Below are 55,403 nucleotides of genomic sequence, written 5' to 3'. Positions count from 1 at the left end.
GGACGGCGAGACCGAATGGCTCGAACAGCGAAGCGGAAACGAAGATCGGCGTTCGCCCCATCAGGCGGCGTATCTCATCGGGGCGCCGATCCCCCAGGGGGCAGGCATGCTCAAGCCGGCAATGCTGCCTATCGGGACCGGAAAGCTGGCCTGCCATGAAAACCGGCCAATCGACATGCTCGGCGGCGGCGTCGATCGCCCGGCCATTCTTAGCGTCGTCCCACCAGCGCCCGGCGGCGAGAACCAGGTTGGCTTTCCGGTAGATCCGCCGCGCCGCACCCGTGCCGTTCGGCACCACCCGGACGGCGTTCGGCGGTAAGCCATAGACCCGCTCCAGCGCGGCGGCGTGACCGTAGCTGGGCGCGACGATCAGGTCCGCCATCTGCAGGCCGCGCGCCGTATAAGCGCGGTTCCAGTCCCACTCGGCCGGCATTGCGCCGCCCCGCACGGCCTGCCACCAGGTCGCGCGACAGGAATGGGAGGTAACGACGATCGGACGGTCGACTTTCAGATCCGCCGCCTGGGACGGCAGGTTGAGATGCAGGAGGTCGATCTCCCAGCGATGGACCAACTCGCCAAGCCATTGCGGCAGCGATGCCAATGGCCCGGGCTCATCCACCTGCCAGTCGAGCGGAATATCCAGCCAGACGAAATCGGCATTGCGCAGCGCCCTTGCCTCCTCCCATTGAGCGGCGGACGGCTCAGGTCCAAGGCCGACGACCAGGACATGCGTCCCTTTGGTTGCCAGGGTTCTGCACAGATCGATGCCGTAGCGCCAAACGCCTCCGACGGCATCTATCGTCATCAATACGCGGCGATCTCGATTCACAGATGATTGCAGCATGGCTCCTCCAGCTCCCGAAGGGGCACAGGCTTGTCGTCCTGGATGTCGCTGAAACCTTGAAAGGCCGTGAGATAGTAGTCGTGCGCCCGCTCCCAGGCGAAATCGTCCGGCTCGCCCCACAGCGCGCGATAACTGGGCGAACTTGGATAAGGGTAAAGCGGCACCGGCTTGTTGGCCCAGACGCCATGCTTCTGCAGATGGTCGCGCCAATATTCGACAAGAGCAGGGTCGTCCTCTGCCACGCCAATCAGATTCCCCTGCACAAAAGGTACATGCTGGCGCGCCTTGATCAGCAGGGCGACCAAATCCTCCGTCTCAAGACGGCACCTCTTGGCAAGCGCCTCGCGTCCTTCCCTGGTCAGGCTTTCGATGCCGGCCTCGATGGAAACGCAGCCGGCCTTGCCCAGCAGCTCGATCAGATCGGGCTTCCACAAATCTATTCTGGTCTGCACGCCGAAGGAGACCGGCCGTTCGACCAAAGCCTCCAGCAAAGGCCTCTGCGGCAGGAAGATCTCGTCGACGAAATAGAGATAGGTGACACCCTGCGCGATCAGGCCGTCGATCTCCTCGAGCAGGAGATCGAGATTGCGCCGCCGATAGCTGTCCCGGTAATCGATCTTGGCGCAAAAGCTGCAATCGTAAGGACAGCCGCGGGACGCCTCGACTTCCGCCCCCGGTCCATCCGGCTGGCGGTCGAAGCGGTGATGATGATGGCCGAGCCGGGCGATCCACTCATCCGGCCAACGAAGCGGCGCATGATCGGCGAAACCGCTGGCATTCGCCGGGCCCGGCGATTGCAGGTCGCCATCCTTAAAGAAGGAAATTCCCTCGATCCCACTGCGATCCTCGCGATCCGCCAGAACCGCAACAACCTCCTCGCATTCGCCGCGCACGACAATGTCGACGCCAAGTTTCCGCAGCGTCGCGGCCGGCGTCGCCGATCCATGCGGCCCGACCGCCACCGTCAAACCGCCCCGTCCGTTCAGAACGCGCAGGAATTCTGCGGGCACGCGCAGCTCGGGCGGCGCGCAGCGCCAGAACAGATAGGTCGGCGCCGTCGCAATCACGGTCATTTCCGGCGCGAACGCGGCGACTTCGTCGGCCACCTGCTGCATCGTCTGGCCCAGAAGGTGGCCATCGGCCAGTAAAACCTCATGTCCCGACCGCTCCAGCATCGCCCGGCCGTAGCCGAGTTCCAGCGGCAGATGGGGCGAGCGGCAGCCGAAATAGATGCTGCCGTCATAGCTCCAGGGCGGATTGACCAATGCAACCCTCATACCTTCAGCCTCTCTGCATCCATGGCTATGATTTCGGCGTCGCGGTCGCAGAAGGCCGCGACCCAGGCAGCAAGATCGCGGATGCCTTGCCGCCATCCCATGCGTGCCTGCCATCTCAGCCGCTGCTGCAGCCGCCGCGTATCCGCGACGAAATAAAGCTGATCGCCGGTCCGCGGCGCTGCATGATGCAAGTCGGGTTCGGCTTTAAGAATGTCGGCTATCTCCTGCAGCACCATGCGCAGACTTACGGCGTTGGCCGGCCCGCCGCCAAGATTGAAGGCCTGACCGGCGACATCGCCGATATTGGCCAGCGCCGACCGATAGGCGGCAACCGCATCACCGACATGCAGAATGTCGCGCACCTGGCGACCGTCGCCGTAGACCGTGATGGGCTGCCCGCGCATGGCGCGGATCAGGAAATGTGCAACCCAGCCCTGGTCTTCGGTTCCGAACTGACGCGGCCCATAGATGCAGCTCATGCGAAGCACTGCGGTCGGCAGCCCGTAGGACTTGGCGTAGTCCAGAACGTATTGATCGGCCACGCCCTTGGAACAGCCATAGGGGGTGCAGAAATCGAGCTGTCTGTCCTCACTGATCCCATTGGCGCGCAATTCAGCATCCGCGGGAAAATGACAATCCCCCAGAACGGCCATCTCGAGATCGTCTAGATCGCCATAAACCTTGTTCGTGCTGGAGAAGATCAGCGGCGTATGGTCATCCTTGCGCCGGAGCGCCTCCAGGACATGCAGGGTCCCGGCGGCATTGACCGAGAAATCCTCACGCGGATCGTTCAGACTCGTCGTCACCGCGACCTGCGCCGCCAGATGGAACACGGCCGCAGCGTCATCGAGAACATCCCGCAAAATGGTCTCGTCGCGTATATCGCCAAGGACCACCTGAAGATTGTCCCGGTGACGTTCCTTCAGCCAGACGAGATTGGCTTCGACGCCGGGCCGCGCCAGGCTGTCGAGGATGATCACCTCGCGCCCCTCGGACAGATAGCTGTCTGCGAGATTGCTGCCGATGAATCCGGCGCCGCCGAGCACGACGATGGGTCCGGCCGAAGCTGCGGTGCGGCCAGCCGTCATGCGACGAGGCCCCGCGTCTCAAGCTCGCGACGCGCGTTCAATCCGCGGTCCATTGCCGTCGAAACCCGCACCCACGCTGCTAGTTCGTCGAGGGCGGCTTCCAAGGGATGCTGCGGTTCGTATCCCAGAATGCTGCGCGCCTTGCCGATATCGGAGAAACAATGGCGGATATCGCCAGATCTAGCCTTGCCGAGGATTTCCGGCGGCGGCAATTGCCGCCCCATCGCCTGGCGAAGCAGGTTTGCCACCTCGGCGATCGTATAGGAGTGGCCGCTGCCGATATTGAATACTTCCTGCGACAGGCCAGGGCGCTTTATCGCCAGCATGAAGGCCTGAACGACGTCCCGGACATGGACGAAATCCCGCCTTTGCAGTCCATCCTCGAAAATCATCGGGGCCTGGCCATGCAGAAGGCGCGAGGCGAAATTCGCCAATACGCCCGTATAGGGATTGGACAAGGCCTGCCCGGGGCCGAACACGTTGAACAGCCGCAGGGCAACGACCTCGATGTCGTAGGCGGCGCCGATGATCAAGGTGCTGCGCTCCTGCACGTATTTGGTGAGCGCATAGATCGAGGCCAGATCCGTCTGCTTCTGCTCGTCTGTCGGCACCGGCTTCAGCGCCACGCCGCCTGGGCCGACCGGATCCCACTGGCCCAGTCGCATCCGCGCCGGATCGCGCCGGACCTGCGTAACAGCCTCCCCGCCTTCCGTTTCATACCATCCTTCGCCGTACACACTCATCGACGATGCAACGACCAGCCTGCCGCAGCGGTCCGCCGCCAATGCTTCCAGCAGATGGGCCGTGCCGAGATCGTTCGCGCCCGTATAGCGCACGATTTCGTACATGCTTTGCCCGACACCGACTTCGGCGGCGAGGTGGAAAACGCCGTCAACCCCTTTCACAGCCCTGCGCAGAGCGTCCGGATTGCGAATATCGTCCCGGATGAAATCGACACCGGCGAGCGGCGCATCCGCGTTCGGACTATCGCCATGGACCTGCGGCACCAGCGAGTCGATGACCCGAACCTCGTCACCGGCATCCAGCAGGGCCTTGCAGAGATGAAGCCCAATGAATCCGGCGCCCCCGGTCACCAGGTAACGTGAAGCCATGTCGGAACCTCAGCGGCGATGGAGAATATCCATGTCGAAAACGCCACAGGCGTTTGTTGTTCCTGAAACACTGGCTATCAGGATTGGTTCCTGATCTCGCATTCCGGCCAAATCTCGCGCGCACATCGCCACGCCACAACATTGTTGTGGCTGTCAGCGCAGCAACTACGAAGTGTTTAATGGCGCTTGCAGTGCGCCACGAACGCACCGCATGCATGATGGCCTTTACTCCGACCCGTCGCCTTCGCAGCAGTTACGGGAACCTCCCGATCAAGCCTGGGTTAGGCCGCGTGTCTTCCGCGAACGAAGGTCAGTCGCCATGAAAGCTGTCGTCTACCATGCCATCATGCTATCGGATATTTTTCCGACCGGCTATTTCGGCGAGCCGCATTGGGCACCTGGGAACGGGCCGAACCAGGTTCGAAGGTCGCGCGGCTCGCCAGCGTCACCGAGGCCTATGAGATCGAGGCCTAAGAGAAATTCGACCGCCGGGCTGCCGGCTGGATGAAAGTGAAGATCGATTCGGCGCAGACGACGGCCTGAAGCGAAAGGAAGCAAGTACCATGTCCGACGAATCGACATTTGCGCGACCACCGCAGCAGCAGGATAGCCAGCCCGGCGAACGCGGCCCGATGCGCCCGCCGCCGCAGGATTGCGCGGCGAATTACAAAGGGGCGGGTAAACTGCAGGACAAGGTCATCCTGATCAGCGGCGGAGACAGCGGCATCGGCAGGGCGACGGCAATCGCCATGGCCAAGGAAGGTGCGGATATATTTTTCGTCTATCTCGAAGAGTCCGAGGATGCCAGACAGACGGAAAAGCTGATCAAGGCGACCGGGAGACGCTGTCAAAGCCTCGCAACGGATCTGGCGATACGCGGCAACGCCGTACAGGCCGTAGCGGATGCGACCGCCGCTTTCGGCCGCATCGACATCCTCATCAACAATGCGGCGGAGCAGCATGTCGCCCAGAGCCTTTCAGAGATATCGGAAGAGCAGGTCCGGCGCACTTTCGACACGAATTACTTTGCCATGTTCTTTCTGACACAAGCCTCACTGCCGCATCTGAGGGGCGGCGCCGCCATCGTAAACACCACGTCAATCACCGCCTTCCACGGCAATCCCGGGCTGATCGACTACTCGTCCACGAAGGGCGCTATCGTCTCGTTCACCCGCTCGCTGGCAAAATCCCTGGTGAAGAGCGGCATACGGGTCAATGCCGTCGCACCCGGTCCGGTCTGGACCCCTCTCATTCCGGCCTCCTTTCCAGCCGAGGCCGTGGCGGAATTCGGCAAGAGCAATCCGATGGGTCGCGCGGCCGAACCGGATGAAATCGCCCCCTGCTTCGTTTTCCTGGCCAGTTCCGATGCCGGTTTCATGACCGGGCAAATCCTCCACCCGAATGGAGGAGAATACTTCGCCTGAGAGCAGCGGCGTTTGGGAACTTTCGGCGGCAATAAGCCGTTTAAGGCCGGAAGTTTTACGGAAAGGACAAGATCATGTCCGATCTGCCGAGGCTGATGCGCGATGCCGCTTTTCTAGTCCTGGTTCTCAGCGCACTTGGTTTGGTCACCTAAGTCCTTATCAGACTTAAGCAACTGACAGAGTACCCAGTAACTTTTTTGAATTGCATGTATTTTCCGGTTGCAGAGGAACGATGTTCTTTCCGCGGGCGCGGAAGGAAACGTCTATTTTTTGTCACGGCATTATCCTCCTTTTCTTTCTAGAACAGGCTGCCCCCTCCCTTCATCCTGACCTTCCAGTCGCCAGGCGGAATCCCGTCGCGAATACCGATGAGAGAGGCCTTCGTATGCCGGAGAGTGTAAACGATCTTCTCGTCACAGCTCTGCCCGCCATGAAGGTGCTGGCGCTGCGCCTGACGCGCGATCATCACAACGCTGAAGACCTGGTGCAGGATGCCGCCGTCAGGGCGCTGTCGCGCGCGAACCTCTATTCCTCCGGGACGAATTTCCGCGCCTGGATGTTCACCATTATGCGGAATCAGCATATTGACCAAATTCGCCGCCATCGCCAGCATATCGCCGTCGATGACCTTCCGCCGCATAGCCAACCGGCCGCCGGGGCCAGCCAATACGACGAAACCGCACTTGGTGAGCTTGATACCGCCATTCGTGCCCTGGGTGTGGAACAGCGCCGCGTCATAACCCTTATCGCCGCGCACGGTCATTCCTACGAGGAAGCGGCCGCCATTTGCGGCTGCCCGACCGGCACGATCCGCAGCCGGCTGGCCCGCGCCAGGACGCAGCTCAAAAAGGCGCTGACGGGCGACGAGCTCGGCTGATCTTTCGCCAAGCATGGCCGCACAGCGTCAACGAATTCGCTTCTCCCGCGGCCGCCCCGGCCTGTGTTGCTTGGGTCTGGCGGTGTAGGCTGCAGCGCCGCGCAAATCCTCGACAAATGTCTCGTAGGCTGCGTGCCTGAGCGCCTCGTCCCGCTGATGGAGCAAAGATGCGGGATGCAACGTGATGAAGACGGCCATGCCGCCATCCAGCGGTATCGCTCTGCCGCGTTCCTCGCCGACCAAGACCCGTCGTCGCAATATGGACTGCGCCGCAGTGGCTCCCAGCGCCACAATCACTTGCGGCTTGACGATGCCGATTTCGCGGGTCAACCACCAGCGGCAGGCCTCTATTTCGGCGCTGTTCGGCCGCCTGTGCAGTCTGCGTTTTCCGCGCGGCTCATTTTTGAAATGCTTTACGGCATTCGTAACATACGTCGCCTTGCGATCAATTCCCGCCGCCTTTAGAGCTGCATCCAGGATATTCCCCGCAGGGCCGACAAAAGGCAGGCCCGCTAGGTCCTCCCGGTCGCCTGGCTGCTCGCCGACCAGCATCATGCTGGCGGCCCTCGCGCCGTCTCCACCAACAGCCTGCGTCGCATTCCTGTATAGATCGCAACGCCGGCAGCGTTGCATGTCCGCCTTTAGAGAGGGGAATCCCGCCATCACCGCCTCCAGCGCGGCATGCGCATTTGAACCGGGGGCCGATACGCCACAGGGGTTCCAAGCAGGACCGCTAAGGGGTCCGACGATGACCGCTTCAACGCAGAACCGGAAAATCGACGCGAAGCCCTTTCTGTCTCGGGTCCGCAATTTCTCCACGCAGCTGCCGCACATATCCGGCGATCAGTGCCTCCGCGACGGGAAATTTCTGTGTGGCCCCGTCGGGGGCGTCATTCGCGATAACCAATGTGGAGTGGCCGGGTGCGCGGGAGAATATCTGAACGATGATGCGGAGCCTTGCATCGTCCTGTGCTTGCCCTTGCCTTGGCGCAAGCTGGATCGCCTCGATGGTCAGCATGGCAAGGACGATTGCGGCATCGATGGCGATCGCCATATGCGGCACCATGGTGGAAACCGTCACCTTGCCGCCGTCGTTGGGCACCATCTGCGTGCAGATCGCCGGGAGGAAGGCATCGACATAGACTTTGCGCGGATCGGAGGAGGCACTCATCTCCTGATAGATCGCGGCCAATGCACCGATACGATGACGCAGGTCGGTCATCGCCCAGCGGAAGTCATGGTCCTCAGCCTCCCTCAATCGGATGCTGGTGATACTGGAGAGGATCTGGAGATTGTTCCGAAAGCGATGATTGGCCTCGCGCCATAGCTTCTGGTGATCGGCAAGCGCCGTTTGAAGCCGTGCGATCTCCTCGGCCGCAATCTCGCCGGATGCCGCGCCGCCGCCGTCTGGATTCATATGGGATATCTCCAAAGCAGCTGATGCCGGAAAGCTCCTAAAGGCGGCGCAGGACTTTGTGCCCGCCCGCACCTTCGACCTCTCTCGTTCGGCCAACCTTACGCAGGAGTGCCTCGACATTGCTGGACTTGCCGCCTTCGTTTTCACCGCCGGCCCCGCCATCGAGCATCGCCGCCATCGCTTGCCTGGCGCGCGAGAGCCGGCTCTTGATGGTCCCGATGCTGCAGTCGCAGATCATCGCCGCTTCTTCATAGGACAGGCCGCTGGCGCCGATGAGAATCAGCACTTCGCGCTGTTTCAGAGGCAGCTTGTACAACGCCTGCGCGACTTCCTGAAGCTCAAGCTTCGCCTGCTGCGCGGGCTGCGCCACCATGCTCTCTGCATGCCGCCCCTCTGCGTCCGCCACTTCCCGCCGCTTCTGGCGCAGCAGGTTGTAGTAGGTATTCCTCAGAATTGTATAGAGCCAGGCGCGCATACTCGTGCCCAGCACGAAGGCCTGCCGATTGGCCCAGGCCTTCGTCAAGGTTTCTTGGATCAAATCATCCGCCAGGTCTCTATTGTGGCAGAGCGAATGTGCCCATGCACGCAGTGCGGGGATTTCCTCAAGCAAGATCGTCCTGAAATCCGACTTCGATGCCATTGGTGTCCTTTACATAGGCGTTATTCGCCACACCTTACGGCCAATGCTAATGGCAACGTGCAGCAATCAACATGAACTTGTCTTCGAGATCGTTATGCACACGTGTGAAGGCTGCGGGAAAAGAGTGGCGATAGTGCGGCAAGATATCTGTAAACGCACAGACCGCCATGATCGTTCCTGATGGCCTGCCGGAATTCTCTTCTTGTTGCAGGTCAGATGTCGTGAAAAGATCGTTTGGAAGGCTTCCTTTCCTGCTGATACCGTGGGTAGCGACCAAAGGAGAGCTCAGATGATCCGCCTAATGGATACAATCAAGCACCAAGTCCCGTATCTACGTCGCTACGCACGCGCGTTATGCTGGGATCCGGATGTTGCAGATGCCTATGTCTGCTCGGCGATCGACCGTCTCATCGAGATGCGCGGCTCCGCCCTTTCGTCCGGCAAGTCCATACGCCTGCAGCTTTATCGCTCCCTGAGCGACATTCTGATGGCAAAGCAGATCACGGCGGATCCGAGATTCCTGTCGCCGCACCTCGATCTTCGTATGGCGCATAAATGCCTGGCTTCGCTTCCGCTTCAGAACAGGCAGGCGGTTCTTCTTTCCGCGCTGGAGGATTTCTCGCTGTCTGAGATCGGTTACATCCTCGGACTCGCCGAGGATGAGATCGCGAAGCTGATTTCGACGGGCAACCGTAAAATCCTGAAATCGGTCTATACGGACATTCTGATCATCGAGGATGAAGCGGTGATCGCCTACGACCTCTCGGCGATACTCCGCGAGCTGGGCCATAAGGTATTGCCGGTCGCATCGACCAAGGCCGAGGCCATCCGCTCCGCCAGTTCACACAATCCCGGCCTGATCCTGGCGGATATCGAGCTGGCCGATGAAAGTTCGGGTTTGGACGCCGTTCACGATATATGGTCCAACCGCATGGTGCCGGCGATCTTCATAACCGCCTATCCCGAACGTGTCGTACCTGCCGGACGGCCGGACTACTCCGTTCTGCTGACGAAACCCTATGAGCCGGAAAGCGTAAAAGGTGCGGTCAGTCGAGCCTTGTTCCTCGCGCCGGGACGTTAGCGTCCGGTACTTAGCGATGGGAAGCGTCAGCTGCCGCAAAAAGAGCCGCGAGGCGGAAAGGGGCAGTAGACCGCCTCCGTCTTGATAGCGCGACTAGGACGCGTCATTTCCCTCTAACCGGGCGACAGTCTCAGTCGATCTTCCGGTCGAGTTCTTCCAGCTTCTCCAGGATTCGGTCGGGGATAGGTTCGCTTGCGATGTTGTCGAAGAGCTGCTTCAGGCTCCGGCCCAGCCAGTCGTGACTCACTTCCGGATTCTCGGCGCCGGGTATGCGCACGGGCTCGCTTGCCATCTCTCTACGATGCGACCGACCAGTCGATCTTCCTTCTGAACCGCTCATTTATGCCTCGCATGGAATCCCGCTCTCAGGCCAGGGCGTCTTGCCGATCCAGACAGCACACTCGCCGGGGAGAACTTCAATATAAAACTTATGCAAAGTCCAACCCTTTCTAGCGCTGCCGGTAACACCCACCCCTGTCCCACTTACGAGCCGGGATCAACTTTAAACAACGGCCACATTGTTTTGTTTCATTATTTCTCGACGCCATACTTCTCAATGCACGCGACCATCCGGACGAGCCAGGCATCTACAAGGATGGCTGCAGCCATAACCGAGCGGAACATACTTCTCCCAGAAATGTAACAAGATACGGTCGTGGCGCGGCAAGAGTATCCATGGAAGGCGGTTCGATATGGCCACTAGGAAAGCGGCGAAAAAGAAAGCTGCGGGTCGGGAAAAATCACGCAAGGCCGCATCGCGAACGGAAAACGCGGAAGAGAATGGCCGATCCGGCGATTTGAGTGCGCGTTCAATCTGGACGGGTAATCTTCGTCTTGCCCTGGTGTCAGTGCCGGTGCGGCTGTATCCGGCCGTCAAAGGCACTGCCAAGATAAGCTTCCATCAGGTCCATAAGCCGTCCGGTAAGCGCATCCGGTATCAGAAAGCCGTCCCCGGCATCGGGCCGGTCGACACGGACGAGATCGTCAAGGGCTTCGAGGTATCGAAGGACAGTTACGTCCTGATCGATCCGGAAGAGATCGAAGCGATCAAGGTCGAGGCGAAAAAGACCCTCGATCTCGTACAGTTCGTCGAACAAAGCGATATCGACCCCATCTGGTACGAGAAGCCGTATTACGTGGCCGCCGATGGAGAACTGGCCGAAGAGGCCTATGGCGTGTTGCGCGATGCGTTGCGATCGTCGAAGCGCATCGGATTGGGACAATTCGTGATGCGGGGGCGCGAATATGTCGCGGCGCTGAAACCCTGCGGCAAGGGCCTTCTGCTCGAGACCCTGCGGTTCGCCGATGAGCTGCGGCGCGCAGCGCCCTATTTTTCCGACATCGCCGACGTCGTCTCGGATAAAGAGCTCCTTTCCCTTGCGTTGGAGCTGATCGAACGCAAAAGCGCCCCCTTCGATCCCAAGCGCTTCAAGGACAATTACACCGAGGCGATCCGGGAGCTCGTCGACGCCAAAATCAAGCATCGAAAACCGGTCCATATCGAGGAGGAAAGAGCCGCCGGCGGCGCCAAGGTCATAAACCTGGTCGAAGCGCTCAGGCGCAGCGTGAAGGGAGCCGACGCATCCGGAGCTGGCGCAAAAGCCCATGCGAGACGGCAAGCAGGTTGAGCACGGCCTCACGACCAATCGGCACAGCGTCAAATCTGTGGTGGCCGTCACGGTTTGCACGACACTTCTTGCGCTGGCCGGCCTCTCCTCGCTGACCGGCTTTCTCATCATCCGCGCCGGACTGTACAATGTCGCAACGACGGCGCCGCATGGCTCTGCCGTCTACTGGCTCTTGCACACCACCATGCGGCAGTCCGTGAAGCACCGGGCGGATGGCATAGCTGTTCCGAATGGACGGGGGAAAAACCTCGCCGAAGGCGCCGGCCTCTTTCAGGACAATTGCCGGCGCTGTCATGGCGCACCCGGGATCGCACCGGATTCCTTCGCGCTGGGCATGATGCCGGCGCCACCCAATCTGGTGCAGACCGCGCGGGAATGGTCGCCCGGCGAGATTTACTGGACCATCCGCAACGGCGTGAAGATGACCGGGATGCCGGGATGGCAGTTCCGGCTGGACGACGCGCAAATCTGGTCCCTCGTCGCCTTCATTTCCTGCCTGCCGAAAATCTCGCCCGAGGATTATCGATCCGGAACGGCGAATGCGAATGGCCGCGGAAAGGATGCCTGGGTGAGCCTATGCCGATAGTACCGCTTCCACCCGTCCCGCGACGAAGCGGCCGGACATTGCCGGTCGCCATTCTTCTCTGCCTGTCCATGCTGTCGGGATGCGACAAGCCGGCGCAAGGCCGCAGCGGAGCATATTCGGCCGCCGACGCAATCAGCGGCAAGCTGGCTATATATCACTATGGCTGCCCGACCTGCCATCGCATTCCTGGCATTGCCGGTGCGAATGCGTCAGTCGGCCCGAGCCTGGAGCGGATGGCGGAACGCCAGTATATCGCCGGCATCCTGGCGAACAGGCCGGACAACATGGTGGCCTGGCTGCTGGACCCGCCATCGCTGAAATCGGCCACCGCAATGCCGAAACTTGGCATGCCTCGCAGGGACGCCGAGGACATTGCCGCTTATCTCTATACCTTGCGCCGGTGATAATACCGCGGCGTCAGCGGCTCTGCTTGCCGACGATGCCGGCGGACAGCGCCATCCGGACAAGATGCGACAGGCTGTCCGCCTCCATCTTCTTCATCAGATTGGCGCGGTGGATTTCAACCGTTCGCGGGCTGATCTGCAGCTCGTAAGCAATGATCTTGTTGGGATTGCCGATAACGAGCTGTTCCAGCACGTCTCTCTCACGCGGCGTAAGCGCGGCGATCCGCGCCTGCAGCGCCTTCGAAGCGCTGGTTTCTGGATTGGGCCGGCGCTGCGCCCCCAGGGCGCGCCGCACCGCCTCCAGGATGGTTTCGTTGCCATAGGGCTTTTCCACGAAGTCGACTGCCCCGGCCTTCATGGCCTTTACCGCCAGCGGCACATCGCCATGGCCCGTCACCATGATGACCGGAAGAGAGGCTGCCTTCGCCGTCAAACGGTCCAGCAGCGCCAGCCCATCCATGCCAGGCATGCGCAGATCCGCCAGGACACAACCGCCTTCGTCAGGCGCGAATGCGCTCAGGAACGCTTCCGCCGTCGCATAGGTCTTGACGGTGAACCCCTGCGTCTCGAGCAGCGCCTGCAGTGACTCGCGCACAGCCTCGTCATCGTCCACGACAAAGATCGTCGCAGTATCGGTCATTCCGCTTGCCCTGCATTCGCCGAAGACGGCAGCACGAACCGGAAAGCGGCGCCGCCGCCCGGATTCTCCTCCGCCCAGATTCGCCCGCCATGGGCGTCGATGATTGATCTGCTGATCGACAATCCGATTCCCATGCCGTCCTTCTTGGTCGTTATGAAGGGCTTGAAGAGCTGATCCGCGACTTCCGGCGGGATACCCGGCCCGGTATCGATGATGGCGACCTCCTGATCGCCATTCGGATGCGCCTGCAGCCGGATGGTAAGTATCCGCCGCTCGGAACGCCGCAATACCTCTATCGCATTGCGGACAAGATTGACGATGACCTGCTGGATCTGGATTTTGTCGATGTGGACGGGCGGAAGCGTCGCCGAGAGATCGAAGATGACCTGAATGCCATCGACACGGCTGCCGACGGATGCAAGATGGCTGGCTTCCTCGACCACTTTGCCGAGATTCTCCTCCGTGCGCTCCACCGTGCCTTTCTCGACGAAGCTGCGCAGGCGGCGGATGATCTGTCCCGCCCGCTCGGCCTGGCTGGCCGCCTTTTCCATGAATTCGAGGGCACGGGGCGGGGCCGAGGCTGCAATAGCCAGAAGCTGCCTCGCCGCCTCGGTATAGTTCATGATCGCGGTGAGCGGCTGGTTCAGCTCATGCGCAAGCGATGAGGAAAACTGCCCCATGGCGTTCGTCCGCGACACATGGACCAGTTCCGCGGTCAGTTCCTGAACCCGCCGCGCCGCCTCATGGCGTTCGGTGATGTCTCTTACGACGCCGATGAAACCGCGGCTTTCGCCGATGGCCATTTCGCCGACCGACAGATCGATGGGAAATATCGCACCATCCTTGCGTTTTGCCTGAACCTCCCGCCCGGTGCCGATGATCTTCGCGACGCCGGTCGTGATGTAATTGTGCAGATAGCCGTCATGGGCACTGCGATACGGTTCGGGCATCAGCATGCTGACATTCCGGCCCAGCACCTCTTCCGGCTGGTATCCGAAAATGCGCATCGCGGCCTTGTTGAAAGTCTCGATACGGCCCTTGGCGTCGATCGCGATGATGGCGTCATGGGCATTGTCGATCACCGCGCGAAACCGCTCGGCGGCGTCGCGTTCGGAACTTCTCATCTGCTGATGGGCCGCCGCGCTATGACGCAGTTCCTCGGCCTGCTGGATCAATCTGGTCTCGGCCAGATAGACGTCGCGATATGCCATTCCCAGGACGACAACGATCAGCAGGGAAATCGAGACTCCCGCCAGAAGCCATAGCCATTGACCCCTGGTCAGCGGCCAGTCGAAACCCGGAGGCGCAAAGTAAAAAAGCGCGCCCAAGAGGGCCGCGCTCGTCGCTCCAACCCCGGCGATATAGATGATGCGCCGTCCGTCTTTCACGATCACAGGGCTCTACTAAGCATTCCGGGGAATGTAATTAACGCTAGAACCATTTTATGGTTTGTTCGCTCGCAAGAAAACTCTAATTTCCATATGGAATATGTTTTATGCCACCTTATCCCCGATTCGCGAAGCGACCGGCTTTATGAATAAGGCCACGACGGCAGGATGACGCCGCCGAATCTCGGCCTCCAGCGCCTCCACTTCTGTCTCGATAGCCGTCGTCGACAAGTCATCGGCAAACGCGATGTCCAATGCAACGACAATCTGGTCCGGGGCGAGATGGACGGTCATGATCCGGCCCGTTTTCTCGACCTTGCGGCGCCGCTCGCTGATGGTACGGATCGCTTCCGTGATCTCCGCCCCTGCCCGCTCGCCAATAAGAAGACCTTTCGTCTCGCGGGCCAGGACCAGAGCGGTAACCCCCAGAATCAAGCCGATCACCATCGAGGCGCCTCCGTCCGCGTAAGGCAAATCCAGTTCCGTCGCACCGAAATTGCCAAGCGCCGCCACGCATATGCCCAGGAGCGCCGCTGTATCTTCCACCACCACTATGAAGGAAGGCGGGTCCTTGCTTTGCACGATGGCCTGCCAGAAGCTCCTGCCGTTTGCGGTCCGTCTGAACTGCCTCACTGCGATGAGCCAGGATGCCGCCTCGAACAGGAAGGACAGGGCCAGAACCAGGTAGTTGGCAGCGGGATTCTGGATCGGCGTAGGCTCAAGCACATGCAGAACGCCCTTATACGCCGATACCGCAGCCCCCAGGGCAAAAAGCTGCAACGCAACGACAAAGCTCCAGAAATACAGTTCCCGTCCGTAGCCCAATGGATGGCTGCCGTCCGGCGCCTTTCCGGCCCGGCGGTAGCCATACAGCAGCAGCAGCTCATTCGCGGTGTCCACCAGGGAGTGCACGCCCTCGCTCAGCATCGAGGCACTGCCGGTGAAAAGGGCGGCGGCGAATTTCGTCGCCGCAACGAGGAAATTGCCGGCGAGTGCCGCATAAATGGACAGCTTGGAAGAGCCGCTTGCCATGGCTTATAAACACAAAGAGGCCCGGAATGGCCAATCGTCAAGTCGAAGGACGCAAGCCATGCAATTCGACAATCGCGCCGTGGTCGTGACCGGCGGTGCCGGGGCACTTGGCTCCGCCGTGGTAGAGACGCTGCTGCAGGCTGGCGCGCACTGCTATGTACCCGTTCGATCCGGCACTGTCAGGCCGCCACAGGGGGATTGTGTTACGTTCGTGACTGGCTGCGATCTCTCCAGTGAGGCGGCCGTCGAGGCTTTCTACTCGCGGATTCCAGATTTATGGGCCTCGATCCATGTCGCCGGCGGCTTCGCCATGTCAAAGCTGACGGAAACGAGCAAGGCCGATTTCGATCGGATGCTGGATACCAATCTCGCCTGTTGTTTTCTGTGCTGCCGAGCCGCGGCCCGGCGCTTCGGCGCCGCCGGGGGCAGGATCGTCAATGTCGCCGCCCGACCGGCATTGGAGCCTTGGCTGGGGGCGGGCATGGCTGCCTATACCGTCAGCAAAGCCGGCGTTGCCGCACTCACCGCGGCACTGGCCGCCGAACTGGCCGAACGCCGGATTCTCGTCAATGCCGTCGCACCGTCCACCATCGACACGCCGGGCAATCGCGCCGCGATGCCGAAAGCCGATCACACCTCCTGGGTCGCGCCGCAGGCGATTGCCAGGACGATCGCCTTTCTCGCATCGCCCGACAATATGGCGACCAGCGGCGCCGTCCTGCCCGTCTATGGGCGGGCATAGCCCGCCAAGGCAGCGGGCTGGCCAGCATTCAGGGAGGTCGATTATGGCAAAAGCGAAAAACATCCAGGTCAACAGGGATCGGTTGTGGGGAAGCCTGATGGAGATGGCGAAGATCGGGGCCACGCCGAAAGGCGGCTGCGCCCGCCTCGCCTTGACCGATCTGGACAAGCAAGGCCGAGATTTGTTCGTCCGCTGGTGCAAGGAGGCGGGCTGCACGATCACCATCGACCGCATGGGCAACATCTTCGCCCGCCGGCCCGGCAGGAACAACGAGCTTCCGCCGGTGGTGACCGGCAGCCATCTCGATACCCAGCCGACCGGAGGAAAGTTCGACGGCGTTTACGGCGTGCTGGCCGGTCTGGAGGTGATCCGCACGCTCAACGACTTCAACTTCGAGACCGAAGCGCCCATCGAGGTTTCGGTCTGGACCAACGAAGAGGGCTCGCGCTTCGCCCCGGCCATGGTGTCCTCCGGCGTCTTCGCCGGCGTCTTCACCGAGGAATACGGCCATAGCCGTACCGATCTCGATGGCAAAACCATCGGCAACGAGCTCAAGCGGATCGGCTATTTCGGCGACGCACCGGTCGGCGGCCGCAAGTTCAAGGCCTTCTTCGAGGCGCATATCGAACAGGGGCCGATCCTGGAGGGGGAAAAGCGGACCATCGGCGTGGTCCAGGGCATTCAGGGCATGCGCTGGTTCGAGGTGACACTGACAGGCACCGAAAGCCACGCCGGCACCACGCCGATGAACCGGCGCAAGGATGCCATGCTGGGCTGCGCCCGCATCGTCGACCGCATCAACAAAATTGCGCTCGATCACAAGCCGGGCGTCTCCACGGTCGGCCTCGTGAAGGTGAGTCCGAATTCGCGCAACACCATTCCGGGAACGGTGTTCTTTTCGGTCGACCTGCGGCATCCGCAGGATGCGGAATTGGCGAAGATGAAAGCCGATCTGGAGCGGACCTGCGCCGAAGTCTGCGGCGACCTTGGCCTGACTTACGACTGCAAGGAGGTCTGGGATTCACCGGCGGTGCATTACCATCAGGATTGCATTGCCGCTGTCCGCAAGGCCGCCGAGGAAGCCGGCTTTGCCCATATGGATATCGTCTCCGGGGCGGGCCACGATGCCGGCTATATCAATCGCGTCGCGCCCACAGGAATGATTTTCGTCCCCTGCGCCGACGGCATCAGCCACAATGAAGTCGAATCGGCAACGGCCGAGGATCTCGCGGCCGGCTGCAACGTCCTGCTGCGCGCGATGCTGGAGCATGCGGCCTGACGTGAAATACGTCAGATGGCGGCGGCGGCTTCAACGCATCCGGCTGCGGCAAGACAGCCGGGTTTCTATTCCGGGGCCGCCCCCTTTTTCATCAACTGCAGCAGGATCAGCATGCGATCCCGCTCCGCTTCCAGATCCGCAATGGATCGGCCTTTCGCCTCTTCGGCGACGCCCTCCACCAGGGCCTGCTTCGTCGCCTCGTCGAATCGCGGCTGCCCCAGCGATTCCCAACGGCGCACCTGGCTGGGCCCGAGATGATCGAGGTAATGCCGGATTCCGCCATCGCCGCCGCCCAGGTGATAGGTCATATGCGGCCCCATGATCGCCCAGCGCAGTCCGGGGCCGAAAGCCATGGCGGCGTCGATATCGGCCACGCTGGCGATACCCTGCTCCACCAGATAGACCGCCTCCCGCCAGACCGCCGAGGACAGCCGATTGGCGATATGGCCCGGCATTTCGCGGCGGAGCACGACCGGATGGCGACCGACCGACCGATAGAAGGCGACCGCCCGCTCCATGATGGCATCGGATTCTCCGACGATCTCGACCAGAGGTACCAGGTGCGGCGGATTGAATGGATGCGCGGTGATATGCCGTTCCCGATGCCGGCAATCCGCAATCAGCCGGCTGCGCAGCAGTGACGACGTACTGCCGGCGACAATCACCTCGGGCGGAAGCTGCGCGTCGATCTCGGCCAGAAGGCGCCGCTTGAGCTCTTCGTTTTCCGGCGCATTCTCCTGAACGAAATCGGCTCCGTTCAGGGCCGCAGACAATTCGGTCGTGAAGGTCAGCCTACCCTTTCCCGTGCAGCCTAACGCCGCCAGTTGAGGCAATGCCTTTTCGACCATCTTCAGAAGGTAGGCTTCCGATTTCGGCGCGGGATCCGTCGCCTGCACATCGAGCCCGTGGGCGAGGAAAAGAGCCGTCCAGCTTGCACCGACGGTGCCGCAACCGACCACCGCCACTTTCCGCGGAAGCTCCATCGCCTCTCCTAGCTGCCCGCCTGCGGGGCCAAATCCGTATCGGGACGAATTCTATGTCGCCGTAACAGCCAGAGAAACACAAAAGCTGCTGCCGCCACGCCCAAGCCATACCATGTCGGCAAGGCCGACAACGTGGCGATAGCCAAGAGCACTACGGCATTCACGATCCTGGAATCGAAGAACCGGGCGCCGCCGAAGAATGCAGCGAATGCCATGGTGAAAATGAACCCGGATAGCGCTGCCTCGGCAAAGTCGAGCCAGCTTCCCGCCGCCAGCATGCCGGGATAAGCGAGAAACATGAACGGGATCACGTATGTGACCGCGCCCAGTTTGCAGGCTTCGCGGGCGACGCTGAGCCAATGCGTCTGCGCGATGCCAGCCGCCACGAATACCGCAACGCAAACCGGCGGAGTGATGACGGATATGGTGGCGTAATAGAAGACGAACATATGGGCGATGATCGGCGGCACGCCAACCTTGATCAGCGCGGGCGCCATTACGGCGGCGACCAGCACATAAGCCGCCGTCGTCGGGATACCCATGCCCAGAATCATGCAGACGACGGCCGTCACAAGCGCGATCAGCCATACCGAATTTCCGGCCATGCTGACGATCACGGAGGACAGCGTCACGCCAAGGCCGGTCATATTGACCATGCTGACCAGGATCTGCGCCCCGGCCAGAAGGATGCCGATCATCACCAGCGCCTTGCCGGCATCCTCGAGGCTGTCGAGGATGAGCTTCAGGGTGGATCGGATATCCTTGGCGCTGTGCAGATTGAGAGCCAGGAAGCTTCCAAACAGGCCGATGATGCCGAAAAACGCCGACGTCTGCACCGACCGGCCGGTCAGGATGCCGAACAGCAAGGCTCCGAAGGCCATGATGATCGGCCCGGTCCGCCGCAGCGCAAGCACGCTGGCCCAGGATGGCATCTCCGATTCCGGCACCACCTTGAGACCGCGATTGATGGCGATGAAGTGAATGGTCGCGAAGGCACCGAGATAATAGAGGAAGGCGGGTAGGACGGCGGCCTTGGCGATGTCGAAATAGCTGCGGCCGATGATCTCCGCCATGACGAAGGCCGCCGCCCCCATGACCGGAGGGGCGATCTGGCCGCCGGTGGAAGCGACCGCCTCGATCCCGCCGGCCAGAGCAGGCGGGTATCCCAGCCGCTTCATCAAGGGGATGGTGAAATTGCCCGTGGTTGCCACATTGGCCACGGCGCTGCCGCTGATCATGCCGAACAGGCCGGAGGCGACTGTGGCAATCTTGGCCGCGCCGCCCGGCGAACGGCCGCTGAGCCGGACCGACAGATCCATGAATGTCTGGCCGCCGCCAGTGAACAGCAGAACGCTGCCAAACAGGATGAAGGCGCCGATCGTCGTGCTGGCGACTCCGACCAGCAGACCCCAGACGCCCAGATCGCCAAGCAGCAGCGTTTCCGTAACGAAATAGACATCGAAGCCGCGATGCCCGAGCGAGCCCGGTAAATACTGCCCCAGCAGCGCATAGGCCAGCCCCGCGGCAGCGATGCCCGGGAAGACCCAGCCGATGGCACGCCGCGACACCTCGAGGATCGTCAGCACCAGTCCGGCCGTCAATGCGATGTCGAGCGAGGTCGCCGTCGGCAGGCTTTCCATGATCTCGTCATAGTTGACGATCGTGTAGATGCAGGCGGCGAGCGATATGCCGCAGGCGGCGAGATCTATCGCCGCTCCCACCGGGCGCCAGCGCTTGCCGGCACCCAGTGGAAACATCAGAAGTCCGAGGATGACGATCAGCCCGATAAAGATCGCCCGCTGGATAAGGCCTTCGAAAGCGCCGAATGCCGACGTGTACAAGATGAACAGGCCGAGCAAGGCAGCGACTGCCTTTGTCGTTACGGCGTACATTCCAAAGGCCTCCCAGGGGCGTCCGTATGTGGCTTAGGAGGATTTCGGCATCAACTTTGCCGGAATGCTGACGTTATGCTCCTTGAGATAGCGGACGACGCCCGGATGCAGCGGGATCGTGCCATTCTCCACGGTCATCTTCACGAGATCCAGCCCTTTCAGGCTGCTGAGGGCGCCGGACTGCACGGTCTTGTCCTCGAAGACGGCCTTGGCGATCTGATAGGCGATCTCCTCGGGCAGGTCCGGGCGGGCATGCACGGCAAGGCCAAAGCTCCAGGTCGTATAGGCCGGAACGCCCTCCGCCGCGCCGGCAGGAACATCCACCACCGAGAGATCGGGGAAAGCTTCCGCCACCTTCCTTTTCTGCTCCGCATCGAGGGACAGGACCTTGATCGGCGTAAACGTCGCGATGTCGAGCGTCGAGCCGTCCAGCTTGTTGCCGACGCCGGATTTTACCGTGCCGATCACCCGGTTGTCCTTGATCGCATCGACGATGTCGGTGGTAGAGCCACGGACGTAATCAGGCGCGATCCCGAGCACCTTGAACACCGCCTCGGCCGTCTTTTCCGTGGCCGAGCCCTTGAGCCCCGGATTGAAGCGCTTGCCGTTCAGCTCGGTCAGCTTGGTCACGCCGCTATCCGCACGGACAAAGACGTTCTGCGGCGCGCCGGAATAGACGAACAACAGACGGTTGTCGATCTTCTTGTCGGCAAAGGCGCCCGAACCCGCATAGGCCTGATACCCGACATTGGTCGTCACCAGTCCGAGATCGATCTGCTTGCGAGAGATCCGGCGCAGGTTGTCCACCGTTGCGCCGGTTTCGACAACGGCGCTTTCGACATTCGGCACCTTGGCGTTGATGAGCTGCGAGAGGGCGACGAAATAGCCGTACTGGCTGGATGACGCCGAGGTTGCGCCGATGAGCAGCTTATCCTTCGCCAGGGTCGGCGTGGTCATCGACAATGCCGCGGCCATCGCCGCAGCGGCCAGAATCGTCTTCTTCATTTTACCGTTTCCTCCTTGTTTATTGGGCAAAGCGGCTCCGGCACCTGAACCGGAAGCGACAGGACCAGGAAAGAATGCGTCTTTCCGTGACCATCGAGATTGAGGGCATCGTTGACGCCGCCCTCGAGAACGTCATCTATGATGAAGTTGACCGCCCATAGGCGCGGCAACTCGAACCGCATGACGGATGTCGGCTTGCGATGGGCGAACACATCCCTGACCCGCTCGGTCGTGACCTGCTGGCAGATGATCGGGTAATACTCCTCCCGATAGGCAATAACGCTGACATTGAGGCGGTTGCCCTTGTCGCCGGCGCGTCCATGCGCGATCCGGTGCAGCGGCATTTCGAGCATGGCAGGCCTCATGTCAGGATCTCCACCCCGGCTTTGACCCGATCGCGCCGGATATAGGCCGACATGGTGGCGATGCGGCGGCGCGTGCCGCCCCGGACGCCGCCGCCTCCGGCAGGACCGCAGGTATAGAGCGCCAGAACCTCCTCGGCCACGCGATCCGCAACGGCGCGGTCCGGCGACGAACCGGCGATGCGCAAACGGGCATCGCTGCAGGCGGTCATATGCTGCTGCAGCCATTCGCCGCGATCGTCGTTAAACACGCTCGCCACGCCGATGATGTCGCCGCGGACGGCTATTTCGCCCTCCAGACGCCGGCGAACCACCTCCAAGGCCAGGCGGGCGCGCGCGGCCGCATTCGGGCCGGCATAGGAGATTTCTCCCTCGCCGAGCCAGCCGCCGTCCAGGCCGACGGTCACCTTCAGCCGGTCGGGCCTCGGATGTCCGGCCGCTCCGGTGACCCGTACCTCATTTTTGCCACGCTCCTCCAGCTCGACCGCCGTTATGTCCAGCGTTATGTCCGGCGTGAGATATCGGCTCGGATCGTGGATCTCATATAGGATCTGTTCGGCCACGGTGTGACGATCGACCAAGCCGCCGGTTTCCGCGGCCTTGCCGACGATGAAGCTGCCATCTCTTTGCATCGCCACGATGGGAAAGCCGATATCGTGCGGATCGGGAACGTCCTTGAAGCCCGGATCGGCGTAATAGCCGCCGGTAACCTGAGCGCCGCATTCGAGAAGATGGCCCGCCAGGGTGCCGCAGGCGAGCAGCCTCAGATCGTCGGCGTTCCAGCCGTGATAATGGATGAAAGGCGCCAGTGCCAAAGACGGGTCGGCGACGCGCCCCGTCACCACGATATCGGCACCGTCATTAAGCGCCGCGACCAGCGGCGCCGCCCCCAGATAGGCATTTGCAGAGACGGCATTGGCGAGATACAGCGGCCGGCCTGCCTCATCCTCGAGTTCCGCCATGAGGCTGGTGCCGATGAGATCGTCTCCCGTCACCACGCCGATCCGCATCGGACGGCAGCCGAGCCGCCGCCCCAGCGCGGCAATGACTTTCGCCGCTGCCATGGGATTCGCAGCGCCGAAATTCCCCAAGATCTTGATATTGTGCCGCAGGCAGGCATCCAGAATGGGCGCCAGGATGCGTTCCAGCAGCGGCTCGTAACCCTTATCCGGATTTTCCCTGCGGGCGAGCTGGGCCAGAGCCAGCGTTCGCTCGCCCAATGTCTCGAACATGATGGCGGCGGGGCGACCGGTGCGGATCAGGCTCTTCACCACCGGAGCGGGCGCATCGAGGCGGTCGCCGGAAAATCCTGCACCGCTGCCGGCGAAGACGATGTCGGTTGCCGCCACTTGGCTCCTCCCCACCATGTATTGGCGCGCCGTGCTCGGCGCGCAGCAGCAGATTGAAATCCCGCTACATATTTTACAAATGGATTTATTTTATTTATTTATAATCCATGTCTATCAATGTCACACTCAGACAGCTTCAGGCCTTCCGCATGATCGCGGACCTCGGCAGCTTCAGCGAGGCGGCCGAGCGCCTGCATGTGTCGCAGCCCGCCCTGAGCGCCACGATCCGGAAACTGGAAGAGACGCTGAATGCAAAGCTGTTCGACCGCACCACGCGACAAGTGCTGCTGACCGCCGAAGGCAAGGAACTGCTTCGGCTGGCCATGCGCCTGATCGATGAATTCGAGGCCGTCTCCGTCGATCTTCAGGATTATCTCGCCCGGCGCCGCGGCCGCGTGGTTGTCGCGGCCTTGCCGTCCATCGCCGCAGTCACCTTGCCGCCTGCCCTGGCGCAATTCAAATCCCGCTATCCCGGAATAGACGTGATGATCCGGGACACTTTGCACGACGAAATCCAGGACCTCGTCGAAAGCGGCGGCGCGGATTTCGGCCTGACCGTGGCGCCAAGCAAGGCGAAGGACTTCCACTTCCAACCGCTCATCGTCGACCGCTTCGTCATGATCTGCCGGCCAGATCATGCACTGGCCGGCAAGCGGGCCGTGACCTGGAGCCAGATGGTGAAGTTCCCGATCATCTCCATGGCGCGGACCTCCAGCGTCCGCCAGCATATCGACGCCGCCTGCGCGGCGGCCGGCATACCGGCGCAAAGCCAGTATGACCCCGAACATCTGGCCACCGTCGGCGCGCTGGTAAGCCAGGGCCTGGGCATCGCCGCCCTGCCGTCGCTCACCACGCCGCTATTGAAATTCGCCGGCTTGACCGAAGTGCCCATAAGGGACCCGATCCTGCATCGGACCATGGGGATCATTCAGCGCAAGGGCCGCACCGCTTCCGTCGCGGCGGCGGATCTGATTGCCACGCTCCGGCAGCAATGCTCCTAGTGCCGGCTGGATAGCTGTTCCAGCGGCAAAGCGGTCCGGTAGCTGACCTGCTTGAGCGCGAAGGACGACTTTATATTGGTCACGCCCGGAATGCGGGTCAGCTTCTCCAGCAGGAATGTCTGGTAGCTGCCGAGATCGGGAACGACAACCCGCAGCAGATAATCGGCATCGCCTGTCATGAGGTGGCATTCCATCACCTCGGGATAGGAGCGTACCGCCGATTCAAATATCTGCAGCGCCTCTTCGACCTGACGCTCCAGGGTGACGCTGATATAGACGCTGACATGCAGGCCGATCTTCGCCGGGTCCAGCAATGTCACATACCGGTCGATGATGCCTGCGCGTTCCAGCGCCTGGACCCGCCGGGCGCAGGGCGAGGCAGACAAGCCGACGGCTTCCGCCAGTTCGACATTGGTCAATCTGGCCTCCTCCTGCAGCTTTGCCAGGATTCGCAAATCCGTTGCGTCCAATTCGAAATCAGCCATTTTTCACCCCGAACTCGGCCATTTGAGCCAGATTCAACCAATATACTCGGAAGATATGGAAACATTCGCAAGGATTCGCCGCCGAGATCCGGATTAGAACAGCTTCCGAGACCAGTGAGGGAGCTTGCCATGACCACCGATCCAATCGTGACCTGCCTGGCCGAACTGGAGAGGAAGGTCCTCTGGCTGTCCAGCTGGGTGATCCACAACGCCAATCACCTTCGCCCCAACACGGATGGCCTGAAGGTGGGTGGTCATCAGGCCTCCTCGGCATCGCTGGCCACGATCATGACGGCACTGTATTTCGCGGCGCTGCGCCCGCAGGACCGGGTGGCGGTCAAGCCGCATGCCAGTCCGATCTTCCATGCCATCCAGTATCTGCTTGGCCGGCAGAGCCGCGAAAAGCTGGAGCAGTTCCGCGGTTACAAAGGGGCGCAATCCTACCCGTCGCGGACCAAGGATTCCGGCGACGTGGACTTCTCCACCGGATCCGTCGGCCTGGGTGCCGCGCTGACCATCTTCGCAAGCCTGGCGCAGGATTATGTGAAGGCGCATGGCTGGGCGGCCGATCAGCCGGAAGGGCGCATGATCGCCCTGGTCGGCGACGCCGAGATGGACGAGGGCAACATCTTCGAGGCGCTGCTGGAAGGCTGGAAGCAGGGCCTGCGGAACTGCTGGTGGATCATCGACTACAACCGGCAAAGCCTGGATGCGGTGATCCGCGAAGGACTTTATGCCCGTTTCGAAGCGCTGTTCCGTGCCTTCGGCTGGGATGTCGTCGTCCTGAAATACGGCTCGCTCCTCGAAGAGGCATTCCGCGAAGAGGGCGGCGAACAGTTGCGGGCATGGATCGACCGCTGCCCCAACCAGCTCTATTCCGCCCTCACCTTCCAGGGCGGCGCAGCCTGGCGCAAGCGCCTGCTCGACGATATCGGCGATCAAGGCGCGGTCACACGGCTGCTCGAGCGCCGCAACGACGCCGAATTGGCTCGGCTGATGACCAACCTGGCCGGCCATGATCTGCCCACCCTGCTGGAAGCCTTCCGGACCGCAAGCCGGCATGATCGCCCGGTATGCTTCCTGACCTATACGATCAAGGGCTATGGCCTTCCGCTTGCCGGCCACAAGGACAATCACGCCGGCATCATGACCCCGCAGCAGATGGAAAGCTTCCGCGCGGCGATGAACATACGGCCCGGGCGGGAATGGGATCCCTTCGAAGGCCTTGCCCTGCCACGGACGGAACTCGAAGCCTTTCTGGCCAAAGTGCCCTTCAATGCCGAATGGCCGCGGCGCAGGCGCAGTGCCGCCATTCCGGTTCCGCAAACGCTGGCGGTCCCGCATCAGCCGGAGATGTCGACCCAGACTGGCTTCGGCCTGATCCTGAACGAACTGGCGAAATCGCAGGAGGCGCTTGCCGAGCGCATCGTCACGACCTCGCCGGATGTCACGGTATCGACCAATCTCGGCCCCTTCGTGAACCGCCGCGGCCTGTTCGCGCGCGAAGCGATGGCTGACCTGTTCAAGCGCGAGCGCATCCCTTCCACCTTCAACTGGGATTTCTCGCCGAAGGGCCAGCATGTCGAACTCGGCATCGCGGAAATGAATCTGTTCCTGCTGCTCTCGGCTCTCGGCCTGTCCGGATCGCTGTTCGGAGAACGGCTCTTGCCTATCGGCACCCTGTACGATCCCTTCATTGCCCGCGGCCTGGATGCGCTCAACTATGCCTGCTATCAGGATGCCCGCTTTATCCTGGCGGCAACGCCCTCCGGCATCACGCTGGCGCCGGAAGGCGGGGCGCATCAATCCATCGGCACGCCGCTGATCGGCATGGCGCAGGATGGCCTGGCCGCCTTCGAGCCGGCCTTCGTGGATGAGCTGGGCATCATCCTGCGCTGGGCCTTTGACTATCTGCAGCGCGACGGCAGCGACGAGCCGAGCGGGCATACATGGCTGCGCGACGAAATTGGCGGTTCGGTCTATCTGCGCCTGTCGACCCGGCCGATCGAACAGCCGGCGCGCAATATCGACCCGCCGCTGGCCGAAGCGATCATCAACGGCGCCTATTGGCTGCGGCCGCCGGGGCCGAATCCCGATGTCGTGGTTGCCTATACGGGGGCGGTCGCGCCCGAGGCAATCGAGGCGGCGGGCCTGATGGCCGAGGATCGGCGGGATGTCGGTCTGCTGGCGATCACCTCTGCCGACCGCCTGAATGCCGGCTGGACCGCCGCCCAGCGAGCGCGCGAGCATGGCCTGCGGCATGCCCACAGCCACATAGAGCGTTTGCTGGCGCCGCTGCCTTCCTATTGCGGGATCGTGACCGTGCTGGACGGCCATCCGGCCACCCTTGCCTGGCTCGGCTCAGTGCATGGCCATCGCACGCGCTCGCTGGGTGTCGAACATTTCGGCCAGTCCGGCGCGATCGGCGATCTCTACCGCCATTACGGCATCGATGCCAACGCCATCGTGGCGGCGGCGCAAAGCATTTCGCCCAGCCGGCCGATCCGTCACCTCAAGGCATTGCCTTGATGTCGGCCTAAACGCCCAGATAGATCTGGCGGATGTGATCGTCGTTCTTCAGATCCTCCGCCCTGCCCTCGCGCACGGCACGGCCATGTTCGAGCAGATAGACCCGGTCGGCAATCGTGAAGGTCGAAACCGCGTCCTGCTCGACGACGAGGATCGCGGTGCCGTCCTCGCGGATCCGCCGGATCGCATCGAAAATCTGCATCTTCAGCCGATGTGCGATACCGACCGATGGCTCGTCGAGGAGCAGCAGTTCCGGCTTTCCCATCAAGGCGCGCCCGATGGCGACCATCTGCTGCTCGCCGCCCGACAATGTGCCCGCCTGCTGCTTCTGGCGCTGCTTCAGGACGGGAAAGAGACCGTAGACGCGTTCCAGATCGGCGGCAACGCCGGCCGGGTCGCGCCGCAGATAGGCGCCGAGCTGCAGATTCTTCAAGACCGTAAGTTCCGGGAACAGCCGCCGTCCTTCCGGACAATGGCAGATGCCTCGCCCGACCAGCTTATGCGCCGGCATGCCGATGATCGACTGCCCCTTGAAGCGCAACTCGCCCTGGCCCGGGACCATACCCGATATCGCCTTCAGCAACGTCGTCTTGCCGGCGCCATTGGGGCCCAGAACGCCGATCAATTCTCCCGGCGCCACTTGCAGGCTGACCGATTCGAGTGCGATCGCCTTACCGTAGCGAACCTGGAGATTGCTGATCTCAAGCAGCGCCAAGGCCCGCCTCCGTACGTCCGATATAGGCCTCGACCACCCGGGGATGGCGCACGATCTCCGAGGGGCTGCCTTCCGCTATCACCTCGCCGAAATCGACAGCGATCACCCGCGAGACCAGCGCCATGAATTCGCGCAGCTTATGCTCGATGATGAGGATCGTGAGATTCTCCTCGCCATGCAGCTTGCGGATAAGCTGCGCCAGAGGTCCGATTTCGCTGCTGCCGAGCCCGGCGAAAGGCTCGTCCAGCAGCAGCAGCCTCGGCTTCGTCGCCAGCGCGCGCGCAATCTCCAGGCGCCGCAGATCGCCGTATGGCAGGACTTCCACCGGCTGCTGGGCTTTCTCGCCGAGCCCGACCTGCTCCAGAATGAGTTTCGCGCGCTCCGAACTGCCCTGCTTCTGGCGGCTGCGCGGCGACAGGCAGGCAACCAGCACATTTTCCAGAACGCTCATGCCCAGGAACGGCCGCGTCAGCTGGAAGGTGCGCGCCACGCCCTGATTGACGATCCGATACGGCGGGAGGCCGCGCAGATCCTTGCCGTCGAAATTAATGCTGCCGGCATCCGGCGGAATGAAGCCGGTCAGCAGATTGAACATGGTGGTCTTGCCGGCGCCATTCGGGCCGAGAATGCCGACGATCTCCCCATGCTTGACCGAGAAGCTGACATTGTTGACCGCGACGAGGCCGCCAAAGCGCTTGCGCAACCCGGATACTTCCAGCAGCGGAGCGCTCATCCGACCGCCTCTTTGAACCGCCGCCAAAGCGGCGCCAGAAGACCGCCGGGGACGAAAAACAGGATCAGGATCAAAACGAGTGTATAAATCCAGAGGCGGTATTCGCCGAAGCCACGCAGCATTTCGGTCAGCAATGTGAGCAGGATGGCGCCCAAGGCCGGTCCCCAGATCGACCCCATCCCGCCGACATAGACCATGATGATCACGGTGATCGAGGTGACGACGGCGAAGAGCGGCGGGCTGACCTGAAGCTGGTAATGCGCGTAGAGTGCGCCGCCCAGGCCGGCAAAGGCAGCGCTGATCATCAGCGAGCCGATCTTGTAGAATGTGATGTTGATGCCGGAGGCCTGGCAGGTCGCCTCGTCGCCGCGGATGGCGCGCAGCAGCAGCCCCCAAGGCGACCTGGCCAGCAGCGTCAGAACCGCCACGGTCAGCACCAGGGCGCCCAGAACGAACCAGTAATAGTAAAGCTGCGAATATATGAGCGGCTCAAGCCCGTACAGTCCCTCCTCGCCGCCGGTGACCTCCCAGAAGATCAGCATCAGCCGCTGCATGATCGCGGCCGCCGACAGCATGGCCAGGGCGAAATAGGGGCCGCGCAGGCGCAGGGTGGGAAAGCCGACCACGACGCTGAACAGAACGGCCACCACGACCGAGGCCGGCAAGCTCCACCACGGGTCGGCAAAAAATTTCGTCCCGAGGAATCCGGCGGTGTAGGCGCCGGCGCCGATGAACAGCGCATGGCCGAAATTTTCGCGTCCGGTCAGGCCGGACATGAAATCCCAGCTTGCCGCCCAGATGCCGTAAATGGCGCAGACGGTCAGCACACCGGTCAGGTAGCCGCTGCCGATCAGGACCGGAGCAAGCGCGAGCGCCGCCACGACGATCACGGCACCGGCGATATCGAGTTTATCGATCCGCAGCATCAGAACGCCGCCCGGCGGCCGAACAAACCGGCTGGCCGCAACAGCAAGGTCAGGACGACGGCCACCAGGGATACCAGTTCGGTCCACGACGTCGAACCGAGATAGGCAACGATCGTCTCGGAATAACCCAGCAACAGAGAAGCCATGATGCTACCGGGGATCGAGCCCAGACCGCCGACGATGACGATGGCGAAGGCCTTCACCATCGGCAGCAGGCCCATCGAGGGCTGCACGGTAAGGAAAGGCGCGACCAACAGGCCGGCAAGCGCCGCCGTTCCCGCCGAAATCGCCATGACGATCGAGAAGATCCGATCGCTCGGGATACCCATATACTGGGCCGCTTCGGCATCCTGGGAGATCGCCAGTATCGCCGAGCCGAGCCGCGTGCGCTGGATGAACAGCCAGAGCCCGCCCAGCACGACGACGGCCACCGCCAATGCCAGCATGCGCTGGCCGCTGACATCGACCCCGCCGATCGTCAACTTGTCGCCGACAAAGGACGGAACGTTGCGGTATTCCGAACCGAAGACGAGGAACAGCGCCTGCTCCACCGCCAGCGATACCGCCAGGGTGATCATCAGCACGGCGAGCTGCGAGCGGCGCAACGGCCGCACCAGATACCGCTCCATCAGCACGCCGAAACCGGCAACGAAAAGCACCGCCAGGGCGGCGGCCGGAATCAACGGCAGCCCGACCGAGGTCAGGAAGAAGGTGGCATAGGCGCCCAGCGCGTAGAATGCGCCATGCGCCAGGTTCAGGATCCGCGCCACGCCGAAGATCAGCGTGAAGCCGATCGCCAGCATGGCGTAGATCGCGCTGGTCACCGCGCCATAGACAATGATCTCTAGCATCGGCCGGCTATGACCCTACGGGACTGGCCAGGACAAACGGCAACCTGCAAACCGGGTTTCGTCCAGCTATTGCATCCACGGCGGAGCAATCATTTTCCCCGTCGCTATTTCCTTCGGCCACACGATGACCCGCTCGCCGTCCTTCTGCCACTGGGCGAACAGCAGATTGACGTAGCCCGGCCCGTTCTTGACGTCATGCATCTCGTCAAAGACGACCCTTCCCGCCACGCCGGTATAATCCGTCTTCTCCAGTTCCTTGATCACCGCATCCGGATCGGTCGTCTTGGCGCGCGCCACCGCCTCGGCATAGATATGAGTCGCGTCATAAGCGCCGACACCGGTATAGACCGGGGCCGTACCGGCCCGTTTCACGAATGCATCCCAGAAAGGTATCGTCTTCGGCGTAAGCGGAGCGCGGACGGCGAAATTGCCGACGGTCTCGCTGATCGCCTTGCCGCTGACGCGGGTGAAGAAGTCCGCATCCTGGCTTTTGACGTCGATGCCGCCGATGGGGATCGGGAAGCGCGCGTCATACCATTGCTTGACGAAGACGTCGGACGAGGCATGCGACAGGATGACGATCAGATATTGCGCGCCGCTGTCCTTCACCTTGGCCAGGAGGGGAGAGAAATCCGAGGTCGCGGTATCGAAGAACTCGCTGAGCACGACCTGCGCGCCGGCCTCGGTGGCGCCCTTCTTCAGGATGGGGACCAGGTCCTGCACCCATTTGGCATTCTCGCCGATGATGGCGATCTTATCGAGCTTCATCTCCCCCTTGAGCTTGCCGCTGATGAAATCGACCAGCCCTTTGGCCTGGTAGGCGGCGTTGATGGGGAACGCGCGGAAGATGTACTTGTAATGCTCGTAATCGGCTTTCACGCGCTGCGTGATCGCCGGCGATGCGGCGCCCACGCCGATGTAAATCGTCTTGGCCCGCGCGATATGCGGCAATTGCGCCAGGGTGACGCCGCTGGTGTATCCGCCGATCAGCACATCGACCTTTTCGTCCGCGGTCAGCTTCTTGATGGCGGCGATCCCCTGCTCCGGGTTCTCCGTTTCGTCCGCCACGACCATTTCCAGCTTGCGGCCAAGCAGGCCGCCCTTGGCGTTGATCTCCTCGATCGCCATGCTGATCGCGGTCTGCGTATCGCGCCCGACCTGCAGCTGAATGGAGGTCGGGACGCCGATACGGATGGGTTTGCCGCTCTGGGCCAGAGACGCCGATGAGTGGAGTGCCATGCCAGTGGCAAGGAAACCGGCAAGACACGCAAGCAGATACCTGATGAATCCCAACATCAGTTTCCTCCTCATATCTCGCGACGGCGATGACCGCAGCGGCTTCTATTTTGGAAAAGACTGCACAGGGGATTGGAGGGAGTCAACTCCATTGTATACAAACCGCCCCCTCGGCCGGCGTTCAGGCAAGCACCAGACCGCGATCTCTACCGATCGCGGGAGACTTCGGCGCAATATTCAATCGTCAATGCTCGCAGGGACTTGTCCCGGACTGCTCCCCGCATTGCCACCGATCGACGTCGAGCCGATGCTTGCAGGGCCAGACCCGATCCCAGCCATGGCATTTGGGAAGCCGGGCGTGGAACAGGCGGGCCAGTCGGTTGTTTCCAACGCCGCTTGGAGGCCTGGAATGCGACGCCGCTATCTCATCTTCGAACGGGACGATCTGTGGTATGTGCGCCGGCAGGGGAAAACCTATGGCGGCTATCTCACCGCGAGCCGTGCCCTGCGGCATGCGGTGAGCCTGGCGGAAAAATCCCGAAGCGAAAGCCGGAGCGAAAGCCGGAGCGCAAGCCGGGGCGCAAGCCGGGGCGAAAGCTGTGTCATGCTGCTGCAGCCATCGGGCGAGACCAGGCTGTTATGGGAGAGCCGCGACAGCCGCACGGAAAGCTCCGCGATCCGTCGTCCGATAGTGTCCTCCCGCAACCTCCCGCCTCCGTCCACCGGCAATGGCGCTTTGTCCTCGGCGCTCCATGCGGACGAATAGACCGGAGACTACTGCTTCCGGCGCTGATACTGGTCGATGCCGACCGCGGCGAGCAGCACAAGGCCCTTGATGACCTGCTGGTAATCGATCCCGATGCCAAGGATCGACATGCCGTTGTTCATGACGCCCATGATCAGCGCGCCGACCACGGCGCCGGTCACTTTGCCGACGCCGCCCGAGGCCGATGCGCCGCCAATGAAACAGGCGGCGATGACATCGAGTTCAAAGCCCAATCCGGCCTTCGGCGTGGCCGTATTGAGGCGCGCAGCAAAAATCAATCCGGCCAGCGCGGCCAGAACCCCCATATTGACGAAGGTGAGAAAGGCCAGCCGTTCGGTCTTGATGCCGGAAAGCTTGGCGGCTTTTTCATTGCCCCCCAGGGCGTAGATACGGCGGCCGATCACCGTCCTGCTGGTCACGAAGCGGTAGAACAGGATCAAGGCGAACATCACCACGAGCACATTCGGCAGCCCCCGGTAGGTGGCGAGCTGATAACTGAAGGCAATGATCAGCAGTGCCATGGCGCCATTCTTGGCGGCATAGACGATGATCGGCTCCGGCTCGACGCCCTGCCGCTGCTCGAGAAGCCGGCGCCGCCAGTTCAGGAATGCCAGCACCACCGCAAGCGCGACGCCGACCAGCATCGATGTGATGCGAAGGGAATCGCCGCTGACGATGTCGGGAATGAAGCCGGAGCTCAGCTTCTGGAAGGCCGGCGGAAACGGACCGACCGAACGCCCCTGCAGAACCGCCAGTGTCAGCCCCTTGAAGACCAGCATGCCGGCCAGAGTGACGATGAAGGATGGGATGCGTAAATAGGCGATCCAATATCCCTGCGCCGCGCCGATCACACCGCCGGCGATCAGGCACAGGATGGCGGCCAGGATGAAATGCACATGAAACTGCACGATCAGAACCGCCGCAAGCGCGCCGATGAAGCCGAGAACGGAGCCGACCGACAGATCGATATGGCCGGTGACGATGACGAGCAGCATGCCGAGCGCCATCACCACGATATAGCTGTTCTGCAGGACCAGATTCGTCAGGTTGAGCGGCCGCAGCAGGGTGCCGTCGGTGACGAACTGGAAAAAGACGATGATGGCGAACAGGCAGAGGATCATGCCGTATTCGCGCAAGCCGCTATACAGCCCGGCGGTGGAGACCTGGGGCGACGCGGCCTGCGGGCGAGAAGCGATTTCGCTCATTCAGTTCAGCCCTCCCGATCTTACGATGGCCCGCATGATGGCCTCCTGCGAGGCCTCGCCTCTGGTGAACTCGGCAACCATGCGTCCGCGGTTCATAACATAGATCCGGTCGCACATGCCGAGCAGCTCCGGCATTTCCGAGGAGATCATGATCACGCCTTTGCCCTCACGGGCCAGTTCGTTGATGATGCTGTAGATTTCGTACTTCGCACCGACATCGATGCCACGGGTCGGCTCGTCCAGGATCAGGACCTCCGGATCGGCAAAAAGCCATTTGCTCAGAACCACCTTCTGCTGATTGCCGCCGGACAGATTGACCGCGGCCTGGGCCACGCTGGGACAGCGGATATTGAGACGGCTGCGAAAGCCTTCGGCGACGCGCCGCTCGCGCGGAGCACTGATGACGCCGGTTTCCGATACCTTCTCGAGGCTGGCCAGGGTGATGTTGGAACGCACATCCTCTTCCAGGATGAGGCCGAAGCTCTTGCGATCCTCGGTCGCGTAGGCGAGCCCGGCCTTGATCGCTTTGGATACGCTGGACAGTTCGACCGGCTTGCCGCAGATCCGCGCCTCTCCCGAAATGCCTTGCCCATAGGAACCGCCGAAGACGCTCATGGCGAATTCCGTCCGGCCGGCACCCAGCAGTCCGGCGATGCCCACGACCTCGCCGCGCCGCACCGACAGATTGACCCCGTCGACGACGACGCGCTGTGCGTGGGTCGGATGGCGCACGGTCCAGTTGCGGACTTCGAAAAGCGTTTCGCCGATCCGAACGCCTTCGCGTGGCGGGTAGCGGTGCGCCATGTCGCGCCCCACCATGCCCCTGATGATGCGGTCTTCGTCGACTTCCCCCGCCGGCCCGACGATCGCAGCGCGATCCAGCGTCTCGACCGCGACGCCATCCCGCAGGATCGTGACGGTATCGGCGACCTTCGCAATCTCGTTGAGCTTATGCGAAATCAGGATCGACGTTATCCCCTGCCGCTTGAAGGAGGTCAGCAGGGACAGCAGGGCATCGGCATCGCTTTCATTGAGCGATGCCGTCGGCTCGTCCAGGATCAGCAGCCGCACGCGCTTGGACAACGCCTTGGCGATCTCGACAAGCTGCTGCTTCCCCACGCCGATATCGGCAACAAGGGTTTCGGGCTCCTCATCCAGCCCCACCTTGGCGAGCAGCTCGCGCGTGCGCGCCATGGCCAGCGGCCAGTCTATCACGCCATAGGAAGAGACCTCGTTCCCGAGAAAGATGTTCTCGGCGATGGAAAGCTGCGGCACCAGGGCGAGTTCCTGATGGATGATGATGATGCCGCGGGCCTCGCTGTCGCGGATGCCGGCGAACTTCTCCTCCCGCCCGTCGAAGGAGATCGTACCTTCGAAACTGCCATGCGGATAAACCCCGCTCAGCACCTTCATCAGAGTCGATTTGCCGGCGCCGTTTTCGCCGACCAGCGCATGGATCTCCCCTGCCCGAACCCGCAGGCCGACATCGCTGAGCGCCTTCACCCCCGGGAAGGCCTTGGTAATCCCCCGCATTTCGAGAATGGTGCTCATGTTCAGCCCCGTCTCGCTGGAAGGCCGGAAACGCGGCGCCCGTTCCCGGCCTTCGCGCCAGTCCTACTGGATTTGCGACAGCTTGTAGTAGCCGCTGTCGACCAGCACCTTCTTCCAATTGGTCTTGTCGACCACGACAGGCTTCAAGAGATAGGACGGAACCACCTTGACGCCGTTTTCATAGGTCTTGGTGTCGTTGACCTCCACCTTGCGTCCGCTGACCAGCGCGTCGGCCATTTCGGCCGCAACCTTGGCCAGATCGCGGGTATCCTTGAACACCGTCGAAGTCTGATCGCCGCGCAGAATGGCCTTTATCGACGGTATTTCGGCATCCTGCCCGGTGATGACCGGCATCGGCTGATCGGCGCTGCCATAGCCGACGCCCTTGAGCGAGGAAATGATGCCGATGCTCAGGCCGTCATACGGCGAGAGAACGGCATCCACCCGTTTGTCGGTATAGAAAGCGCTGAGCAGGTTGTCCATGCGGGCCTGCGCGGTGGCACCGTCCCAGCGCAAAGTGGATACCTTCTCCATGCCCATCTGCTTGCTCTGCACCACCAGCTTGCCGCTGTCGATATAGGGCTGCAGAACGGACATCGCGCCGTTGTAGAAGAAATAGGCATTGTTGTCGTCGGGCGATCCGCCGAACAATTCAATGTTGAACGGCCCCTTGCCCTCCTTCAGGCCGAGCGCCTTTTCGATATAACCGCCCTGCAGGACGCCGACCTGGAAATTGTCGAAGGTGGCGTAATAATCGACATCCGGCGACTTCCGGATCAGGCGATCATAGGCAATCACCTTGATCCCCTGTTCATGCGCCTGCTTTAGGGCGTCGGAGAGCGTGGTCCCGTCGATGGCGGCGATGACCAGCACCTTCACGCCCTTGGTGATCATGTTTTCCACCTGGGCAAGCTGGTTCGGGATATCGTCTTCCGCATATTGCAGATCGGCGTCGTAGCCCTTTTCCTTGAGCGTCTTGACCAGATTATTGCCGTCATCGATCCAGCGCGCCGAGGATTTCGTCGGCATCGAAATGCCGATCGTGCCCTTCGACTTGGCGAAGCCCGCATTGGCAAAAGCGAATGCAGCGACCAGGACGCTGCAGGTCATTATGGCTAGCCTTTTCATGTTTCCTCCCTGTTTTGACGTGTCAGCCGCTATCGAGGGCGATGGACGAAAGTCGCTTTCAGACCCAGCCTCCATCGACGACGTATTGCTGGTTCGTGCACCCGCTCGCTTCGTCGGAGGCGAGAAACACCGCGAATTTGGCAATATCGGCAGGATAGAGTTTGCGCTTCAGACATTGGCGCGCGTAGATCTCCTGCTCGGCTTCCGGCGTTACCCAGAGAGCGAGTTGGCGTTCGGTCATGACCCAGCCCGGCGCTATGGCGTTCACGCGGATGCCGTAGGCGCCGTAATCGCGCGCCAGGGAATAGGTCAAGCCGAGCACGGCGGATTTGCACGCCGTGTAGGCGGCCATGCCGCCCTGTCCGATCATCCAGGATATCGAACCGAAATTGACGATGGCGCCCGCGCGCCTCGCCTTCATGTCGGGTAGAACCGCCTGGGCGGCGAAGAACTGATGCTTGAGGTTTACGGCGATGCGGCCGTCCCAGTAGGCCTCGGTGACCTCTTCGGTCGCATGGCGCTCGTCATTGGCGGCATTGTTCATCAACACGTCGATTGGTCCGAAAGCGTCGCGAATGCGTCCGATGGCGGCTTGCAGCGCCGGAATATCGGTCAGGTCCGCATGCTCGTAACGGCTGGTGCCGCCGCTCCGTTCCACCTCTTCAACGAGAATCCGGGAAGGATCATCGGCAATATCGATGAAGCCCACCTTCGCCTTCTGGCGGGCGAAGTGGCGGACCAATTCGGCACCAATGCCTGAACCGCCGCCGGTGACGAGCACCGTTTTGCCTTCCAGGTCTGGATAGATCGCGGCCATCGCCAGTCCCTAGTTCCGTTTCCTCAAAAGTCATTTAATATGACTATTAGGATCTCATGCAATATGGCAAATTAGAAAAGGTAAAAATATTGACGGCGCGCGAAGCAAATCGGGGGAGGAAACTGCCATGGCATCAGTCGGATGGAATTCGCATACTGGTGTCTTCACTTTCTACGGCCTGCTCATGTAATTAGCTGATGGCGGCGACAGCCAATTCCGCAGCCGCCCGATCAGCAGCCCTCCGCAACGGCGAAAAGATGAACCAGCCGCTCGTCAGTATCGGTATCTCACGCGTCACCTCCAGCCACGCACAGGTCGCCAATGCGCTGGGCATCGGAATCGTGCGCGGCCAATACGGCGAAGGCGCCCTGCTTCCGGCCGAAGCCGAGCTGATGAAGCAGTTCGGCACGTCGCGGACGGTACTGCGCGAAGCGATCAAGACACTGGCCGCCAAAGGCATGGTGGTTTCCAAAACAAAGGTCGGCACAAAAGTGCGTTCACGCTCGGCCTGGAACCTGTTCGATCCCGACGTCCTGCGCTGGTATCTCGCGGGCGGCGTCGATCGGCGCTTCCTGCGCGATCTGTCGGATATCCGTCTCGCCGTGGAGCCGGCGGCGGCGGCCTTGGCCGCGGCGCGCCACAGCGAAGCCGATCTCGTGGCGCTGGATACGGCATTGACCGCGATGCGCGATGCAAAGGCGCTGAATGCCGGCTATGCCGAAGCCGATCTCGCCTTCCATCTGGCCCTTGCCGATGCATCCAACAACATCTTCATGCGCTCGATCGGCGCCGTCATCGAGACCGCGCTGCTGGCATCGTTCCGCCTCAGCCTGCCGTCCGATGATGGGCAGCACGCCTCCTCCTGGCAGGCGCATGCCGACATCGCCGACGCCATCCGCAGAAAAGACGGCGCGGCGGCCGCCAGGGCCACGGAACGGGTGATCCGGCAGGGCCTTGAGCGCCTTGGCGCGCTGGACGGGCCGACGGTCGGCTGATAGTGGGCAGGATGACTGAAGACCGTATTCGCCATTTTGGAACTTTGCCGGATGGAACGCCGGTGCGGCAGGTCGTCTTATCGGACGATGCGCTTTCCGCGGACATCCTGAGCTTCGGCGCCGCCCTCCGCTCCCTTTCCTTCGAGGGGAGGCCGATGACGCTGTCGCTGGACACGCTGTCAGAATACGCCGAGCGCTCGCCCCATTGCGGCGCCGTCGCCGGACGGTTCGCCAATCGCATTGCGCATGGGCGTTTTGCGCTGGACGGGAAAAGCTGCCAGCTCAGCCGCAACGAGGCCGGGCGAACCCATCTGCATGGCGGCTTCAAAGGCTTCGGGCGGCGCAACTGGACATTCCGCGATGCCGGCCCGCAATCCGCCACGCTGGCTTACCGCTCCGTCGACGGAGAAGAAGGCTATCCCGGCAATCTGGAGGCGCTCTGCACCTATTCCCTGCCCGGCCAGGGCAGGCTGCGCATCCTCCTGGAAGCGACGTGCGATCAGCCGACCATCGTCAATCTCGCCACGCATTCCTATTTCAACCTCGATGGCAGCGGCACCATCGTGGATCACCTCCTGACCATCCCGGCTGAGGCCTATCTTCCGGTCGATGCCGACAGGATCCCGATCGGCGCGCAGGCATCCGTTACCGGAACGCCCTTCGACTTTCGCAGACCAAGGCCGATCGGCGATTTCGCCTACGATCATGCCTTCGTTTTATCGCAACAGGCGACAGCGGAGCCGCGGCCGGTCGCCCGCCTGGAATCGCCGAAGACGGGAATCATGCTGGAGATCGCCTCGACCGAGCCGGCCATCCAGTTCTACGCCGGCCAGATGCTTGGCCGCGCCGGCCTCGGCGCCGCCGGGCGTATCTATGGCGATCGCGCCGGGCTGTGCCTGGAACCGCAGCGTTTCCCGGATGCCCCCAACCAGCCAGGCTTCCCGAGCGCCGTTCTGAGGCCCGGTGAGGTCTATCGGCAGATCACCGAATATCGTTTTGCCAGGAAATGAGGATGCGATCATGACGCTGTCCCGACAGAAACCCTATCGTGGCGTTTTCCCCGTAGCGCCGACCATCTTTCACGACGACGGCACGCTCGATCTCGACGGCCAGCGGCGGGTGATCGACTTCATGATCGATGCCGGCGTCGACGGCATCTGCATCCTCGCCAATTTTTCCGAACAATTCGCCCTGACCGATGACGAACGCGACCGGGTCATGGATGCCGTGCTCAGGCATGTTGCCGGCCGGGTGCCGGTGATCGTCACCACCACCCATTTCAGCACCGCGATCTGCGCTGCCCGTTCGCGCCGGGCCCAGGATGCCGGCGCGGCCATGGTGATGGTGATGCCGCCCTATCACGGCGCCACCATCCGGGTCGGCGAAGCCGGCATCGAGGCATTCTTCCGGGCACTGTCCGATGCCATATCGATTCCCATCATGATCCAGGATGCGCCGGTTTCGGGCACATCGCTGCCGGCGCCTTTCCTGGCCAGGCTGGCGCGGGACATCGAGCATGTCTCGTATTTCAAGATCGAGACGGCCCAGGCCGCCAGCAAGCTGCGGACGCTGATCGAACTCGGCGGCGATGCCGTCGAGGGGCCGTGGGATGGCGAGGAAGGCATTACGCTGATGGCCGATCTCGATGCCGGCGCCACCGGTGCCATGACCGGGTCCGGCTTCCCCGACGGCATTCGCCAGATCATCGATCCCCATTTCGCCGGCCAGCGCGACAAGGCGGCGCTGGCCTATGCCAGATGGCTGCCGCTGATCAATTACGAGAACCGCCAATGCGGCCTCTGCGCGGCGAAGATCCTGCTCAAGGAAGGCGGCGTGATCGCCTCCGACGCGGTGCGCCATCCGCTCGAACATCCGCATCCGAAGACGCGCGCGGGACTGATCGAGATCGCCCGGCAGCTCGACGCCATGGTGCTGCGCTGGGGCAAATGAAAGCGGCCCCATGACAGCGACCGTCTTCAGCGATCTGGTCTGCATGTTGGGCGAAGGCCCGGCGGCACATCCGGCCCTGGGGCGGCTGTTCTGGTTCGACATTCTCGGCCGGCGGCTGATCGAAAAACCGTTTCAGGGCGGCGCGGCGCGCGTGCACGCCCTGCCCTTCATGGCCTCGATGATGGCCGTCGTCGATGACCATACCCAGCTGATCGCCGCGGAGGACGGTCTGTATCTGCGCGACGTGGCGTCCGGATCGCTCCGCCTGCATCGCCCGCTGGAAGCGGACAACCCCATGACGCGCTCGAATGACGGGCGGGTGCATCCCAGCGGGGCATTGTGGATCGGCACGATGGGCAAGAAGGCCGAAACCGGCGCCGGCGCGCTCTACTGGTTCTTCCGCGGAGAGATCCGGCGGCTGTTCTTCGGCATCTCCATCGTCAACTCGATCGCCTTCTCGCCCGACGGACGCATAGCGTACTTCGCTGATACCGCGCTGGGCGCAATCTGGCGGATCGACACCGATCCCCGGACCGGCCTGCCGGCGGGCGAGCGCCGGGTTTTCGCGACCATACCGCCAGGCGAGGGTGGACCGGACGGTTCGGTCGTCGATGCCGATGGCCTATTGTGGAATGCCCGCTGGGGCGGCGCCTGCCTGGATGTCTATGCTCCCGATGGACGGCGGCGGCGCTCGCTGCCGATGCCGGCGCGGCAGGTCTCCTGCCCGGCCTTCATCGGCGCCGCCGCCGACCGCCTGATCGTGACCTCGGCCACCGAGAACATGGATGCGGCGGCCCTGCGCGCCGATCCGCTGGCCGGCCAGACCTTCCTGGTCGATCCGCCCGTCGCCGGCCGCTTCGATCCGCCGGTCGCGCTGGCGTGATCGCGATCACGGGCAGGCGCGGTTTACGGGCCGATTGATTGGAGTCAATGCATGGTTTGCCGGCCGCTGCTGGGATAGGGCAGTCACAACGAAGCAGGATGAGTCGGGTATCATGCGCGTCTACCGGATTTCTCTCGCCCTGGCCGCGGTGGCCGCCATCGTGGCGGTCATGCTGGCGCTGATTCTGCGCGGCGGGCTGGACGATGTGACGGCCGCCGCCCTTCTCGTTGGCGGCTATTCCCTCATGGCGGTCGTCATCTATGCCGCCGTGGCGCCTTCGGCCTATCTGGCATACATGACCGTCGGCTTTTCGCTCGGCTATATCGGCGCCGGACTGGGCGCGGCCCTCTATTTCGCCATTCTGGTCTTCTCGAAGCTGTCGCAAATGCCGCTGCGCGATATCGGCATATCGGTAGGGCTCGCCGCGTCCAGCATCGTCGTGTTCGCCGCGTCCCTGTTCAGCATCCGGCGCGTCGTCGAGGTCGAGGACCGGACGGCAAGCGCAGCCTCACGCCGCTAAGGCCGGCAAGCCTCGCTGTGCGCGGAACCAAATAACGTCCGCTCAGAATCCGCTAAGTTGTTGACTTAGATCAGTATGGCTTGGCGGTGTGCACGAATAAACTGGTTTTTCGTGTAAGCAATAATCGCCGGTTTGCGCCAGAACGGAAGCGATTACTGACTCTGGTATTCGCAGCCCCTGTTTGCGGCCGTTAAGACTAATCCGTTTGGTCACTCTTGCATCGACATCGTTTCAACTTTGCTCGTCCACTGATGTTCAGAGGCTTCCAACAATTGACGTAGTTCATGACCCCTAGGTGCCGAACGCCGAAGGGATGACACCGTTGACCCAAACGGGAACCAGCGCCCTTCGAAGCCGTCAGCTAAAAGCGTGAGCGCCGCCGCAAGATCGGCTGGCTCCATAGATAGTATGGTGAGCGCCAAACTCAAGCGGAGCCCGACTTCCGGTTCGGGGGAATTTACCTGGAAGTGAAGGTGACCTTCATGCTCGCCGAACCGCATGCGCATTCCGATATCGCCATCCGGGAACATCAAATCCCTTACCCGCAGGGAGGTTTGGCTGACATCGACCAGCAGGCGCATGATCTCGTGGGGGTACAGTTCGGCCAGGAGCGGTGGTTTCTCGACTGAGGTTCCCATAAGCATGGCTTCTATAAGCCTCTGTGCGCCCTGGTGGTGGGCCGGGTATTCCTCGGCCCGCACCTCCCTGAGGTCGCATCCGCACCGACAGAAGCGAAGGTCTTCAGTCCGCCAGTTCAATGGAACCGGTTTTTCTTTTTCGGCGCTGCAATCCGGGCAATGGTGGATGAGGCGCAGCCCATGCTCGGTGCAGCCCGGGAAGATGCGAAGGTCCCATGTTGCCTTATAGACAGCATCCTTCTTCAGGCAGGCTGGACAGACCCTGCGGTTCTGATCGTGATAAACGGCCTCCGGGTCCAGCAGGTGCCCCATGAACCTGGTATAGGGATAGCCGTCCAGCTTGACAGGCGGTTCCGGCGCGAGCAGTCGGAGTGATTCAGCCGATTGCTGTGCGTAGGTCGCGAGCTGTTGAAGGTCTCTGTCCGAATACCAGATCTGAACAGGATCCAGCCCGGCACTCCTCTGCACTCCAGACACAGGCACCATATTCGCCTGCGCAAGTCGGGCGATGTAACCGAGGATGCTTTCTCCGAACTGTGGATGAACCCGCTCTGCAACCCGCTCGGTAACTTCTTTTGGTGGTAAACGATTAATCCGGCCGGGCGGCCTCTTGCCGCCGTATGAACGCACGTATGCCAAGCTGATCATCCCCCGCTTCCGGCGCCAAGGATTTCGGCACCGAATTCCTAGTCTGAGATGACGTTTTTCCTTGGAAATCCTTTGGGATGCAACAGGCGCGTTCATGCCAGGTGTCCCTGTCGAATGGAGTGCTTCGGCGGCGCTTTCAGTTTTTTGATCAACGGAGCGATGTCGACCCTTCTGAAAACGAACTGGCGCCCACCGTCCACACCGGGGCCTGACACGGGGCGGGCTCCACCCGCGATAAGTCTTTCCGCGGTCCAGCCTTTGTAGTGGGCGGAGTCCAAGCCCAGCTGTGCCGGGAATACGTATTTATGCTGGAAGGCTGACAGGTCGCCTGGCATGATCCGGCGCCCACGCAATCCGGCAATAATCTTGACCGGCAGAAATCTCCTTCCGACCAGAAAGTATGCCACCTCCTCCTTGATACCGAGCTTCCGGGCCGCATCTCGAATCGACGGTGGGTCATCGGGCGCTGCATGGCTCTCGACGTCCTCCGACCCGAGGTAAAACCGGGCAAGGCCATGGGCATCCCTCTTCAATGCGCCACGGCTTAACGCCTCAAGCAAGCCTTCCATCTTCCAGTCACCGCCTCCATTTGGGCGCCGAAGCAGCGCCTTGGGAAGCGAGATGACGTCCTTGGTTCTCGACACCTTGGCAGTCGCTACCTCAAGGGTCGCCAGTAGCGCCTTCGCGCTTTCCAGCGACCAACCTGATTTCCCATAGAGCTCAGCCACCACTCCAGTTGCGGCCTTCAACCAACCGAGCGCAATAACGCGATCGATCACTCCTCTCGAGCAGCCAAGGACCCTTCGCAACGTCTTCTTGTCGCCAATCTGCTCGAGTGCCGCGGCGAGCTCGGCGACGCATGACCTAGCAACGAGCATTGGGGCACCTCGGCCCAGCCCATCGTCTACGACGAATAGCTTGTGTTTCTGGAGAACCGGGCGCACCACCTCGACATTCCTCCGGAAGCAGGCGGCTGCTTCGGAGAGCGTCATCGTGCCGGGATTAGGCTTGAAGCCCAGGAGCTTCGTTCGCGATCGGATTGCGGGACGTTGCTGGAGATAACCGGCCAATGCCACTTTCAGGACTGCTCGTGCATGCTTCGGCGTAGACTTATCCGCGGCCCAGTTCAGGATTAGGTCGAGCCGTTTGGCTAGCCCGAATCGCGTTACCGAAGGAGACCTGCGGGCACAAAGCTGATCGAGAAAGGCATAAAAGTTGGCAGGCCACCCCTCGCAGATCCGATAACCGTCTGTGAGTACCTGGGGCGACAGGGCCGCTGTTAACGCCAGCTTAATTGGACGTGGGCGACGGCGATGTCCTGTTGAGAACCAACCTAGCGTCAGCAGCAGTGAGATTGTTGAGCATGGGTCGACCCAGCGCAGAGGGTCTTCAAGCTCGAGATTGGCATCGGGATGCCCAAGGCTGGCCAGGATAGCCGCCATCCCCATCACCTCCTGATGCGAGGCGCGCTTCGGCTTAGTGGCTGAAAGTACATGCCCGCATTTGCACGCATCGACGGAGCCGGAGCGCCAGCTTAATCTCGATTCGCATTCGGGGCATTGGGAATGCAGATACGCCCGGTGGCGTACGCAGACCGAGGCTACGCTCAGGTCCCAGATTGCGCGGTGATAGGGTGCTTCGCGCAGGCATTGTGGGCAGAAGCGGCGGCGATGCACGCTGACGTATTCCCGGCGTAGATCAAAACCCAGAAAGTTGACATTGCCGCGTCGGCAGCTCGGCCGATAGCTGATTCTTACCAGTGAATGGGCATCTGTGCCGCAGAAAGCTGCCAGCTTCCCGAGATTGCGTCTCCTGGTGGCGATTGCCTCCAGTGACGCCATTCGGACACGGGCAAGCTTCAGGAGATGTGGCGGCCCGGAGAGTAGATTCTCCGAGGCCGCCCGCATTAGATAGCCGATAAGGGACTCATCGGCCATTGGTCGAACTCGGACCGGAAGCTGCGCGATCGTCTCGCTTTGCCAACTCCCGGGCATGGTTCAGCCCTCCCTGTTCTCTGCCTTGCGCACGCCATTCCGCAAGCGAGTCTTCTGATTGCGGATGTCGCGCTCGACAGGGACCAGCCGCAACCGGTCCTCCGCGACGTCAAAGGGATTGAACCAACCGACTTTCTCACGGGAATCGCGGTAGCCCTCCATCGTTCTCCGCAGGATTTCCCGGTTCAGGCGGCGCGCACCACAGAGGAGGCCCTGTGTTGCCGCGTTGACGATGAAGGGAACGGCGCGCCCGAACAGGCCGCCGGAGAAGTGATACAGCGGCATGGCGATGTCGAGCGCCGCCAGGTCTGAAGGCTCCGGGAACGGCAACTCCTTCGCATACATCGAAAGCAGCGCCCGAAAGAGCGTGCGGTCTTCGGGGTTGCTCCAATTGAGAGGAGAAAGGTGGAACCGGCCTGCCGTGCGGGATTGCAGGGCCTTGTTCTCGTCATAGGCTTCAGCAGCTTCCTCAAGGCCGCTGACGACAATGGCTGTGCCGGAGTTGCTGATTGCCTTCAGCAAATCACCGCCGTTGTAGATCTGGGTTTTGGTCTTCTCCTCGACGATATGCTGGAACTCGTCGAAGATAATGACGTCGACCTGCTTTTTCCGCAGCCACTCAATGAGCTTCAGGCCAAGGACCGTGGTGTCAGTGGACTGCGACCCCACTGGAACTCCAAGTGCCTTCAGCGTCTGGACAATGACACCTTTGCAGGTGGAGTTCAGGAGAATCTCCACATAGAGGACCGGACACAGCGTGATGGTCTCGGTCGGGATGGGTGGATACTCGCGCTCGAACCTGCGCAGAATCGAGGTCTTCCCGACATGAGAGGGGCCCGTAACCAGCAGATTGCGTGAAGGAGATCCCGTCTCCCGCCCCACGTTGCCGAAGTTCTTGAGTTGCTCCAGCCGTGCCATCAGCTGCTGCGTCCTGGCGGTATGCAGGAAGACAGAGTTCAGCGCGGCAATCTTGCTGACCATCTCCTGAAGTGTCGGCGGCGTCGCCTGCGGGTTCTCCGCGCCCCCTTCAGAGGGGCGCGGGTCAGTGATGCCGGTAAGGATGTCGAGGGTGTCGGTGGTCATGGAGTGTCCTTTCGTGAGAGTTGGTTAGGCTTTGCTGACGAGGCCGCTGGCGACGGCATCGTCGAAGGTGTCATTGGCGGGAGGCGGCGTAATCGGCGTGTCGTTTGCCGGTTTCGCCTGTTGCTCCACCCGTGCTGCGGGCTTCTTAGGCTTGGCCGCCTCGTCTACCGCAGCGTCCACGCGCGCCGTGTTGGCCTTGATAACTTCAGCCTCCATGGCGTCCTTGAGCGCCTGGTTGCGCAGCATCTTGGCCCGCTTGAGGTGCTTAGCCTCGATGAAGAGCTCGGCCTGCGCCTTCAGCAGATTCTCCTGCGTCAAGCGCTCGTACTTTTTGGCGTCCATCTTCGCCCGCGCAACGTTGACGTTGTGCTCGGCGAGAGTCAGGCCGTCGGTGTACTCCGGCATGACGGAGGGAAGCGCGAAGTACTTGCGTGTCCTCCAGTCCTCGACCAGCACGAAGCTCAGGTCGTCGCTGTTGAGCTTGACCTTGACCCGGTCCGGCTTGTCCGCGCGGTTGATGATCTGCTTGATGAGCGGGTCCTTGGAATTGTACCGCAGACCCAGAAGCTCGACGCCCTTGCGGGTCAGAGCGCACATCCGGGTGTTGGTCAGCAGAGCATCCAGGTCGGCGTTGGACGGCGGCAGGCGGACAGGGTGCTTCTTGATGCCCTCCTGCCATTTGACGATCGGCGCCACCCCGAGTGTCCGCTGGATTTGGACGGAGTACACGTCGACCACCCAGCGAAGGAACAGTCGCCGCAGGTCCTCCAGCGAGAGGATTGCCTCCTTCTGGGAGTCGTAGTCACCCCGGCGGAAGATGTTGCCGAACACCGTCCCCTCGATACGCTGGACGAAGCTTTCCGTAATCGTTCGGAAGGCGCGCTCGATTTTGCCGCGCTCCTCCGGCGTCCTGACGCGGCACCGATGGATGGTCATTCCCAGGCCGAGGCAGATTTCATCGAAATCGTGCGCAATGAAGTTTGCGCCGTTATCGACGAAGACCATGCGCGGAACGCCGTACACCGAGGAGTAGTTGTTGATAATCTCCGGGTACTGCGCGACCTCGTCCGCCTTGGGCTCGATGGTGTGCCTGAGAGCCAAGGCGACCTTATGGACACTCGGCGCTTCGAACCCGATGTGCCAGCCCACAATCATGCGGGTGTTCCGGCAAAGCACGAGGGTCAGAATCGGACGCCCGATGGGGATGTTCTTTTCCGGGTCGATGCAGATGATGTCCATCTCGTGGTCATCAATCTCCACCTCCCCAAGCGGCCGGTCGCCCTGCGGCCCGAGGACCACAGGATTGCACGCCTGCCGGGCTGCCACGGGCCCCTGCTGTGCGAAGATGACCTCATCCCTTGGGATGCTTTTCACCTTCTCATACACGGTTTTCAGGCTCGGCCCCCGCAGCTTTTTCCCGTCCGAAGTCAGGAAGATGCCGTTGACACCCACCGTAGGCATCATTGCCACGATGCGGGTGATCTCCCCGTGAATGAACTTCACGGACTGGGGGACGCGGTTGAGATAGTGGGTATCAATCATGTCCCACATGAGCTCGACCACTTCCGGTGCGAACCGCTGCTTCCGGTTCCCGCGAAGCTCGTACATCGGCGCCAGCCAACGGATGTCGTTGTCATTGGCATTGCCATTGCGGCCATAGAAGCGCATCCACTTCTTGACCGTCGAGGGCGGCGGAGGCGCGGCATCCCCGATGCGAGTGGCGGTTGCCGTAAGAACCGGCCCCCACTTGTCCTCGGAGGTGTACATCAAGCCTTCGTCGATGATGTCCTTCACATACTCCCAGCGCCATTTGGTAATGGCCTGGATATGCGGCGGATAGGACTCGAAGTGCTGCGACAGCAATGCGCGCTCCGCGTCGGACATCATGTTCTTGGTGTTGTCGATGACCTTGGTCATGACGCCCTCCTTCCAGAGGGCTGCGAGTTCATCATCGGATTTGGCGATGACGAGGCCGCCTTCGACCTTGCGCAGGTTGACCATGCCGCATTCGCTGCGGCTGTCGACCTGGTAGAACTCGCCGTTGATTTCGAGGCGTTCGCCGCGCTTGAGAGAGATAGACATAATGATGGCTCCTTTCAGGCCAGGGTGGGACCGCTGATGCGGCTGTCGGAAGACAGGCGCACAGTGGCTAAATCGGTGAAGGTGAAGCAGTTGCGCAGAGCGGCGCCGTAGAGCTGGCCGCGCTGCTCCCTGGACGTCATGCCCAGGGCTTGCTCGAGTTCGCCCAAGGTGGAAACACCGCCCACCTCGATTGCCTCGAGAATTCGGAACCGGAGCTCCTGCGAGGGCTCATGGGTGTTGTACCAGAGCAGCTCGTTGGCGTTCGCGAGATGGATCGGCTGCCGGATTTCGACTTCGGTATAGACCTTGAACTCCATACCGAACTCGTTGACCGCAATTTTGGCCTGGTCGTAGAAGGCCTTGGTCAGTGGCTGCAGGTAATCGCTGAGGTACTTCACCTCATAGATTTCGACCGTGCCGTCCCGGTAGTAGACGACCCCGTCTGGCGTATACCGGCGCATCTTTCCGAGGAAGCTGAAGCGAACCGGCTTCGGCTGCACGCTGAAAAGGGCGACGGCATTCGTCGACTCGAGGAGCCGGAGCTTGTCGAGTTCGAGCGAGGACTCGTGGGCCAGCTTGGCCCCCATCTTCTGGCTGTCGAAGTATCCGACGGACCACTTCGGGGACCGCGTGACTACCTGTCGGCTCGGGCGGGTATCCAGCTCGTAGCCGATGCGATCACGCCAATGGGGAGTGTTCACGCCTTTCGGCGCGTTACGTTTAGACATTTGAAGCTCCTATGAGCGTTGTGGGAAGTGGGAGGGCTCGGCGCCGGTACGAACTATCCGTACCGGCGCCTTGCTATGAGTTTCCGCTCGGCGAAGACGCCGCTGTTTTCAGATTTTGCGCTCATGAGGGTCACGCAGCCGGGCCGTTGCAGTTGGCCGGATTCGGCATCGCTGCAATCGCGAGCCGCCCGACCAGATACATGTCCAGCAACTTGCTGTCGGGAAACACGACTTCACGACCGTCCTTACGCGCCAGCGTAATGACCGAGAAGTCGGCAACCGGGCGGCAGGAGCGAACGCGGTAGGACACCCCGTCCAGGTTCACGGCACTGTTGGTGCGAAGATTGAGCAAGTTCATGGCAGGCTCCTTCAGGCGCGCTGGGTGTCGGCGAGGATGATGTCGAGGGCGAGGTAATCGACATCGACATCAATCTTCGGCTTGGACTGGCAGCGCGGATAGATGCTGTTTTCAGAGCTAGTCCGGAGCTTTCGGCGGCACGGCTCAAGGTCACTGCTGAGCCGTTCCTTCGCTTCCAGAATCGGCAACATCTGGATGTAGGCCATGATGTCCATCCTGGCTCGCTCGAGACGAACTTGGTCGACCTTGACCTGCTCGCGATAGGCACCCGCAGTAGAAGGCACGTTCGCAAGGAAGCGTTTGCAGTCCTCCATCCCTTTTCGCGCACGCAGCCGAACCAGCGCCATGAGGCAAGCCAGGCGGGTCGTGTAGTTGTCGTTTGCCGGGCGCGGTGTAGGCGCACGCCGGATGTATGCGCCGAACGGCACATCAGGAAGCTTAGTCATGGATGAGGTCTCCTTACCTCTGCAGTGAATACGGTTACGGTTAAGTCGCTGTTGGACTTACCGTATGCAGAGGCCCTCGCTGGCGAGGACACAGGTTGCGAAGGCAATCATGGTCGCGTTCCTTAGATGCTTACCAACTTACCGGGCAACTCGGGTGCCGCCCCGGCGGAGACAAATCCGGGGCGGCACCCGGCTCATCATTGAGCGATGAACCTCTGGGTTTGCGTGAAGCCGAATACCGCACGCCTACCAGACTTACGCGTAACACGGAGCGCTGGGACGAACTGGCCAGACACACCGTTTGTGTCCGTTGACGTTATCTTCCTGACCTCGCATGCGTGAAGCCGAATACCGCACGCCAGCGGGTGGTGGTCAGACAGTGGAAAGCCGGAAGCGGTGGCTTCTTGACCTTCCAAACGCAACGAACGGGTCAGGGAAACTGCCTGACCGGAACCGCGTCAACGCTCTTATATGTGGGAGAGAGGACGCGCGATGACGCCCGGCATTTGCCAGGTGGACTGAAGTCCAAGGGTTTTTGATTCGCGTGTCATGACGAATAGGTACAACCGGAAGCGATTAAAATGCAAGAGGGAATGTCGCCGTCGCTCATCGCTGTTGCATTTCGATCACGCTATCGGCGGCCAAACCCAGTTTTCTGAACTCATTTTCGCGCAGTCAACATTATTTTTTACCGGCATCATGGCTTTCAAATGGAAGCGATTGGTGGTCGGACGGTGGCGTCGACGACGTCTCTTGCATGCCGAGCGTCTAGATTCTGACCATCGATTTGGGTCAGCAGCTGGGGCTGAGTATGTCCGCCGATTTCGGAGAGAAGCTACTGAGGGAGTTTGAGCAGCAGCTCGATCGGGCCGAGGAGAGTCGGAACGAGGTGGAAATGCCCACCTCTTGGCGCCAGCGGCGCAGTCCAGGTTCGCAGCGCCGAGTACCGAAACATGTTCGAGACCGGGAGCTGACACTACGGATGATCAATGCGGCCGGACGCCCAGTCCGGCTGGCAGAGCTGCTAGACGCCGGGATCGACGTCAGGGTCGTTCGGGCCGTGGTTCAGGAGGGACGGATCCTCAATCCCGTTAAGGGCATCTACTGCGACCTGGGCAACTACGACCCGTTTCTGCATGCACTTGCATGCTTGCGGGTGCATGGCACTGACTACGTTCTGTGCCTGAAGAGTGCTGCCCAGTATCACGGGCTGATAGGCAATGTTGACAGCGACCTGTGGGTCGCGGCGCCGGTCGGGCGTGGAATACTGGCGTATGTCGGCGACTACCGGGCGGTACCCATTCATTGGAATGGCATGCAGGCGCCCTACGCACCGATGGATGTCCCGCTGGACAGCGAGGCTGATGTTGATCTTGGCCGACTGGAGCAGACGGAGCGCTATTTTGGGATCTGGCGTCAGGTCGTTGGCGGGGTAGAAATTAAAGTGACCTCCCCCGCGCGGACTGTCGTTGACCTGCTGCGTTACATGGAGCGGCCGGTCGCTAAGGAGCGGGTAGACGGCTTGTGCTTTGACCAGGCCACCGCCTTCGAGGCGCTGGCTACATTCGTCAGGGATAACGACGTCGACATGGTGGCCGAAATTGCAGACCGGCTTGGATGCACTGATCAGATTGAGGTTCACGTTGCCCTCGCCCGGAGCTTCCAAGTAACGGTGGGTCGCCGATCATAGTACATTTGTTTTGTGGCCAATAATAATGTACCCCTCATGCTTAGAGCGATTGGCTCAGCTGGAACGGTTCATTTGTCTGCCTTTCAAATGGGCCACCACTCTCTGACGTCGGCACCTGAAACGGATCCAGCAGCCCCGGTAACGGGAAGTGTTGGCTGATACGGCGGAAATCGTCGGTATCCCGAGTCACCACCGTTGCACCTTCTGTCACGGCAATGGCAGCCACCATCAGGTCGGCGCCTGTTCGCTGCTTCTTCGATCTCGGATCCCGGAGGACGAAGTTGACGAGGTCCGGGGTAGTCAACATTCGGCCGTATAGGCGGCTGGCGGCGAGAGTGAGTGGTAGAATTCTGCCTTCGAAGAATGGAAGCACGTCGTTGTCCAGCCATCGTTCTGCATCGGCTGCCACCCCGGGATGCTGCCTGCGGGCGCGCTCGATGCCGATTTGAATTTCGAAGATTGTAATGACGGTGGTCCAAAGGTCCCGGGCATCTTGCCGGGTATACCAGTCCATCATCTGGGGTGCAGGCTTACGCTTGCGGAGCTCGCTCACCACGTTGGTGTCGAGCAGAAACACTCATCAGTCACCACGACCTTTCGGTCGGGTGCCGCCCAGATGAAGTGGGCCTTCGCGAACGGTCTTCATGGCCTCGTCGAACGCGTCCTCCTCCGAATCCGAAGGTTGACGATTCAGCACACTTCGATCTGAGGACGAACGGGATTCTTCAAGATATTTTCGTGATACGACGAAGACCTCCTGGCCGCCCGCGGTGACTATGGCCTGCGCATCTCCAGCGGCAGCGGCGGCCACCAGCTCTTCCAGCTTTTCGCGCGCGTCAGTCAGCTGCCAGGTTCTCGGCTTCATTCAAGCAGTCCAGAAATCCTTTGCTGGAAATTCATTGCCGTGCGTGGGCAAGGATTTTCCGACCGGCAAGGAAAATACGATTTCTCGAGCGGAGCAAGAAGGTAGTGCGCCTCCAGACGGCGGCCACTCGTAAATTGCCCGATGCCAGAAGCTTCAGTGCGCCGCATCCCCGGGTTCAGTAATCGCGGCAATGGAGCGAATGACCCGCTTCCATAGGCGCTGGTTGTCCAGGTCTCCGAGGGCAAGCGCTTCATCTGCGCACTGGGAAGCCTTGATGACCGCGTGAGCGCCGTATTCCTGGATCATCAGTCCAGCTGCCAGCCAGATTTCCCGGTCGCTCCCAATTGGAGCCACCGCCAGACGCGAGTCGACGTATTTGGATGACTTCATTCTGCCCCCTTTTGCCGAGGGAAGCTATTCAACGGCAACAGGGTTGTAAATCGGCCGCGAGCCAGCATCATCACGGCGTACAGGTGCGCTTAGCGGGGGTGTTGGGGATGTACAATAAGGTCGAACAGGAGGTCATCCTCCTCAATGCCGTCTGGAAGATGATTGGCGGCATGGTGAATTACCAGTTATTCGTGAAGGGACATGGCACCGAAGACGTGACTTTGACGTTCAACACCAACGTGCATGCAAGATTATTCACCATCCTGTTGGTCGACTTCCTGTCGCGATCACATCCCAGACATTCGCGAGTGCCGGTTATCATGATAAGTGGCCTTCCCGCACATCATGAGTTGGCAGGAGAGGTGGACGCCTTCCTGCAGAAGCCCTTTCGGATGGCGAGGCTGACCGAGCTGCTACGCGAACTACTGGCGGATCGCGTTGGCTGAACGCGAAGGTATTGACTTTCCCGGCTGAAGCACCGCCTTCCTCCGCTCTCGCCCTTATCCCTCTGTCTCAATCTTCCACGACTGTCAGGATTGGGTCTAACGCGCGAAGGCCGATGTGGCGAATCGGATAAAGGCCGTTGAAGCCTAGTAGTGCATTGTGGGCGTCGGCTTCCTGACGATGCATTACATCGTTGGCACTGGTGGATGACACTTCCTCCGGGATGACCGGCTCGGCCCCACCGTCGTTTCCAATGAAAACCGCCAATCTCTTGAACCTGACGTAAGATCCTAGTGCCTATTCTCCCCGATCAGCGATCAGGGCCGCCTCTAGCTCATCCGCATCAACAAGAAAAGCTTGTCGCATACTGCTATTGGTCGCCACTGCTGGAACGTGAATTCGGGTCTCCACGTACCGGTAAGCATCGAACGATAATCCCTGTAACTGCTCTGCCTCGGCGACGACAAGGTATGTTCCTGGTGGCTGCTCCCCGACGCCAGCAAGCCGAAAGCTGCGGGAGAATGTGACCAGCGTTTCCGTTGTTCGTGTGAGCATGCTCGGTCAACTTTCAATACGGACGCGGGTTAGTGTGACGGAGGAAATAGCGCACTACTGATACTGGGGAAGCCCCATGCCACGAGGATCCGCATTTGCCACTCGCATCGACATTCTACATGTCACCTCGTACCGCTACACCGGTAATGTGCATCTTGGCCCTCACAGACTGATGCTTCAGCCACGTGAAGGAAGCGGAGTTCACCTAGTGAGCTTGGAGATCCTGACCAATCCTCCTGCGAACTTGAGGTGGACAGAAGACGTTTTTGGCAATTCGATCGTCATCGCCGAGTTCCACAGCGTTGCGGAGAAGCTTATAATTACCGCGAGAATGGACATCGAACTGCGCGATGGCAGCGAACAAAGTCGCACTCGCTATGTTGGATTTCCCATTTCATACTCCGATCAGGAAAGAGACGCTCTCGGGGTCCTCACCTGCCAGCGCTATCCCGATCCTGACGGGAAGGTCAAACGTTGGGCCGCCGCCTTCATCTACAGCATCCCGACGGAGGCATTTGCGCTTCTCGGTGATCTCTGCTTGGGCGTCTCCACATCAGTATCGTACCGGAGCCGAGACGACTTCGGCACGCAATCCCCTCAGCACACGTTGGAACGTGGTTGGGGCGCATGCCGTGATCTTGCCGTCCTATTCGCCGAAGCCGCTCGGTCACTGGGGTTCGGGGCCCGGATCGTCTCCGGCTATCTCTTCGACCCGTCCGGTCAGAGTAGCGGTGCTGGCGCAACGCACGCCTGGGCAGAAGTCTACCTGCCACAAACCGGTTGGATTGCATTCGACCCGACCCATGCCGCCGCTAGCGGGACCCGGTTGATACCGGTCGCAGTTGGCGCAGACATTACTGACCTCCCTCCGGTGTCAGGGGATTTTTCCGGAAATGGCGCCGCCATGAGTGAAATGCGCGTTGAAGTCAGCGTAAGCCAACGTCCGGTCGTGATCGACTGAGGGCCAGCAGCGCGCCGATACCAGCTGCCGCCGATATTATCGAGGCAATGGTAATCCCTACCTTTGCCGACCCGAGCAATCCGGGTTCGTATGCCAGTTCGGCAATGAACAGAGCCATTGTAAAACCAATGCCTGTCAGAAAACTGCCGCCGACTAACACGCTCCAGCTTAGATCGGCCGGTAACGCCGCCAGCCGACCACGCACGGCTATGGCCGAGAACAGGATTACGCCAAGTGGCTTTCCGAATGCCAACCCGAGAACAGTTGCGGTGACAAGACTGAAATCCAGATCTCCCGAGCGCCACGCCACATCGGCATTCGCCAGAGCAAATAGCGGCATGACCATGTAGGCGACCCAAGGGTGAAGAGCGGCTTCTAATTGTTCGACCGGCGAAAGCGCCTCTTTGGTAGCAATTTGGGCGCGCTTAAGATTTGCCCTGGTAAGCTTTGCCGGTCCTTGCTTCCCGGCGGAAGACGGCCTTACATCCTGCAGGATGGCCTGCAGCCTGCTGTCACTTACCCACCTGCGAGTGGAAGCCATGAACCCGAGAATTATGCCAGTGAGCGTCGGGTGGATTCCAGCAAGCTCGAGGGCAAGCCAGATGAAGACTCCAATTCCCAGGTAGGCTGCAACACTGCGCACGCCGATCTTGGAGAGAAGGTAGACCAGCAGCATCCCGACGACGACCAGAGCAATTCCCAGCCAATTGATGGCGCCGCTATACCCAATGGCGACCACCAGGATTGCTCCTACATCGTCAAAAATCGCCAGCGAGAGAAGGAATAGCCGCAAGCTTAGCGGAACCCGGCGACCAAGCACCGCCATGCACCCGACCAGGAACGCCGTGTCAGTTGCTGTTACGGTGCCCCAACCGTGCGCGGCCGGACCGCCGCCTGCGGCAGCCAGATAAAGCATCGGCGGCACAAGCATGCCGCCTAAAGCTCCTGCTAGAGACAACGCGGCGATGCGAAAGTCTTGCAGTTCTCCAACGACCAGTTCCCGCTTGAGTTCGAGCGCCACCGTAAAGAAGAACAGGCTCATCAACCCGTCATTAATCCAGTGCTTCACGGATCGTGTGTACTCCACCCCACCAACGCTTACGCCGATCTGGGTGTGCCAGAACGCCGCGTATGACGCGGACCACGGCGAGTTTGCGATAGTGATTGCGCAGATGGTGGC

56 protein-coding genes (1 of these 56 running past the window's edge) are annotated in these 55,403 nt (G+C 61.4%); 19 read left to right on the top strand and 37 right to left on the bottom strand.

The genetic code is table 11. The features are described from left to right. The 4 genes in view from VF194_RS05160 to VF194_RS05145 are tightly spaced (at most 20 nt apart) and all read right to left on the bottom strand, a layout consistent with a single transcriptional unit that may run on beyond the window. A protein-coding gene (locus VF194_RS05160) for a glycosyltransferase family 4 protein (RefSeq protein WP_330888706.1) crosses the window boundary here: on the bottom strand, positions 1 to 805 show its 5' portion. It extends 290 nt beyond the left edge of the window; 805 of the gene's 1,095 nt are visible here — the first part of the coding sequence; its start codon is at positions 803 to 805; its stop codon lies off the left edge, out of view. Between the two features lie 20 nt (positions 806 to 825). Then, positions 826 to 2,121 (bottom strand): TIGR04295 family B12-binding domain-containing radical SAM protein, encoded by a 1,296-nt coding sequence (locus VF194_RS05155; RefSeq protein WP_330888704.1) that lies wholly within the window; start codon positions 2,119 to 2,121, stop codon positions 826 to 828. Continuing rightward, positions 2,118 to 3,209: an NAD-dependent epimerase/dehydratase family protein gene (locus VF194_RS05150; protein WP_330888702.1), complete on the bottom strand. Its 1,092-nt coding sequence runs from the start codon at positions 3,207 to 3,209 to the stop codon at positions 2,118 to 2,120. The genes VF194_RS05155 and VF194_RS05150 overlap by 4 nt, the downstream gene beginning before the upstream one ends. Continuing rightward, positions 3,206 to 4,321 (bottom strand): NAD-dependent epimerase/dehydratase family protein, encoded by a 1,116-nt coding sequence (locus tag VF194_RS05145; protein ID WP_330888700.1) that lies wholly within the window; start codon positions 4,319 to 4,321, stop codon positions 3,206 to 3,208. The genes VF194_RS05150 and VF194_RS05145 overlap by 4 nt, the downstream gene beginning before the upstream one ends. Positions 4,322 to 4,884: 563 nt before the next feature. On the opposite strand from VF194_RS05145, the gene VF194_RS05140 reads away from it, so the two are divergent. Beyond that, positions 4,885 to 5,745 carry an SDR family oxidoreductase gene (locus VF194_RS05140; protein ID WP_330888698.1) on the top strand — a complete coding sequence of 287 codons (861 nt, stop codon included), beginning with the start codon at positions 4,885 to 4,887 and terminating at the stop codon, positions 5,743 to 5,745. Between the two features lie 385 nt (positions 5,746 to 6,130). Beyond that, a complete protein-coding gene (locus VF194_RS05135) occupies positions 6,131 to 6,622 on the top strand; it encodes a sigma-70 family RNA polymerase sigma factor (protein WP_330888696.1) in 492 nt (163 codons plus the stop codon). 27 nt (positions 6,623 to 6,649) lie between these two features. On the opposite strand, the gene VF194_RS05130 is transcribed toward VF194_RS05135, so the two are convergent. From VF194_RS05130 to VF194_RS05120, 3 genes are all read right to left on the bottom strand, one after another. Further along, on the bottom strand, positions 6,650 to 7,285 hold the full coding sequence (locus VF194_RS05130; RefSeq protein ID WP_330888694.1) for a UdgX family uracil-DNA binding protein: 636 nt from the start codon (positions 7,283 to 7,285) through the stop codon (positions 6,650 to 6,652). Between the two features lie 94 nt (positions 7,286 to 7,379). Next, entirely contained in the window at positions 7,380 to 8,039 is a 660-nt protein-coding gene (locus VF194_RS05125; protein ID WP_330888692.1) for a sensor histidine kinase, read from the bottom strand. A gap of 37 nt (positions 8,040 to 8,076) precedes the next feature. Continuing rightward, the gene (locus tag VF194_RS05120) at positions 8,077 to 8,679 is read right to left on the bottom strand and encodes a sigma-70 family RNA polymerase sigma factor (protein ID WP_330888690.1); all 603 of its coding nucleotides are present in this window, start codon (positions 8,677 to 8,679) and stop codon (positions 8,077 to 8,079) included. 289 nt (positions 8,680 to 8,968) lie between these two features. Here VF194_RS05120 and VF194_RS05115 point away from each other — a divergent pair, with 289 nt between their 5' ends. Further along, the gene (locus VF194_RS05115; protein WP_330888688.1) at positions 8,969 to 9,760 is read left to right on the top strand and encodes a PhyR family response regulator anti-anti-sigma factor; all 792 of its coding nucleotides are present in this window, start codon (positions 8,969 to 8,971) and stop codon (positions 9,758 to 9,760) included. 130 nt (positions 9,761 to 9,890) lie between these two features. Here VF194_RS05115 and VF194_RS05110 read toward each other — a convergent pair whose 3' ends face one another. After that, complete coding sequence (locus VF194_RS05110; protein WP_330888686.1) at positions 9,891 to 10,052, bottom strand: NepR family anti-sigma factor; 162 nt, start codon at positions 10,050 to 10,052, stop codon at positions 9,891 to 9,893. A gap of 400 nt (positions 10,053 to 10,452) precedes the next feature. On the opposite strand from VF194_RS05110, the gene VF194_RS05105 reads away from it, so the two are divergent. The 3 genes from VF194_RS05105 to VF194_RS05095 are packed head-to-tail and all read left to right on the top strand — an operon-like array spanning position 10,453 to position 12,378. Further along, complete coding sequence (locus VF194_RS05105; RefSeq protein WP_330888684.1) at positions 10,453 to 11,388, top strand: Ku protein; 936 nt, start codon at positions 10,453 to 10,455, stop codon at positions 11,386 to 11,388. Then, positions 11,366 to 11,974 (top strand): cytochrome c, encoded by a 609-nt coding sequence (locus VF194_RS05100; RefSeq protein ID WP_330888682.1) that lies wholly within the window; start codon positions 11,366 to 11,368, stop codon positions 11,972 to 11,974. The genes VF194_RS05105 and VF194_RS05100 overlap by 23 nt, the downstream gene beginning before the upstream one ends. Before the next feature lie 38 nt (positions 11,975 to 12,012). Continuing rightward, on the top strand, positions 12,013 to 12,378 hold the full coding sequence (locus VF194_RS05095; RefSeq protein WP_330888680.1) for a cytochrome C: 366 nt from the start codon (positions 12,013 to 12,015) through the stop codon (positions 12,376 to 12,378). 13 nt (positions 12,379 to 12,391) lie between these two features. Here the strand turns inward: VF194_RS05095 and fixJ are convergent, their stop codons facing one another. The 3 genes from fixJ to VF194_RS05080 all read right to left on the bottom strand — a co-directional run bounded on the left by fixJ (position 12,392) and on the right by VF194_RS05080 (position 15,438). Next, positions 12,392 to 13,018: a response regulator FixJ gene (gene fixJ / locus VF194_RS05090; RefSeq protein ID WP_330888678.1), complete on the bottom strand. Its 627-nt coding sequence runs from the start codon at positions 13,016 to 13,018 to the stop codon at positions 12,392 to 12,394. Continuing rightward, positions 13,015 to 14,412 (bottom strand): PAS domain S-box protein, encoded by a 1,398-nt coding sequence (locus VF194_RS05085; protein ID WP_330888676.1) that lies wholly within the window; start codon positions 14,410 to 14,412, stop codon positions 13,015 to 13,017. Before VF194_RS05085 ends, fixJ begins: the two co-directional genes overlap by 4 nt. A gap of 99 nt (positions 14,413 to 14,511) precedes the next feature. Then, positions 14,512 to 15,438, bottom strand: coding sequence for a cation diffusion facilitator family transporter (locus VF194_RS05080; RefSeq protein ID WP_330888674.1), 927 nt, complete (start codon positions 15,436 to 15,438; stop codon positions 14,512 to 14,514). A gap of 58 nt (positions 15,439 to 15,496) precedes the next feature. Here VF194_RS05080 and VF194_RS05075 point away from each other — a divergent pair, with 58 nt between their 5' ends. Then, complete coding sequence (locus VF194_RS05075) at positions 15,497 to 16,180, top strand: SDR family NAD(P)-dependent oxidoreductase (protein WP_330888672.1); 684 nt, start codon at positions 15,497 to 15,499, stop codon at positions 16,178 to 16,180. A gap of 43 nt (positions 16,181 to 16,223) precedes the next feature. Next, entirely contained in the window at positions 16,224 to 17,459 is a 1,236-nt protein-coding gene (locus tag VF194_RS05070) for a Zn-dependent hydrolase (RefSeq protein WP_330888671.1), read from the top strand. A 65-nt stretch (positions 17,460 to 17,524) separates the two neighbouring features. Here VF194_RS05070 and VF194_RS05065 read toward each other — a convergent pair whose 3' ends face one another. Genes VF194_RS05065 through VF194_RS05045 form a run of 5 tightly spaced genes read right to left on the bottom strand, consistent with a single transcriptional unit; the run spans position 17,525 to position 23,050 of the window. Further along, the gene (locus VF194_RS05065; RefSeq protein WP_330888669.1) at positions 17,525 to 18,442 is read right to left on the bottom strand and encodes a 3-hydroxyacyl-CoA dehydrogenase NAD-binding domain-containing protein; all 918 of its coding nucleotides are present in this window, start codon (positions 18,440 to 18,442) and stop codon (positions 17,525 to 17,527) included. Between the two features lie 8 nt (positions 18,443 to 18,450). Beyond that, positions 18,451 to 20,334 carry a TRAP transporter fused permease subunit gene (locus VF194_RS05060; protein WP_330888668.1) on the bottom strand — a complete coding sequence of 628 codons (1,884 nt, stop codon included), beginning with the start codon at positions 20,332 to 20,334 and terminating at the stop codon, positions 18,451 to 18,453. A 33-nt stretch (positions 20,335 to 20,367) separates the two neighbouring features. Further along, positions 20,368 to 21,339: a TAXI family TRAP transporter solute-binding subunit gene (locus VF194_RS05055; protein WP_330888667.1), complete on the bottom strand. Its 972-nt coding sequence runs from the start codon at positions 21,337 to 21,339 to the stop codon at positions 20,368 to 20,370. Then, positions 21,336 to 21,692, bottom strand: a complete 357-nt coding sequence (locus tag VF194_RS05050; RefSeq protein WP_330888665.1) for an AtuA-related protein — start codon at positions 21,690 to 21,692, stop codon at positions 21,336 to 21,338. The genes VF194_RS05055 and VF194_RS05050 overlap by 4 nt, the downstream gene beginning before the upstream one ends. Before the next feature lie 8 nt (positions 21,693 to 21,700). Beyond that, positions 21,701 to 23,050 carry an acyclic terpene utilization AtuA family protein gene (locus VF194_RS05045; RefSeq protein WP_330888663.1) on the bottom strand — a complete coding sequence of 450 codons (1,350 nt, stop codon included), beginning with the start codon at positions 23,048 to 23,050 and terminating at the stop codon, positions 21,701 to 21,703. A 107-nt stretch (positions 23,051 to 23,157) separates the two neighbouring features. Here VF194_RS05045 and VF194_RS05040 point away from each other — a divergent pair, with 107 nt between their 5' ends. Beyond that, positions 23,158 to 24,051, top strand: a complete 894-nt coding sequence (locus VF194_RS05040) for a LysR family transcriptional regulator (RefSeq protein ID WP_330888662.1) — start codon at positions 23,158 to 23,160, stop codon at positions 24,049 to 24,051. Here VF194_RS05040 and VF194_RS05035 read toward each other — a convergent pair. Continuing rightward, positions 24,048 to 24,536 carry an Lrp/AsnC family transcriptional regulator gene (locus tag VF194_RS05035; RefSeq protein ID WP_330888660.1) on the bottom strand — a complete coding sequence of 163 codons (489 nt, stop codon included), beginning with the start codon at positions 24,534 to 24,536 and terminating at the stop codon, positions 24,048 to 24,050. The two genes, VF194_RS05040 and VF194_RS05035, sit on opposite strands and share 4 nt — an antisense overlap. 129 nt (positions 24,537 to 24,665) lie before the next feature. Between VF194_RS05035 and VF194_RS05030 the strand changes: the two genes are divergently transcribed. Next, positions 24,666 to 27,065, top strand: a complete 2,400-nt coding sequence (locus VF194_RS05030) for a transketolase-like TK C-terminal-containing protein (protein ID WP_330888658.1) — start codon at positions 24,666 to 24,668, stop codon at positions 27,063 to 27,065. Between the two features lie 7 nt (positions 27,066 to 27,072). Here the strand turns inward: VF194_RS05030 and VF194_RS05025 are convergent, their stop codons facing one another. From VF194_RS05025 to VF194_RS05005, 5 genes are all read right to left on the bottom strand, one after another. After that, a complete protein-coding gene (locus tag VF194_RS05025; protein WP_330888656.1) occupies positions 27,073 to 27,780 on the bottom strand; it encodes an ABC transporter ATP-binding protein in 708 nt (235 codons plus the stop codon). Then, positions 27,767 to 28,513 carry an ABC transporter ATP-binding protein gene (locus VF194_RS05020; RefSeq protein WP_330888654.1) on the bottom strand — a complete coding sequence of 249 codons (747 nt, stop codon included), beginning with the start codon at positions 28,511 to 28,513 and terminating at the stop codon, positions 27,767 to 27,769. The genes VF194_RS05025 and VF194_RS05020 overlap by 14 nt, the downstream gene beginning before the upstream one ends. Then, positions 28,510 to 29,439 carry a branched-chain amino acid ABC transporter permease gene (locus VF194_RS05015; protein ID WP_330888652.1) on the bottom strand — a complete coding sequence of 310 codons (930 nt, stop codon included), beginning with the start codon at positions 29,437 to 29,439 and terminating at the stop codon, positions 28,510 to 28,512. Before VF194_RS05015 ends, VF194_RS05020 begins: the two co-directional genes overlap by 4 nt. Beyond that, complete coding sequence (locus VF194_RS05010; RefSeq protein ID WP_330888650.1) at positions 29,439 to 30,290, bottom strand: branched-chain amino acid ABC transporter permease; 852 nt, start codon at positions 30,288 to 30,290, stop codon at positions 29,439 to 29,441. Before VF194_RS05010 ends, VF194_RS05015 begins: the two co-directional genes overlap by 1 nt. Positions 30,291 to 30,356: 66 nt before the next feature. Then, positions 30,357 to 31,586 carry an ABC transporter substrate-binding protein gene (locus VF194_RS05005; RefSeq protein WP_330888648.1) on the bottom strand — a complete coding sequence of 410 codons (1,230 nt, stop codon included), beginning with the start codon at positions 31,584 to 31,586 and terminating at the stop codon, positions 30,357 to 30,359. A gap of 349 nt (positions 31,587 to 31,935) precedes the next feature. Between VF194_RS05005 and VF194_RS05000 the strand changes: the two genes are divergently transcribed. Beyond that, complete coding sequence (locus tag VF194_RS05000) at positions 31,936 to 32,292, top strand: hypothetical protein (protein WP_330888646.1); 357 nt, start codon at positions 31,936 to 31,938, stop codon at positions 32,290 to 32,292. 8 nt (positions 32,293 to 32,300) lie between these two features. Here the strand turns inward: VF194_RS05000 and mmsB are convergent, their stop codons facing one another. The 4 genes from mmsB to VF194_RS04980 all read right to left on the bottom strand — a co-directional run bounded on the left by mmsB (position 32,301) and on the right by VF194_RS04980 (position 36,993). Then, a complete protein-coding gene (gene mmsB, locus VF194_RS04995; RefSeq protein WP_330888644.1) occupies positions 32,301 to 33,497 on the bottom strand; it encodes a multiple monosaccharide ABC transporter permease in 1,197 nt (398 codons plus the stop codon). After that, a complete protein-coding gene (gene mmsA, locus VF194_RS04990; RefSeq protein ID WP_330888642.1) occupies positions 33,498 to 35,048 on the bottom strand; it encodes a multiple monosaccharide ABC transporter ATP-binding protein in 1,551 nt (516 codons plus the stop codon). It lies immediately after the preceding gene. Positions 35,049 to 35,111: 63 nt separating this feature from the next. Next, on the bottom strand, positions 35,112 to 36,158 hold the full coding sequence (gene chvE / locus VF194_RS04985) for a multiple monosaccharide ABC transporter substrate-binding protein (protein ID WP_330888640.1): 1,047 nt from the start codon (positions 36,156 to 36,158) through the stop codon (positions 35,112 to 35,114). Positions 36,159 to 36,234: 76 nt separating this feature from the next. After that, entirely contained in the window at positions 36,235 to 36,993 is a 759-nt protein-coding gene (locus VF194_RS04980) for an SDR family NAD(P)-dependent oxidoreductase (protein WP_330888638.1), read from the bottom strand. 257 nt (positions 36,994 to 37,250) lie between these two features. On the opposite strand from VF194_RS04980, the gene VF194_RS04975 reads away from it, so the two are divergent. The 5 genes from VF194_RS04975 (at position 37,251) to VF194_RS04955 (ending at position 41,341) form a co-directional block, all read left to right on the top strand. Then, positions 37,251 to 37,988 carry a FadR/GntR family transcriptional regulator gene (locus tag VF194_RS04975; protein ID WP_330888636.1) on the top strand — a complete coding sequence of 246 codons (738 nt, stop codon included), beginning with the start codon at positions 37,251 to 37,253 and terminating at the stop codon, positions 37,986 to 37,988. An 11-nt stretch (positions 37,989 to 37,999) separates the two neighbouring features. Then, the gene (locus tag VF194_RS04970) at positions 38,000 to 38,998 is read left to right on the top strand and encodes an aldose epimerase family protein (protein ID WP_330888634.1); all 999 of its coding nucleotides are present in this window, start codon (positions 38,000 to 38,002) and stop codon (positions 38,996 to 38,998) included. A 10-nt stretch (positions 38,999 to 39,008) separates the two neighbouring features. Next, entirely contained in the window at positions 39,009 to 39,938 is a 930-nt protein-coding gene (locus VF194_RS04965; protein ID WP_330888632.1) for a dihydrodipicolinate synthase family protein, read from the top strand. A gap of 10 nt (positions 39,939 to 39,948) precedes the next feature. Next, positions 39,949 to 40,821, top strand: a complete 873-nt coding sequence (locus VF194_RS04960) for an SMP-30/gluconolactonase/LRE family protein (protein ID WP_330888631.1) — start codon at positions 39,949 to 39,951, stop codon at positions 40,819 to 40,821. Positions 40,822 to 40,933: 112 nt separating this feature from the next. Beyond that, complete coding sequence (locus VF194_RS04955; RefSeq protein WP_330888629.1) at positions 40,934 to 41,341, top strand: hypothetical protein; 408 nt, start codon at positions 40,934 to 40,936, stop codon at positions 41,339 to 41,341. Between the two features lie 209 nt (positions 41,342 to 41,550). Here the strand turns inward: VF194_RS04955 and VF194_RS04950 are convergent, their stop codons facing one another. The 7 genes from VF194_RS04950 to VF194_RS04920 form a co-directional block, all read right to left on the bottom strand. Continuing rightward, entirely contained in the window at positions 41,551 to 42,627 is a 1,077-nt protein-coding gene (locus VF194_RS04950; RefSeq protein WP_330888627.1) for a TniQ family protein, read from the bottom strand. Between the two features lie 92 nt (positions 42,628 to 42,719). After that, positions 42,720 to 44,621: a TniQ family protein gene (locus VF194_RS04945; RefSeq protein ID WP_330888625.1), complete on the bottom strand. Its 1,902-nt coding sequence runs from the start codon at positions 44,619 to 44,621 to the stop codon at positions 42,720 to 42,722. Positions 44,622 to 44,624: 3 nt separating this feature from the next. Then, positions 44,625 to 45,704, bottom strand: a complete 1,080-nt coding sequence (locus VF194_RS04940; protein WP_330888623.1) for a TniB family NTP-binding protein — start codon at positions 45,702 to 45,704, stop codon at positions 44,625 to 44,627. Positions 45,705 to 45,728: 24 nt separating this feature from the next. Continuing rightward, positions 45,729 to 47,786 carry a hypothetical protein gene (locus VF194_RS04935; protein ID WP_330888621.1) on the bottom strand — a complete coding sequence of 686 codons (2,058 nt, stop codon included), beginning with the start codon at positions 47,784 to 47,786 and terminating at the stop codon, positions 45,729 to 45,731. A 14-nt stretch (positions 47,787 to 47,800) separates the two neighbouring features. After that, positions 47,801 to 48,514 (bottom strand): TnsA endonuclease N-terminal domain-containing protein, encoded by a 714-nt coding sequence (locus VF194_RS04930; RefSeq protein ID WP_330888619.1) that lies wholly within the window; start codon positions 48,512 to 48,514, stop codon positions 47,801 to 47,803. A gap of 130 nt (positions 48,515 to 48,644) precedes the next feature. After that, positions 48,645 to 48,872, bottom strand: coding sequence for a hypothetical protein (locus VF194_RS04925; protein ID WP_330888617.1), 228 nt, complete (start codon positions 48,870 to 48,872; stop codon positions 48,645 to 48,647). Between the two features lie 11 nt (positions 48,873 to 48,883). Then, complete coding sequence (locus VF194_RS04920) at positions 48,884 to 49,318, bottom strand: hypothetical protein (RefSeq protein WP_330888615.1); 435 nt, start codon at positions 49,316 to 49,318, stop codon at positions 48,884 to 48,886. 811 nt (positions 49,319 to 50,129) lie between these two features. Between VF194_RS04920 and VF194_RS04915 the strand changes: the two genes are divergently transcribed. Further along, positions 50,130 to 51,008: a hypothetical protein gene (locus VF194_RS04915; RefSeq protein WP_330888613.1), complete on the top strand. Its 879-nt coding sequence runs from the start codon at positions 50,130 to 50,132 to the stop codon at positions 51,006 to 51,008. Positions 51,009 to 51,048: 40 nt separating this feature from the next. Here VF194_RS04915 and VF194_RS04910 read toward each other — a convergent pair whose 3' ends face one another. From VF194_RS04910 to VF194_RS04900, 3 genes are all read right to left on the bottom strand, one after another. Then, a complete protein-coding gene (locus VF194_RS04910) occupies positions 51,049 to 51,585 on the bottom strand; it encodes a type II toxin-antitoxin system VapC family toxin (protein ID WP_330888611.1) in 537 nt (178 codons plus the stop codon). Positions 51,586 to 51,588: 3 nt separating this feature from the next. Then, positions 51,589 to 51,873: a type II toxin-antitoxin system prevent-host-death family antitoxin gene (locus tag VF194_RS04905; protein WP_330888609.1), complete on the bottom strand. Its 285-nt coding sequence runs from the start codon at positions 51,871 to 51,873 to the stop codon at positions 51,589 to 51,591. 153 nt (positions 51,874 to 52,026) lie between these two features. Next, complete coding sequence (locus tag VF194_RS04900; RefSeq protein WP_330888606.1) at positions 52,027 to 52,263, bottom strand: hypothetical protein; 237 nt, start codon at positions 52,261 to 52,263, stop codon at positions 52,027 to 52,029. Positions 52,264 to 52,370: 107 nt separating this feature from the next. On the opposite strand from VF194_RS04900, the gene VF194_RS04895 reads away from it, so the two are divergent. Then, positions 52,371 to 52,709, top strand: a complete 339-nt coding sequence (locus VF194_RS04895) for a hypothetical protein (protein WP_330888604.1) — start codon at positions 52,371 to 52,373, stop codon at positions 52,707 to 52,709. A gap of 629 nt (positions 52,710 to 53,338) precedes the next feature. Next, the gene (locus VF194_RS04890) at positions 53,339 to 54,223 is read left to right on the top strand and encodes a transglutaminase family protein (RefSeq protein WP_330888602.1); all 885 of its coding nucleotides are present in this window, start codon (positions 53,339 to 53,341) and stop codon (positions 54,221 to 54,223) included. Here the strand turns inward: VF194_RS04890 and nhaA are convergent. Continuing rightward, a partial coding sequence (nhaA, locus tag VF194_RS04885) for a Na+/H+ antiporter NhaA (RefSeq protein WP_330888600.1) occupies positions 54,189 to 55,403 on the bottom strand: 1,215 nt, incomplete at its 5' end. The two genes, VF194_RS04890 and nhaA, sit on opposite strands and share 35 nt — an antisense overlap.

The organism is Ferrovibrio sp. (genome assembly GCF_036381655.1).
Taxonomy (GTDB): domain Bacteria; phylum Pseudomonadota; class Alphaproteobacteria; order Ferrovibrionales; family Ferrovibrionaceae; genus Ferrovibrio.
Note: the sequence above shows the minus strand (reverse complement) of the source record. Positions and strands in the feature narration are given on the sequence as shown.

Excerpts from the sequence above, each read along its gene's own strand:
- VF194_RS05155 (WP_330888704.1), bottom strand. The coding sequence starts at position 2,121 with ATGAGGGTTGCATTGGTCAATCCGCCCTGGAGCTATGACGGCAGCATC.
- VF194_RS05150 (WP_330888702.1), bottom strand. The coding sequence starts at position 3,209 with ATGACGGCTGGCCGCACCGCAGCTTCGGCCGGACCCATCGTCGTGCTC.
- VF194_RS05145 (WP_330888700.1), bottom strand. The coding sequence starts at position 4,321 with ATGGCTTCACGTTACCTGGTGACCGGGGGCGCCGGATTCATTGGGCTT.
- VF194_RS05140 (WP_330888698.1), top strand. The coding sequence starts at position 4,885 with ATGTCCGACGAATCGACATTTGCGCGACCACCGCAGCAGCAGGATAGC.
- VF194_RS05135 (WP_330888696.1), top strand. The coding sequence starts at position 6,131 with ATGCCGGAGAGTGTAAACGATCTTCTCGTCACAGCTCTGCCCGCCATG.
- VF194_RS05130 (WP_330888694.1), bottom strand. The coding sequence starts at position 7,285 with ATGGCGGGATTCCCCTCTCTAAAGGCGGACATGCAACGCTGCCGGCGT.
- VF194_RS05125 (WP_330888692.1), bottom strand. The coding sequence starts at position 8,039 with ATGAATCCAGACGGCGGCGGCGCGGCATCCGGCGAGATTGCGGCCGAG.
- VF194_RS05120 (WP_330888690.1), bottom strand. The coding sequence starts at position 8,679 with ATGGCATCGAAGTCGGATTTCAGGACGATCTTGCTTGAGGAAATCCCC.
- VF194_RS05115 (WP_330888688.1), top strand. The coding sequence starts at position 8,969 with ATGATCCGCCTAATGGATACAATCAAGCACCAAGTCCCGTATCTACGT.
- VF194_RS05110 (WP_330888686.1), bottom strand. The coding sequence starts at position 10,052 with ATGGCAAGCGAGCCCGTGCGCATACCCGGCGCCGAGAATCCGGAAGTG.
- VF194_RS05105 (WP_330888684.1), top strand. The coding sequence starts at position 10,453 with ATGGCCACTAGGAAAGCGGCGAAAAAGAAAGCTGCGGGTCGGGAAAAA.
- VF194_RS05100 (WP_330888682.1), top strand. The coding sequence starts at position 11,366 with ATGCGAGACGGCAAGCAGGTTGAGCACGGCCTCACGACCAATCGGCAC.
- fixJ (WP_330888678.1), bottom strand. The coding sequence starts at position 13,018 with ATGACCGATACTGCGACGATCTTTGTCGTGGACGATGACGAGGCTGTG.
- VF194_RS05080 (WP_330888674.1), bottom strand. The coding sequence starts at position 15,438 with ATGGCAAGCGGCTCTTCCAAGCTGTCCATTTATGCGGCACTCGCCGGC.
- VF194_RS05075 (WP_330888672.1), top strand. The coding sequence starts at position 15,497 with ATGCAATTCGACAATCGCGCCGTGGTCGTGACCGGCGGTGCCGGGGCA.
- VF194_RS05070 (WP_330888671.1), top strand. The coding sequence starts at position 16,224 with ATGGCAAAAGCGAAAAACATCCAGGTCAACAGGGATCGGTTGTGGGGA.
- VF194_RS05065 (WP_330888669.1), bottom strand. The coding sequence starts at position 18,442 with ATGGAGCTTCCGCGGAAAGTGGCGGTGGTCGGTTGCGGCACCGTCGGT.
- VF194_RS05060 (WP_330888668.1), bottom strand. The coding sequence starts at position 20,334 with ATGTACGCCGTAACGACAAAGGCAGTCGCTGCCTTGCTCGGCCTGTTC.
- VF194_RS05055 (WP_330888667.1), bottom strand. The coding sequence starts at position 21,339 with ATGAAGAAGACGATTCTGGCCGCTGCGGCGATGGCCGCGGCATTGTCG.
- VF194_RS05050 (WP_330888665.1), bottom strand. The coding sequence starts at position 21,692 with ATGCTCGAAATGCCGCTGCACCGGATCGCGCATGGACGCGCCGGCGAC.
- VF194_RS05040 (WP_330888662.1), top strand. The coding sequence starts at position 23,158 with ATGTCTATCAATGTCACACTCAGACAGCTTCAGGCCTTCCGCATGATC.
- VF194_RS05035 (WP_330888660.1), bottom strand. The coding sequence starts at position 24,536 with ATGGCTGATTTCGAATTGGACGCAACGGATTTGCGAATCCTGGCAAAG.
- VF194_RS05030 (WP_330888658.1), top strand. The coding sequence starts at position 24,666 with ATGACCACCGATCCAATCGTGACCTGCCTGGCCGAACTGGAGAGGAAG.
- VF194_RS05020 (WP_330888654.1), bottom strand. The coding sequence starts at position 28,513 with ATGAGCGCTCCGCTGCTGGAAGTATCCGGGTTGCGCAAGCGCTTTGGC.
- VF194_RS05015 (WP_330888652.1), bottom strand. The coding sequence starts at position 29,439 with ATGCTGCGGATCGATAAACTCGATATCGCCGGTGCCGTGATCGTCGTG.
- VF194_RS05010 (WP_330888650.1), bottom strand. The coding sequence starts at position 30,290 with ATGCTAGAGATCATTGTCTATGGCGCGGTGACCAGCGCGATCTACGCC.
- VF194_RS05005 (WP_330888648.1), bottom strand. The coding sequence starts at position 31,586 with ATGTTGGGATTCATCAGGTATCTGCTTGCGTGTCTTGCCGGTTTCCTT.
- VF194_RS05000 (WP_330888646.1), top strand. The coding sequence starts at position 31,936 with ATGCGACGCCGCTATCTCATCTTCGAACGGGACGATCTGTGGTATGTG.
- mmsB (WP_330888644.1), bottom strand. The coding sequence starts at position 33,497 with ATGAGCGAAATCGCTTCTCGCCCGCAGGCCGCGTCGCCCCAGGTCTCC.
- mmsA (WP_330888642.1), bottom strand. The coding sequence starts at position 35,048 with ATGAGCACCATTCTCGAAATGCGGGGGATTACCAAGGCCTTCCCGGGG.
- chvE (WP_330888640.1), bottom strand. The coding sequence starts at position 36,158 with ATGACCTGCAGCGTCCTGGTCGCTGCATTCGCTTTTGCCAATGCGGGC.
- VF194_RS04980 (WP_330888638.1), bottom strand. The coding sequence starts at position 36,993 with ATGGCCGCGATCTATCCAGACCTGGAAGGCAAAACGGTGCTCGTCACC.
- VF194_RS04975 (WP_330888636.1), top strand. The coding sequence starts at position 37,251 with ATGAACCAGCCGCTCGTCAGTATCGGTATCTCACGCGTCACCTCCAGC.
- VF194_RS04970 (WP_330888634.1), top strand. The coding sequence starts at position 38,000 with ATGACTGAAGACCGTATTCGCCATTTTGGAACTTTGCCGGATGGAACG.
- VF194_RS04965 (WP_330888632.1), top strand. The coding sequence starts at position 39,009 with ATGACGCTGTCCCGACAGAAACCCTATCGTGGCGTTTTCCCCGTAGCG.
- VF194_RS04960 (WP_330888631.1), top strand. The coding sequence starts at position 39,949 with ATGACAGCGACCGTCTTCAGCGATCTGGTCTGCATGTTGGGCGAAGGC.
- VF194_RS04955 (WP_330888629.1), top strand. The coding sequence starts at position 40,934 with ATGCGCGTCTACCGGATTTCTCTCGCCCTGGCCGCGGTGGCCGCCATC.
- VF194_RS04950 (WP_330888627.1), bottom strand. The coding sequence starts at position 42,627 with ATGATCAGCTTGGCATACGTGCGTTCATACGGCGGCAAGAGGCCGCCC.
- VF194_RS04945 (WP_330888625.1), bottom strand. The coding sequence starts at position 44,621 with ATGCCCGGGAGTTGGCAAAGCGAGACGATCGCGCAGCTTCCGGTCCGA.
- VF194_RS04940 (WP_330888623.1), bottom strand. The coding sequence starts at position 45,704 with ATGACCACCGACACCCTCGACATCCTTACCGGCATCACTGACCCGCGC.
- VF194_RS04935 (WP_330888621.1), bottom strand. The coding sequence starts at position 47,786 with ATGTCTATCTCTCTCAAGCGCGGCGAACGCCTCGAAATCAACGGCGAG.
- VF194_RS04930 (WP_330888619.1), bottom strand. The coding sequence starts at position 48,514 with ATGTCTAAACGTAACGCGCCGAAAGGCGTGAACACTCCCCATTGGCGT.
- VF194_RS04925 (WP_330888617.1), bottom strand. The coding sequence starts at position 48,872 with ATGAACTTGCTCAATCTTCGCACCAACAGTGCCGTGAACCTGGACGGG.
- VF194_RS04920 (WP_330888615.1), bottom strand. The coding sequence starts at position 49,318 with ATGACTAAGCTTCCTGATGTGCCGTTCGGCGCATACATCCGGCGTGCG.
- VF194_RS04915 (WP_330888613.1), top strand. The coding sequence starts at position 50,130 with ATGTCCGCCGATTTCGGAGAGAAGCTACTGAGGGAGTTTGAGCAGCAG.
- VF194_RS04905 (WP_330888609.1), bottom strand. The coding sequence starts at position 51,873 with ATGAAGCCGAGAACCTGGCAGCTGACTGACGCGCGCGAAAAGCTGGAA.
- VF194_RS04900 (WP_330888606.1), bottom strand. The coding sequence starts at position 52,263 with ATGAAGTCATCCAAATACGTCGACTCGCGTCTGGCGGTGGCTCCAATT.
- VF194_RS04895 (WP_330888604.1), top strand. The coding sequence starts at position 52,371 with ATGTACAATAAGGTCGAACAGGAGGTCATCCTCCTCAATGCCGTCTGG.
- VF194_RS04890 (WP_330888602.1), top strand. The coding sequence starts at position 53,339 with ATGCCACGAGGATCCGCATTTGCCACTCGCATCGACATTCTACATGTC.